57 protein-coding genes, 1 tRNA gene and 1 pseudogene are annotated in these 54,820 nt (G+C 66.6%); 31 read left to right on the forward strand and 28 right to left on the reverse strand.

What is annotated here, in order from left to right; translation table 11 throughout:
- Positions 1-1,611: 1,611 nt before the first annotated feature.
- From DVH23_RS23700 to DVH23_RS16560, 5 genes are read right to left on the reverse strand one after another with little or no spacing between them, the layout of a single operon-like run.
- Positions 1,612-1,767 (reverse strand): hypothetical protein, encoded by a 156-nt coding sequence (locus DVH23_RS23700; RefSeq protein WP_157972447.1) that lies wholly within the window; start codon positions 1,765-1,767, stop codon positions 1,612-1,614.
- On the reverse strand, positions 1,760-1,978 hold the full coding sequence (locus tag DVH23_RS16550; RefSeq protein ID WP_114578540.1) for a hypothetical protein: 219 nt from the start codon (positions 1,976-1,978) through the stop codon (positions 1,760-1,762). The genes DVH23_RS23700 and DVH23_RS16550 overlap by 8 nt, the downstream gene beginning before the upstream one ends.
- Positions 1,971-2,570 (reverse strand): J domain-containing protein, encoded by a 600-nt coding sequence (locus DVH23_RS16555; RefSeq protein WP_114578541.1) that lies wholly within the window; start codon positions 2,568-2,570, stop codon positions 1,971-1,973. Before DVH23_RS16555 ends, DVH23_RS16550 begins: the two co-directional genes overlap by 8 nt.
- On the reverse strand, positions 2,560-2,733 hold the full coding sequence (locus DVH23_RS23705) for a hypothetical protein (protein ID WP_157972448.1): 174 nt from the start codon (positions 2,731-2,733) through the stop codon (positions 2,560-2,562). Before DVH23_RS23705 ends, DVH23_RS16555 begins: the two co-directional genes overlap by 11 nt.
- Positions 2,730-2,939 (reverse strand): hypothetical protein, encoded by a 210-nt coding sequence (locus DVH23_RS16560; protein WP_114578542.1) that lies wholly within the window; start codon positions 2,937-2,939, stop codon positions 2,730-2,732. The genes DVH23_RS23705 and DVH23_RS16560 overlap by 4 nt, the downstream gene beginning before the upstream one ends.
- Positions 2,940-3,153: 214 nt before the next feature.
- Between DVH23_RS16560 and DVH23_RS16565 the strand changes: the two genes are divergently transcribed.
- The 4 genes from DVH23_RS16565 to DVH23_RS23710 all read left to right on the forward strand — a co-directional run bounded on the left by DVH23_RS16565 (position 3,154) and on the right by DVH23_RS23710 (position 4,074).
- Positions 3,154-3,369, forward strand: a complete 216-nt coding sequence (locus DVH23_RS16565; RefSeq protein ID WP_114578543.1) for a hypothetical protein — start codon at positions 3,154-3,156, stop codon at positions 3,367-3,369.
- Positions 3,369-3,596 (forward strand): hypothetical protein, encoded by a 228-nt coding sequence (locus DVH23_RS16570; protein ID WP_114578544.1) that lies wholly within the window; start codon positions 3,369-3,371, stop codon positions 3,594-3,596. Before DVH23_RS16565 ends, DVH23_RS16570 begins: the two co-directional genes overlap by 1 nt.
- Positions 3,593-3,832, forward strand: a complete 240-nt coding sequence (locus tag DVH23_RS16575; RefSeq protein WP_114578545.1) for a hypothetical protein — start codon at positions 3,593-3,595, stop codon at positions 3,830-3,832. The genes DVH23_RS16570 and DVH23_RS16575 overlap by 4 nt, the downstream gene beginning before the upstream one ends.
- A 92-nt stretch (positions 3,833-3,924) precedes the next feature.
- Positions 3,925-4,074 (forward strand): hypothetical protein, encoded by a 150-nt coding sequence (locus tag DVH23_RS23710; protein WP_157972449.1) that lies wholly within the window; start codon positions 3,925-3,927, stop codon positions 4,072-4,074.
- Between the two features lie 188 nt (positions 4,075-4,262).
- Here DVH23_RS23710 and DVH23_RS16580 read toward each other — a convergent pair whose 3' ends face one another.
- Positions 4,263-4,526, reverse strand: a complete 264-nt coding sequence (locus DVH23_RS16580) for a HalOD1 output domain-containing protein (protein ID WP_114578546.1) — start codon at positions 4,524-4,526, stop codon at positions 4,263-4,265.
- 165 nt (positions 4,527-4,691) lie between these two features.
- On the opposite strand from DVH23_RS16580, the gene DVH23_RS16585 reads away from it, so the two are divergent.
- On the forward strand, positions 4,692-5,105 hold the full coding sequence (locus DVH23_RS16585; protein WP_232833791.1) for a hypothetical protein: 414 nt from the start codon (positions 4,692-4,694) through the stop codon (positions 5,103-5,105).
- A 148-nt stretch (positions 5,106-5,253) separates the two neighbouring features.
- Here the strand turns inward: DVH23_RS16585 and DVH23_RS23715 are convergent, their stop codons facing one another.
- Positions 5,254-7,089, reverse strand: a complete 1,836-nt coding sequence (locus DVH23_RS23715; RefSeq protein WP_157972450.1) for a thermonuclease family protein — start codon at positions 7,087-7,089, stop codon at positions 5,254-5,256.
- Between the two features lie 157 nt (positions 7,090-7,246).
- Here DVH23_RS23715 and DVH23_RS16610 point away from each other — a divergent pair, with 157 nt between their 5' ends.
- Positions 7,247-8,308 (forward strand): Cdc6/Cdc18 family protein, encoded by a 1,062-nt coding sequence (locus DVH23_RS16610; RefSeq protein ID WP_114578548.1) that lies wholly within the window; start codon positions 7,247-7,249, stop codon positions 8,306-8,308.
- Positions 8,309-8,326: 18 nt separating this feature from the next.
- Here the strand turns inward: DVH23_RS16610 and DVH23_RS16615 are convergent, their stop codons facing one another.
- The gene (locus tag DVH23_RS16615) at positions 8,327-8,536 is read right to left on the reverse strand and encodes a hypothetical protein (protein WP_157972451.1); all 210 of its coding nucleotides are present in this window, start codon (positions 8,534-8,536) and stop codon (positions 8,327-8,329) included.
- Positions 8,537-8,649: 113 nt separating this feature from the next.
- On the opposite strand from DVH23_RS16615, the gene DVH23_RS16620 reads away from it, so the two are divergent.
- The 12 genes from DVH23_RS16620 to DVH23_RS16670 all read left to right on the forward strand — a co-directional run bounded on the left by DVH23_RS16620 (position 8,650) and on the right by DVH23_RS16670 (position 13,637).
- A complete protein-coding gene (locus DVH23_RS16620; RefSeq protein WP_114578550.1) occupies positions 8,650-8,877 on the forward strand; it encodes a hypothetical protein in 228 nt (75 codons plus the stop codon).
- Positions 8,878-8,948: 71 nt separating this feature from the next.
- A complete protein-coding gene (locus DVH23_RS23720; protein WP_157972452.1) occupies positions 8,949-9,521 on the forward strand; it encodes a hypothetical protein in 573 nt (190 codons plus the stop codon).
- The gene (locus tag DVH23_RS16630) at positions 9,521-9,832 is read left to right on the forward strand and encodes a PadR family transcriptional regulator (protein ID WP_114578552.1); all 312 of its coding nucleotides are present in this window, start codon (positions 9,521-9,523) and stop codon (positions 9,830-9,832) included. The genes DVH23_RS23720 and DVH23_RS16630 overlap by 1 nt, the downstream gene beginning before the upstream one ends.
- Positions 9,829-10,068, forward strand: a complete 240-nt coding sequence (locus tag DVH23_RS16635; protein ID WP_114578553.1) for a hypothetical protein — start codon at positions 9,829-9,831, stop codon at positions 10,066-10,068. Before DVH23_RS16630 ends, DVH23_RS16635 begins: the two co-directional genes overlap by 4 nt.
- Positions 10,065-10,952: a hypothetical protein gene (locus DVH23_RS16640; protein WP_114578554.1), complete on the forward strand. Its 888-nt coding sequence runs from the start codon at positions 10,065-10,067 to the stop codon at positions 10,950-10,952. The genes DVH23_RS16635 and DVH23_RS16640 overlap by 4 nt, the downstream gene beginning before the upstream one ends.
- Entirely contained in the window at positions 10,949-11,383 is a 435-nt protein-coding gene (locus DVH23_RS16645; RefSeq protein ID WP_114578555.1) for a hypothetical protein, read from the forward strand. The genes DVH23_RS16640 and DVH23_RS16645 overlap by 4 nt, the downstream gene beginning before the upstream one ends.
- Positions 11,380-11,622: a hypothetical protein gene (locus DVH23_RS16650; protein ID WP_114578556.1), complete on the forward strand. Its 243-nt coding sequence runs from the start codon at positions 11,380-11,382 to the stop codon at positions 11,620-11,622. The genes DVH23_RS16645 and DVH23_RS16650 overlap by 4 nt, the downstream gene beginning before the upstream one ends.
- Complete coding sequence (locus DVH23_RS16655) at positions 11,615-12,697, forward strand: hypothetical protein (RefSeq protein ID WP_114578557.1); 1,083 nt, start codon at positions 11,615-11,617, stop codon at positions 12,695-12,697. The genes DVH23_RS16650 and DVH23_RS16655 overlap by 8 nt, the downstream gene beginning before the upstream one ends.
- A complete protein-coding gene (locus tag DVH23_RS23725; RefSeq protein ID WP_157972453.1) occupies positions 12,694-12,903 on the forward strand; it encodes a hypothetical protein in 210 nt (69 codons plus the stop codon). Before DVH23_RS16655 ends, DVH23_RS23725 begins: the two co-directional genes overlap by 4 nt.
- Positions 12,900-13,115: a hypothetical protein gene (locus tag DVH23_RS16660; protein WP_114578558.1), complete on the forward strand. Its 216-nt coding sequence runs from the start codon at positions 12,900-12,902 to the stop codon at positions 13,113-13,115. Before DVH23_RS23725 ends, DVH23_RS16660 begins: the two co-directional genes overlap by 4 nt.
- Positions 13,112-13,420, forward strand: a complete 309-nt coding sequence (locus tag DVH23_RS16665) for a hypothetical protein (protein WP_232833792.1) — start codon at positions 13,112-13,114, stop codon at positions 13,418-13,420. Before DVH23_RS16660 ends, DVH23_RS16665 begins: the two co-directional genes overlap by 4 nt.
- Positions 13,413-13,637, forward strand: a complete 225-nt coding sequence (locus DVH23_RS16670) for a hypothetical protein (RefSeq protein ID WP_114578559.1) — start codon at positions 13,413-13,415, stop codon at positions 13,635-13,637. Before DVH23_RS16665 ends, DVH23_RS16670 begins: the two co-directional genes overlap by 8 nt.
- An 8-nt stretch (positions 13,638-13,645) precedes the next feature.
- Here DVH23_RS16670 and DVH23_RS16675 read toward each other — a convergent pair whose 3' ends face one another.
- The gene (locus DVH23_RS16675) at positions 13,646-14,941 is read right to left on the reverse strand and encodes a site-specific integrase (RefSeq protein WP_114578560.1); all 1,296 of its coding nucleotides are present in this window, start codon (positions 14,939-14,941) and stop codon (positions 13,646-13,648) included.
- 50 nt (positions 14,942-14,991) lie between these two features.
- Between DVH23_RS16675 and DVH23_RS16680 the strand changes: the two are divergent.
- Positions 14,992-15,375 (forward strand): annotated as a pseudogene (locus tag DVH23_RS16680) (tripartite tricarboxylate transporter permease); the annotation flags it as partial.
- A gap of 166 nt (positions 15,376-15,541) precedes the next feature.
- Complete coding sequence (locus DVH23_RS16685; protein WP_114578627.1) at positions 15,542-16,138, forward strand: bifunctional 2-polyprenyl-6-hydroxyphenol methylase/3-demethylubiquinol 3-O-methyltransferase UbiG; 597 nt, start codon at positions 15,542-15,544, stop codon at positions 16,136-16,138.
- Between the two features lie 6 nt (positions 16,139-16,144).
- On the opposite strand, the gene DVH23_RS16690 is transcribed toward DVH23_RS16685, so the two are convergent.
- From DVH23_RS16690 to DVH23_RS16705, 4 genes are all read right to left on the reverse strand, one after another.
- On the reverse strand, positions 16,145-16,942 hold the full coding sequence (locus tag DVH23_RS16690; RefSeq protein ID WP_114578562.1) for a ZIP family metal transporter: 798 nt from the start codon (positions 16,940-16,942) through the stop codon (positions 16,145-16,147).
- A 72-nt stretch (positions 16,943-17,014) separates the two neighbouring features.
- Complete coding sequence (locus DVH23_RS16695) at positions 17,015-18,301, reverse strand: cation:proton antiporter (RefSeq protein ID WP_114578563.1); 1,287 nt, start codon at positions 18,299-18,301, stop codon at positions 17,015-17,017.
- Positions 18,302-18,359: 58 nt separating this feature from the next.
- A complete protein-coding gene (locus DVH23_RS16700; RefSeq protein WP_114578628.1) occupies positions 18,360-19,229 on the reverse strand; it encodes a universal stress protein in 870 nt (289 codons plus the stop codon).
- A gap of 58 nt (positions 19,230-19,287) precedes the next feature.
- Positions 19,288-20,664, reverse strand: coding sequence for a hemolysin family protein (locus DVH23_RS16705; RefSeq protein ID WP_114578564.1), 1,377 nt, complete (start codon positions 20,662-20,664; stop codon positions 19,288-19,290).
- A gap of 280 nt (positions 20,665-20,944) precedes the next feature.
- Between DVH23_RS16705 and DVH23_RS16710 the strand changes: the two genes are divergently transcribed.
- The 5 genes from DVH23_RS16710 (at position 20,945) to DVH23_RS16730 (ending at position 26,588) form a co-directional block, all read left to right on the forward strand.
- Positions 20,945-22,417 carry a S8 family serine peptidase gene (locus DVH23_RS16710; protein WP_114578565.1) on the forward strand — a complete coding sequence of 491 codons (1,473 nt, stop codon included), beginning with the start codon at positions 20,945-20,947 and terminating at the stop codon, positions 22,415-22,417.
- Between the two features lie 72 nt (positions 22,418-22,489).
- Positions 22,490-22,897: a VOC family protein gene (locus DVH23_RS16715; protein ID WP_114578566.1), complete on the forward strand. Its 408-nt coding sequence runs from the start codon at positions 22,490-22,492 to the stop codon at positions 22,895-22,897.
- A gap of 43 nt (positions 22,898-22,940) precedes the next feature.
- Positions 22,941-25,097, forward strand: a complete 2,157-nt coding sequence (gene rqcH, locus DVH23_RS16720) for a ribosome rescue protein RqcH (protein WP_114578567.1) — start codon at positions 22,941-22,943, stop codon at positions 25,095-25,097.
- A 126-nt stretch (positions 25,098-25,223) separates the two neighbouring features.
- Positions 25,224-25,433 (forward strand): hypothetical protein, encoded by a 210-nt coding sequence (locus DVH23_RS16725; RefSeq protein ID WP_114578568.1) that lies wholly within the window; start codon positions 25,224-25,226, stop codon positions 25,431-25,433.
- A 78-nt stretch (positions 25,434-25,511) separates the two neighbouring features.
- Positions 25,512-26,588: an mRNA surveillance protein pelota gene (locus DVH23_RS16730; protein WP_114578569.1), complete on the forward strand. Its 1,077-nt coding sequence runs from the start codon at positions 25,512-25,514 to the stop codon at positions 26,586-26,588.
- Between the two features lie 22 nt (positions 26,589-26,610).
- Here the strand turns inward: DVH23_RS16730 and DVH23_RS16735 are convergent, their stop codons facing one another.
- The 4 genes from DVH23_RS16735 to DVH23_RS16750 form a co-directional block, all read right to left on the reverse strand.
- Positions 26,611-28,101 (reverse strand): aldehyde dehydrogenase family protein, encoded by a 1,491-nt coding sequence (locus tag DVH23_RS16735; protein WP_114578570.1) that lies wholly within the window; start codon positions 28,099-28,101, stop codon positions 26,611-26,613.
- 61 nt (positions 28,102-28,162) lie between these two features.
- Positions 28,163-28,918 carry a TrmB family transcriptional regulator gene (locus tag DVH23_RS16740; RefSeq protein WP_114578571.1) on the reverse strand — a complete coding sequence of 252 codons (756 nt, stop codon included), beginning with the start codon at positions 28,916-28,918 and terminating at the stop codon, positions 28,163-28,165.
- Entirely contained in the window at positions 28,915-32,613 is a 3,699-nt protein-coding gene (locus DVH23_RS16745) for an MMPL family transporter (RefSeq protein ID WP_114578572.1), read from the reverse strand. Before DVH23_RS16745 ends, DVH23_RS16740 begins: the two co-directional genes overlap by 4 nt.
- A 216-nt stretch (positions 32,614-32,829) precedes the next feature.
- On the reverse strand, positions 32,830-33,564 hold the full coding sequence (locus DVH23_RS16750; RefSeq protein ID WP_114578573.1) for an MBL fold metallo-hydrolase: 735 nt from the start codon (positions 33,562-33,564) through the stop codon (positions 32,830-32,832).
- A 106-nt stretch (positions 33,565-33,670) separates the two neighbouring features.
- On the opposite strand from DVH23_RS16750, the gene DVH23_RS16755 reads away from it, so the two are divergent.
- The gene (locus DVH23_RS16755; protein WP_114578574.1) at positions 33,671-36,451 is read left to right on the forward strand and encodes an ATP-dependent helicase; all 2,781 of its coding nucleotides are present in this window, start codon (positions 33,671-33,673) and stop codon (positions 36,449-36,451) included.
- Positions 36,452-36,469: 18 nt separating this feature from the next.
- Here the strand turns inward: DVH23_RS16755 and DVH23_RS16760 are convergent, their stop codons facing one another.
- On the reverse strand, positions 36,470-37,447 hold the full coding sequence (locus DVH23_RS16760; protein ID WP_114578629.1) for an MBL fold metallo-hydrolase: 978 nt from the start codon (positions 37,445-37,447) through the stop codon (positions 36,470-36,472).
- 112 nt (positions 37,448-37,559) lie between these two features.
- On the opposite strand from DVH23_RS16760, the gene DVH23_RS16765 reads away from it, so the two are divergent.
- Positions 37,560-38,534, forward strand: coding sequence for an AIR synthase family protein (locus DVH23_RS16765; protein ID WP_114578575.1), 975 nt, complete (start codon positions 37,560-37,562; stop codon positions 38,532-38,534).
- Here DVH23_RS16765 and DVH23_RS16770 read toward each other — a convergent pair.
- The 3 genes from DVH23_RS16770 to DVH23_RS16780 form a co-directional block, all read right to left on the reverse strand.
- Complete coding sequence (locus DVH23_RS16770) at positions 38,501-39,613, reverse strand: ion channel (RefSeq protein WP_114578630.1); 1,113 nt, start codon at positions 39,611-39,613, stop codon at positions 38,501-38,503. The two genes, DVH23_RS16765 and DVH23_RS16770, sit on opposite strands and share 34 nt — an antisense overlap.
- Before the next feature lie 69 nt (positions 39,614-39,682).
- Positions 39,683-39,916, reverse strand: coding sequence for a hypothetical protein (locus tag DVH23_RS16775; RefSeq protein WP_114578576.1), 234 nt, complete (start codon positions 39,914-39,916; stop codon positions 39,683-39,685).
- A 46-nt stretch (positions 39,917-39,962) separates the two neighbouring features.
- Positions 39,963-42,749: an AAA domain-containing protein gene (locus tag DVH23_RS16780; RefSeq protein ID WP_114578577.1), complete on the reverse strand. Its 2,787-nt coding sequence runs from the start codon at positions 42,747-42,749 to the stop codon at positions 39,963-39,965.
- Between the two features lie 102 nt (positions 42,750-42,851).
- On the opposite strand from DVH23_RS16780, the gene DVH23_RS16785 reads away from it, so the two are divergent.
- Entirely contained in the window at positions 42,852-43,517 is a 666-nt protein-coding gene (locus DVH23_RS16785; protein WP_114578578.1) for a glycerophosphodiester phosphodiesterase family protein, read from the forward strand.
- Here the strand turns inward: DVH23_RS16785 and DVH23_RS16790 are convergent.
- From DVH23_RS16790 to DVH23_RS16810, 5 genes are all read right to left on the reverse strand, one after another.
- A complete protein-coding gene (locus DVH23_RS16790) occupies positions 43,514-44,104 on the reverse strand; it encodes a hypothetical protein (RefSeq protein ID WP_114578579.1) in 591 nt (196 codons plus the stop codon). The genes DVH23_RS16785 and DVH23_RS16790 overlap by 4 nt on opposite strands.
- A 91-nt stretch (positions 44,105-44,195) precedes the next feature.
- Positions 44,196-46,235: a SpoVR family protein gene (locus DVH23_RS16795; protein WP_114578580.1), complete on the reverse strand. Its 2,040-nt coding sequence runs from the start codon at positions 46,233-46,235 to the stop codon at positions 44,196-44,198.
- Positions 46,228-47,541, reverse strand: coding sequence for a YeaH/YhbH family protein (locus tag DVH23_RS16800; protein WP_114578581.1), 1,314 nt, complete (start codon positions 47,539-47,541; stop codon positions 46,228-46,230). The genes DVH23_RS16795 and DVH23_RS16800 overlap by 8 nt, the downstream gene beginning before the upstream one ends.
- Complete coding sequence (locus tag DVH23_RS16805) at positions 47,532-49,820, reverse strand: PrkA family serine protein kinase (protein WP_114578582.1); 2,289 nt, start codon at positions 49,818-49,820, stop codon at positions 47,532-47,534. Before DVH23_RS16805 ends, DVH23_RS16800 begins: the two co-directional genes overlap by 10 nt.
- A gap of 2 nt (positions 49,821-49,822) precedes the next feature.
- Positions 49,823-51,895, reverse strand: a complete 2,073-nt coding sequence (locus DVH23_RS16810) for a PrkA family serine protein kinase (protein ID WP_114578583.1) — start codon at positions 51,893-51,895, stop codon at positions 49,823-49,825.
- 404 nt (positions 51,896-52,299) lie between these two features.
- Here DVH23_RS16810 and DVH23_RS16815 point away from each other — a divergent pair, with 404 nt between their 5' ends.
- Both DVH23_RS16815 and DVH23_RS16820 read left to right on the forward strand, forming a co-directional pair.
- Complete coding sequence (locus tag DVH23_RS16815; protein WP_114578584.1) at positions 52,300-52,698, forward strand: DUF5820 family protein; 399 nt, start codon at positions 52,300-52,302, stop codon at positions 52,696-52,698.
- A gap of 24 nt (positions 52,699-52,722) precedes the next feature.
- Positions 52,723-53,169, forward strand: a complete 447-nt coding sequence (locus DVH23_RS16820; RefSeq protein ID WP_114578585.1) for a UPF0179 family protein — start codon at positions 52,723-52,725, stop codon at positions 53,167-53,169.
- Between the two features lies 1 nt (position 53,170).
- Here DVH23_RS16820 and DVH23_RS16825 read toward each other — a convergent pair whose 3' ends face one another.
- Positions 53,171-53,782 (reverse strand): MBL fold metallo-hydrolase, encoded by a 612-nt coding sequence (locus DVH23_RS16825; protein WP_114578586.1) that lies wholly within the window; start codon positions 53,780-53,782, stop codon positions 53,171-53,173.
- A 35-nt stretch (positions 53,783-53,817) separates the two neighbouring features.
- Positions 53,818-54,555 carry a fumarylacetoacetate hydrolase family protein gene (locus DVH23_RS16830; RefSeq protein ID WP_114578587.1) on the reverse strand — a complete coding sequence of 246 codons (738 nt, stop codon included), beginning with the start codon at positions 54,553-54,555 and terminating at the stop codon, positions 53,818-53,820.
- A 136-nt stretch (positions 54,556-54,691) separates the two neighbouring features.
- On the opposite strand from DVH23_RS16830, the gene DVH23_RS16835 reads away from it, so the two are divergent.
- A tRNA-Glu gene (locus DVH23_RS16835) sits at positions 54,692-54,766 on the forward strand.
- Positions 54,767-54,820: the final 54 nt, after the last annotated feature.

Consider the following 54,820-nt stretch of genomic DNA (forward strand, 5'->3'; position numbering starts at 1 on the left):
CGGTGAGAACGTTGACGAGAAAGTTAAGAAGCTGGTCCTCGTGGATTTCACCGTCTGCTTGCTGCTTGGTCTTAGACACAACTTCGGCAAGCAGACGCCTCAACTAACTGGCTTTGTGAGGTACTGAGTCTTCTCGTAATAGGGATACTTCTGCAGTCTTTAGCGACGGCTGGAATTACTGTGCCAAAGACCTGGGTTTGTTAGCTCCTGAGGCTGAATGTAACGCGCTATTTGTCCCAAAACCTTCTACAAAATTCTCGAGTCGTCGGCTTATCTCAGTGAAAGGACTATAGTAGGGTCAGGAACGTACTGATGTCCATGGCCGTGATTTTTGGCTGTCCTGACTGCGGACGCGGCTACTCCCGGAGCCAACAACTGGTCTCGACAGACAGGTACGGGAGCACTCTATACCAATGCCCGAACTGCTACAACCCAGTGGTTCGGACGCGACAAGGGGACAACGACGCTCTCATTTCAGCCTGACCTGGACGTAACGCCAAATACCACTCATCTGTCGAAGAATCACCGCCCGAGTAGGGAGAGGGGCGGTGATCTCGTGTGGTCGGCCCAAATATGGTGATGGTTCCCGGGACCGACAAGTACCGATTGCTGCTATACACAAAAAGACACATCGAACCCGGCACTACCGCCCGGATCAATCGGGCTCCTTCGAGGTTAGGGGGAGAGAACGCCGCCCCCGGAGTGGCTTATATCGGGGGCGGCTGTGTGACGCGAGTGTTCAACAGTGGCGCCGACCCACGGCGAGTCGACATCTCAACCCCTGTTTCCAACGGTAATAAATTCTCGTCAGACGACCGTCGCACGAGAGTCGCGGTTCTGGCCATGTACGTTCCAAGAGGGGAAGAGAGAATGCCGCCCCCTGGATCAGAAACAGGGATGGCTGCAGGATATCGGTAGGTGGAAACGGTGGTGGTGTGTCGACCAACAGTGAGGTCGACGAATGGAAGACAGTCACGGGTCGGTATAAAAGCAGAGCGAGGAGCTGCCGGGTGGCCTTTTAGGGGTTAATGCCGGCCGACGGTCTGACAGCTAGCAACTGCAACCGCTGTCTTCAATCCGATCGACGACCACAACCATGAGTATCTTCGATATCCTCCGACCGGGCGCACAGATCGACGATCAACTTGAGACGCTTCGCGGTGTAGTCATTTCCATGCAGTTCGGTGGCGGGCGCTTATATGCGAGAGACGGGATGGGCTCAGGCCCATAATAGAGATATATCGATCAATACACACCGAGGAGTGCGGGTTAAAGCTCTCCATTAGGTAGTCTTTAGCGGAAGTGGTGAATTAAAGCAGTGCGTTAGAATTCTTTAATAAATTCATTGTTATTAGGGTATGCGCTGTACGGATTTCCGGGTACAGAGCATAAATCCCGGCAATGAAACGGAAATGAGATGCAGACAGAACAATCCATGTCACTCACACAAACCACGCTCCACGGAATTAGTATAGTACTGATCTCGATCGAAGTGATCATCGCGTTAATCGCTCTCTGGATTCAAATCCAGAGGGGAAAACGTGGGAGGGGACTCACCATTCCAGGTAGCGGCTTCAATCGATAAGCGCGGTCTGTTCGGCCCCGTCATCGTCAGGATGGGGCCGGCCAATGTAACTCGAACTCGACGACGGTGATCCGTTTCGTCTCGTCCCACGAGCCGTTGATCTCTCGCCAGATCGCTTCGAACTCGTCGATCGTATAGCTGCCCTCGACGCGGATCTCGGGAGTTTCGTTGGTATCACTCATCCGGCTCACCGGACTCGCGCATCTGTTCGACCTCGTTCGCGAGCGAGCGCTCGAGTGCGGTCGCATCCTCGACCATCTCACGGACCGTCTCGTGTTTCTCGACGTCGAGGCCCGCTGCCGGGATGTGCTGGAGTCCAGCGAGTGCGTCGCGAACGCCGGCGAGCGCCTGCTCACGACACTCGACGTCCGAGAGGGGTTCTTGGTCAGCCATCGAGCATCATCTCCTCGGCGTCGACGACGGCCTGGAACTCGGCCTGATCGCCGCCCTGGTCCGGGTGGTGTTCCTTTTTCTTCGATCGAGCAGCGGCGCGGACGACGGCCTCGCCGGCGTCGGGAGCGACCTCGAGGATCTCGTGGGGCGGCCGCGTCGCGACCACGGCCTCTTCGTCGCCACTCGGAAGCGCCTGAGTCTCGAACTCGCTCGAGACGGTCTGGACGCCGTAGCGCTCGAGGGCCCGCTTCGCATCGAGGTACTTCGCGATCGCCTGGGCGTTGTCCCGGAGGTTGTCCCACCGGTCGCACGGGACGGCGAACTGGGCACCGTCGCGCTCGAAGTAGACCACGACGCCGGGGTCCTCGGGGTCGCGATCCTGGTAGGGGCGGTGTGGAGCCTTCTGGGTGTGAGGCGCGGCCGTCTTCACCTGGACGTTCCGAGCGCCCATCTTCTGGAGCTCATCGAGGATCCCGTCGAAGGCCTGGGTTCGAGAGACGCGGAACCCGTGCGGGTAGGGTTCGCGCTCCGCGCCCGGGGTGCGCTCGAACCCGTCGGGCCACTCGAGATCGTGGGTGGCGCTACTCGCCATCGTTGGGTTCCTCGTGGGTGTCGATCGCCCCCTGGGCGCCCTCCTTGATGACTTCGACCCACTCGAGGGCTTCCTCCCCGTCCGCTGCCTCGACCTCGATCTCGACGTCGATCTGTGTCGACCCCAGGTGACGCGGGGCGACGCGATCTTTCACTGTCGTCATTCGGGATCACCGTCCTCGCAGACGACCTCTCGAAGCTCCTCGAGGAGATCGGGGTGATGCTCTTCGAGGACCTCGATGTCCTGTGTTAGTTCCTCTTCGATACGCCGCCGGACTCGCGAGGTGGCCTGATACCGGCGACTGTCACTGTGCTCTCCTGCGATCTGCTCGCGTTCGGTTTCCGTGAGCAGCGCCCGGGTCTTCGCCATGCCGTGGCGTTGGGCAGTGGTGGTTGTAATATTTGCTCACCCACTGCACCTACTTAGCGCATTCACTAATAGTTAGCGTTTATTTGAACGTTAGCAAATAGGACAACACTTATTAGGTTAGCAAATGTACTAACTGCTAAGCGCGGGGCGCCTCGGAAAACCGATTCTGAGGCCGGTGTTATAGCACCGACCTCCGCGCTGGACGAGACCAGCAATGAGTCAGACACAATCCACGTTCAAGACGATTGCGGACGCACAGAACGAGACCAACGACGACACTCCCGAGACGCCCGAGGTCCGCCGGAGCGAGGTCGTCCAGGTGACGCCCCAGCCCGGCATCGAGCAGGTCGACGAGTTCGACGAGTGGTGCGAACTGGCCGACGTCGTCCGGGACGGCGTCATGGCGGCGATCAACGGCGACCAGAACTGATGTGCGACGAGGAAACCGAGCGCGTCGAGCGCACCGACGTCGGCGTGTCGATCTCCGTCGAGTTGACGCGAGGCACCGGCACGCGCGACCAGGACAAGATCAAGGCCAAGGCGAAGGGCGCCACGCTCGAGGACGCCCGCGAGGACATGGACGAGCTCAAGGGCGACCTGCGGGAGCTCGCCGACGTCTGTCGGGCGATCCAGCCCGCCAAGGAGGGCGACCGATGACTGACCCCGACAAGCGCGTCCTCCAGTCGTACGTTCCCGAACAGGGTGAGCGCCGGGCGGTCGCCTTCGAGCCCCGGAACGCGGGCGGCTGGGATCGGATCACCTACGAGTTCCGGCGCGGGGCCTGGATCCCCACCGGCTCGGAGATCGTCGCCCAACTCGAGATCGTGACCGGCGACGACGTCGATCGCGTGCTCGACCACGGACGTCGGGGCCCGCCGCGGACTGGACCCTGAGCGGCGGCATTCCTCTTCTTTAGACTGATTCCGATTCCAAGGCGAATATCCAAGCACAGGACTAAACGATCTGGGGCGGTGTATTCCGTTCCGTGAGTCAGCCAGAGTACGACCGACGGACGTTCTTCGCGTGCGAGTTCTGCGATCTCGTGTACGCAGGGCTTGAGAAACCCGATGAATGTCGCGTCTGTGATGGGGAGATATTCATCGAGGTCATCCCCGAAGACGATCCCCATCCATAGCATCCAGTGACGGGGCTGGATCAGCATCCAACCTCGATCAGTGTAGATTCTCGGAAGGGACCGTCGCCCAGCTCGAGGTCGTGACCGGCGACAACGTCGATCGCGTGCTTGACCAAGGGCGGAGGGATCGCCGCGGACTGGGGCCTAAAGCGTCCATCGTCTACATCGGCTATTAGACTGGCGCCAAATTACGAGTTTTCGTAGATGGTCAGCTCTTCCCCATCGATTTTGAGCTGATAGGAGTCGACAGCGAAGGAAATAGTAACATCCCTGGATTGTGTCACAAGAGACTCGAGGGCCCCTGGATCGATGTAGTCCCATAACGGACCGCCGAGTTCGGTTGACAATTCGGATGGGGAGGTGTTTTCTACGTCAGCAAGGGATTCAATTATCCCATAGACTGGGTCTGATTCCGACAAGTTAGTTCGATGAAGCTGTGTGCTGGTATCCATCACAGAACCCCTATAGCGCCCCTTCTACAAATATCTTTCACACTATTTCACCATGGATTATATCTGATGGCCATCAAATTACATGATTCCATACTGAACGTCTGATACCACCAACGGAGAGGTTGACTGGGGGTTTATGACGAGTCATCCCAATGATAGATAGAAGTGGTGGAGGTTACCATGGTAAACCGGAGATACGACAATGCTGTCAGTGTGAGGGACGCTTGGAACGACATCTACGAAGCGTTATCGGCCGACCCTCGGCGCCAGCTTCTCCACTCACTGATGAACGCGGACCCAGGCGGATCGGTCCCACTCCCCGAGAGTGCAGCTAATCCAATGGCACCCCCAGACCCTGAGCGCCTGCGGATGGAGCTCAAGCATATTCATCTCCCTAAATTAGCCGACTGTGAATTTGTTGTCTGGGATGATGGCCCATTGCAGGCGTCTCGCGGCCCCGAGTTCGAGCAGATCGACGCGGTTCTCAGTGCGATATTCTCATCCGCGGAGGACTTTCCGGACAGTATCGTGGTTGGGTGCCACCAGCTCGAAGAAGAACGCGAGTTAGATGACGAGTAGTGGTGGCCTCAGCGAGGTCTCTTTTTCCGTCTCGCCTTGTGCAACACTATCGCCTCCTCGAAAGGCGAATGTTGCACAAGGTTTCAGCCCGGCGCCGTGGCCGTCGAAACATGGTGTAGAATCTGGAAACTCTTTTCGCGGGTTCGATTTAGGCCTGATCGCCGTACGCGTGCTCGAGGGCTACATCACCGGAACTATCGAGGACGATGATCACGTCGCCCTCCTCGCGCCAGTTCTGCTGGTTGTAGCCCCAGTAGAGGGTATCGTCTGTATTCGTTCCCTCGCCCGTAATGACGGTCACAGTCTCACCAGGTCCCAGTGTAAACCCAGGTGGTACATTGACAGGGCTGAATCCTCGGCCGTCGACGACGCCGTCCTCGCGCCGGTCGCGAATCCGCCAGCCGGACATGTCGATCGGTACGTCACCGGTATTCGTGAGTTCAATATATTCCTCGTCAGCGTCAGCCCCCTGGACATTCATCCCAGAGACCTCGAGGATATCCTGAGCTTCGCCAGCAGTACTGACTGCGGGATCCTCGGTTGGCGTCTCCGTCTCTGTTGGGGTCGGTGTTTCAGTCTCGGTCGGGGTTGGCGTTTCTGTCTCAGTGGGCGTGTCGGTTTCCGTTGGCGACGGCGTTGACTCGGCTTCAAAATCCCAGAGTCCGACGCCGTTGGACCGGGCCTCGGCTTCAGCGTCATCGAATCTGTTTCGGAGGCTGAACGAGGAGTCGTATACGCGGGCGTACCCATTTTCGAGTAACCCGAGGTTGAAGTTCTCCTCGCCAGTGTAGATGTACGCCAGCAGCCGGCCGAAGCTTCCTCGGCGATCGCCCTCTTCGTCAGTGACCACCCGCACTTCTTGGCCTTCAAGTTCGCTGGTCGCGTACTGGCTGGCGTCTTCTCCCCAGTTGAAGAGATGATCACGCGATCCTTGAGTATCCGGAAGGCCCTCATAGTCACCGGGGCTGACGTCACCGAGTGTCGTCTCCGGGGTATCGACACCGATCAACCGAACCGTATCCTCTTCTCCATCAGCGAACTGGACTTGGACCGTGTCGCCATCGATTACCCGGGTGACCGTGGCCTCTCGAGCCTCGCCGCCCGATACTTCGGACGGGACTGCGACGGACGCGTCGGATGACGTGGCCGTTTCAGTCTCCGTAGGGGTGGGCGTCTCTGTCTCAGTGGCCGTCTCGGTTTCTGTCGGTGACTCAGTTTCAGTCTCCGTTGGGGTCTCGGTTTCGGTGGGTGCCGGAGTTTCGTTCTCACTTTCCGGCGTGTTGGCCTCTGTCGGTGTTTCTGTCTCTTCTTCGATCTCCGCGAGTTGTACGGTCAGCTCGTCCTCACTGTCTGTGGAGATCCTGGTCTCGTTTGACTCGTACCCCTCGGCAGTCACCTCAATATCGTGGGTGCCATTTTCGACTGTATAGACGACTTGCCCCTGCTCGTCCGTTTGATTGTCCTCGACCGTGCGAAAGAGAATCGCATCGTCATGCATGATCTCGACGGTCGCATTCTGGATTGGTTCCTCCGACTCGTCAAGGACAGTTACAGTGAGATTATATGCCCCATCATCGGAGTTGCTCTCCTCGGTGGTTGTCTCGGTCTCAGTCCCGTTGTCAGTGGTGTTGGTATCGGCTGCTGTCTCGTTGGCAGCTCCTTCGAGTTCGCCGCTGGCCTGGGCCGGTTCCGACTCATTGCCAGTATCGTCCGTATCGCTCCCTCCCACTGCTATCACACCCCAGAGGACGAACCCGATTACACCAGCCACAGCCCCCGTTTTGAGCCCCCCGCCGGGCTCGATGCCGGGGATCACCGCGAGACGATCAGCCACACCCCGATAATTCGTTCCGACGACAGCACCCAGAACGATCGGAAACAACGCGAGCGCGAAGAACGCGGCGAAGAAATACACCACCGCTAAGATGCCGTTTCGTACTGTCGCCCCCTGTTTCATCCCCGGGACCCTGTCGGCTATCGACATGGTTCGTAGCTTGTTATTCGCCGTAATGATAGTATCGGCCGAGTGGATTTTCGAGGCAGGACGAGAAAAGAGAGTATACTATCGTATTCCTCGAACACTCTTTTCTTCGGAAACGCGCCCCCGTGCTTATTTACTCACCATCGGTCATGGTTGCGGCATGATCACGAACAGGTGGGTGTTCGATGACGCCTACGACGCCCAGATACAACACCGCGATACCGAGCTCGACGCGCTCACGCGGGCGCTGGCACCGACGCTCGAGGGGGTACCTGCCGATGACGTCCTGATTCACGGGCCCAGTGGGACGGGGAAGACGTCGGCGGCGACAGCTGTCGTGCGCGACCTCCGAGGGCGGATCCCCGTATCACCGTGCCGGATCGAGTGTGCCGGCCGGTCGGCCGCCGAGATCGTCCGCGAGGCGATTCATGCCCACCCGACCGAGAGCGCGATCGGGACGACGGCAGCGACCGACGCGTTGTACGAGACCCTCCGCGAGGTGGTGGCCGACGACGAACCCTACGTGTTGATCCTCGACGAAGGTGACGACCTCCCCGATCTCGACCTCCTCGAGCGGTTGCTCGCGATCGAGCAGCTGTCGGTGGTCGTCATCGTTCACGACGTCCGCCAATGGCTTGCCGCTGCCGACGAGGACGTGACCGACCGGTTCCCGATGCGTTCGCAGATCGAGTTTCGGAAGTACGGCGAGGCAGAGCTGGTCGACATCCTCCGGCCGCGCGCCGAGCATGGTCTCGAGCCCGGCGTCGTCGACGACGACCAGCTGGGCCGGATCGCTGATCAGGCCGCTGGCACCCCTCGACTCGCGATCCGCGCGTTGCTCGCGGCGGCAGAGTCGGCGGTCGAAGCGAATCACGAGGAGATCGGGGAGGCGAACGTCGATGACTGTGTCGAGCGAGCGCAGGCCGATATTCGGAAGGCGAACCTCCAGGGACTCGGCCCCGTGTATCAGCGGTTGTACGAGCTCGTCCGGCGCGAGGGCGAGGTCGGCGGTGGGGAGCTCCGGGAGGCCTATCGGGAGGGACGGGAGGCGGTATTCGACGGCGTCGGTCGTGAGCCCGTCAGCTGGCGTCGGGCACGGGACTATCTTGGGAAGCTCGATGACTACGGGCTGATCGAGATCGCCGGCTCGACGAGTGCACGGACGTATCGAGCGGTGGATGGGGATCTGGAAGCGCCGAACGGGATCGGCCTTCCAGTGTGAGGCGTGAGAAGTCCAGACCTATTCTTCCTCTTGCTCCTCAGCGAGCGAGATCGTGATTGATCCGCCCTCGAACGACGTGGCGACTTTGTAATGCTCACCGGGATCTAGCCCAGAGGTTTCTAATACCTCTGGTGGGATCGAGATAACGTAGCTGTCGCCCGATTTGCGCAACTTCCGGACGCCAGAGACTTCCTCTGCGTCAGGATCGATGTCCACACCGTTCGTCATTGCGGGGAGTGCATTCGCCATTGCCATGAATCTTATCTATATCGTCTTTCGATACCCTGAATGATAAAAGTATCTGCATAAGCTACTTATGGGGTGCTGAATAAGATAGGTATGTGCCGGTCAATGTAGATCCCGAGGCGGACGAACTTTACGACGAGCGGGCGCTCCGCCGGAGCGGCGACAGTGTTGTCGTAACGCTGACGCCGGGCATCCTCCGGAACGCCGGGGTGTCGGTCGGAGACGAGGTTCGTATCGCGACGCCATTCGATGGGGGCGTGATCACGATCGAGCCGGTCGACGATGGCGACGAAGGTGAATCGGAAGCGCCAGCAGACGCATAGCGCGGAACCTAACCGCAGAGCCGGGACGCTGGCACGTCCCGACCCAACGCAGCCCCGAACCAAGAGACTGCATGACCACCTACGACGACAGCGACCAAAGGTATGGTGCCCCTAGGCGGGCACAACCGTTAGACGGTAACGACAGTCCGGTCTGCGAACCCGTTTCGCAGATACCCGGAGCGCACCTCTCGAACCCGTTCCGACAGCTCCCGAGAGCGATCGCCAGCGCGGCGCCTGATCTTTGGAAACGCGCCAAGCAGCGTTATAGGAGTATCAACCGAACGACCGTACGCACGATCGCGACCGCGATCGGGCGCGCCATCTATCCAGGATCGTCGCGCCCGTCCGGTCGTGGTGGTGTTGAGCCGACCGAGTACGCCGACTACCACGGAATCAGTTCCGCGACCACCATGCACGGATTCATCGCACGCGCTAAAGAAGCCACCGACGACGACGCACAGTTTTCCAATACGAGCGACAAGGCCGACTCGCGCGACGACGATCACCACGAAGTCACGCCCCAGGAGTTCGCACGAGTCTTTCCGGGCCTCCCCGGTGGTGGCGTCATATTCGAAGACGTCGATGAGTCGTCGGGCGCGTGGATCAGGGCCGATCAGGTCGAAGATCTGGAGGGGTGGTGTTGATGGCGGCTGGAACTGGCGGGTTCGGCTCGACCACCGACCTGACGCGCTTCCAGCTCGATCTCTTGGCGGCGATTACGCACGTCAAGGAAGAGGCCTACGGGCTCGCGATCAAGCGCACGCTCGAGGAGGCCTATGACGACGAGGAGGTCAACACTAGCCGACACTACCAGAACCTCGATGCGCTCGTCGAGAAAGGCCTCGTCGAGAAAGGGACTCTCGATCGGCGGACCAACGAATACCAGATATCCGAGCGTGGCCGGCGCGTCCTCCAAGGACGTGTCGGGTGGCTCACCGGCGGTGGTCGTGCATGAGCGTCGATACCGACGGCGCCGACGTTCCCGACGAATGGGAGGACTGGCCGTTCGACGCTCGCGCCTACGTTCTCGCCGAGGCGAACAACGCGATCGACCTCCGGCGAGAGATCGAGGACATCGTCGGTATGGAGCCTATCGAAGAGGCCGACAACGGGAAAGCCGGCCAGTTCACGAAGGCCCAACTCGCGATGATCCTGATGGCTCTCGGCGGCCCTGGAGGTGAGGGGGCATGAGCGCCTCGGAGCAGACCCGACTGATCGGCGAGCCCTCGGGCGCGAGCGTCGAGATCGAGACCACTGGCGACGTCTTCCGACGCTTTCTCGCGCTCCCGGCAGCGCTCGTCGACGAGTGTCGATTCAAGGCCGACACGGACGGCGTCCCGATCAAGACCACCGATCCGGCCAACGTCGCGATGGTCGATGTCCGCGCCGAGGCCGACGCCTTCGCGAGCTTCGAGACGACCAGCGAGGTCACAGCCGGGATGGACCTGGACTGCCTCACCTCGCGGGCCGCGAACGCCCGGATGGGGCGCACCGACGACGAGATCCAGGCGGCGATCGACGCCAGCACCACCGAGCTCGAGGTCGGGCGGACCTACGGCGAGACAGCCGTCCGCCAGCGCGACGCATGGCTCAATATCGACGTCGACATGGTTCGCGAAGAGCCCAATGTCCCGGCCCGCGAGGAGATGGATCGGGAGTACGCCCGCGCCGGTCCCGTCGATCCCCAGGCGTTCAATGCTGCGGTCGAGGGTGTCGGCCGAGCCAGTGACTTTGCGCTGGTTCGGCCCGAATCGGACGGCCTTGTGTTCACGGCCGAGAAAACCGACGACGACGGTGACGCCACCGACGCGACCCGCGTCAATGTCGAGACATATGTCGATTCTGTCGAGAGAGACGAAGCAGTGTCCTCACTGTTGTCGATCGACTATCTCACCGACTTCGCGTCCGCGCTCAAGACTGCGCGCGTTGACGACCTAACGCTCTGGGTCAGTGACGACTACCCGCTGTTCGTCCAGTTCGAGCGGACCGATGACGGACAGCGATTGTACGGCGGTCAGTTCATGCTCGCGCCGCGGCTCAAGAACGGCGGAACCATCGGGGGTGACGAGCAGTGAGCCGAACCGACCCCGACCTCGCCGAGGAGGCGAAGGAGCGAGCGAACGACGCCCACGCCGGCGAGTTCGAACTCATCTCGTTCCTCTGCCCGGCCTGTAACGAGCCCTGTTTCAGCGAGGATCCGGATCCGAACGATTTCGTCCACGATCCTGACGAGGGCGAGTTCGGGAACGACCGTGCGGCATTCCAGATCAGCCCCTCACGGATCCTCGATCTTGAGCCGGACAACCCGTGGGATCGGATCTGCGTCTACCCGACCGAGGTCGAGTACGACGACGGGCCGCAGCTCCAGGTTCAATACTGCCGCCACGACTTCTCCCAGGAGAAGTACCAGGCCTGGAAGCGCGAGCTCGACGAGCTGAAAGACGTCCAGCGGCGGGCCGAAGAGAACCAGGGCCTCGATTCGTTCACCGGAGGTGGCGGCTCGTGAGAACCGTCGCCCCCCAGCAATTCGCGATCGACGTGATGGGCCTCGACGCCTCCTCGGTCACGCAGACCGGCGAGGACGCGACGGGCTTTATCGTCACCTGCCGCGACCACGACGGCGCCGACACGATCGAGACCGAGGAGATCCACGACCTCGCTCGTCAGTACGACCTCCGGGTGACGAACACCGTCGCGGATTTCGACGCTGGCGAGGTCCGCCTCGAGGTGAGCGCCGATGCGTAAGTGCAATCGATGCGAGCAGCCGACGACGACCCGTCTCTGCCGAGAGTGTCGGCTCGAGGATCGTCACGGAGTCCCCTCGGACCACTATGAACACGAACCCGACCACAGTCCCGGCCCCTACGGCGTGCCGCAGTCGGCGGCCGACTATCTGAGCAAGCACGTCCCGCGGACGCCCTGGCGGCCCGATGCCGAGTTCCGGCTGATGATCGCCGGCCTTCGCGGGGAGTTCCCCGACGAGTGGATGCTCGACACCTCGACAGAGGGACAATTCTCGACGGGTCGCGAGGTCGCGACCGACGGCGGCGAGCGCATGGAGCGGGTGACGGTCCGCTTCCCCGACGACCAGCTCGAGGAGATCGACGACCTCGTCGAGACGGACGACTACGCCAGCCGGAGCGCCGTCGTTCGGGACGGCATCCAGACTCTCGTCGGAAACGGATCGGACGACGACCGAGAGATCCGCACCGACGGTGCCGGATGGTCGCCCCAAATGGTCACCCCGGACGGCACCGAAATCGAGCCCTCGGACAAGTTCGCCGGCACGCGACCCGATCCGGTCCCGAAGGGGATCACATCACCCAGTCAGCGCGGGCAGGTCTACCCACCCCTCCGGGAATACCTCGTTGACTGTGATGAGCCAAAGACGTCACGAGAAATCGGCGAGGAGATCGGCCCCCACCGGAAGTCGCTCCAGCGCTGGTTGAACAAACTCGAAGACCAGGGCTATCTCGAGACGGAGTGTCGAGACGATGGCCTCCCTGGGCAGGATCCGAAACACTACGCGACCGCTGATCACGTCGACAGCGTCAATGACCTCCCCGAACCGGTCGAGATCGGCGCGCCGACCCAGGAAAACGTCCTCGAGGCGCTCGAATCGATGCACGCCGACGGAAGAGCGTGGATCAAATCCGGCGATATCGCAGACCGGATCGGCTGTGACACGCATCCGGTTTCGAACGTCATGGGCGCCCTCCGGGCGCGTGGGCTCGTCGAACGCTGGGCGCCCCGGAAGGATGGTCACGGCGGCGGGGCGTCCTGGCGACTCGTCGAGGACGACCGAGGTGAGACGGCGTGAGCCGACACCGCCCGCCGCTAGGCCCGCCCGAGACCGCGGCCCGCCAGGCGTTCGATCACTTCCGACAGTCGGGCGTCGTCGCAATCGAATACGCCGGTGAAATCGCCGAGATGCGCCGCCTCTGTCGGGAGTGGGCCGATGAAGGCGAGCCACTCGATTCGCACGAACTGCAAACTCCATCGGAAATGGAGGGGTCAGACCGATGAACGGCCGCCTCCGTACCGACGAGACGGTCACTGCCCACTCGACCGATCTAGCTTCCGGACTTGCTAGTATCGGTATCGGCGTCCTCCTCAGTGCTGTCGTGATCGCGGGCGAGATCGTCGGCGCCACCGTCCCGATCGAGGTCTACGCGCTGCCCGCAACCGTCCTGTTGTTGGGCGGGTTGCTCGCCTTTCAGGGGGTGCGTGTGACGTGAGCGAAGCCCAGTCTCCCGGCTACGGGACCGTGACGATCGAGGGCGAGCGCCGTTGGCGCCAGCACGTTACGAAGCGATGGAATGAGCGATCGAAGGCGCCCGGGCTCGACCCGCGAAAGGCGTTCGCGACAGCCGTCGAGGTTCACTACCCGAGTGCCTACGGTGGCGTCGAGGCGCGCTACCACTCGGAGGGCGACGTCGTTTTCCTTGCCGACGACCGCAAGGTTCGGACCTGCCTCGCGCTCGGCGATCGCGCCGCGTGGGAGCAGGCGTACGTTCGAAATCAGGTGACAGAAAATGAGTGAGTCGATCCATCGGAACCCGACAGCACAAGCACTGGAAGAGATCCGAACCGACGAAGAGGTTCGGGCCGACGTTCAGGAACTCGGCGAGCGCGACGATCAGTACGGTGCGATCGCCCGTGTGTTGCTCGCGGTGGCCGATGGCGACCGTCCCAGTGACGAGGATCTCGCCGCGGCTGACCTCGAATCGATCGGCCAGCTCTACGAGGACGGCGAATGACGGTGACCTCACTCGCTTCCCACGGAGTCGGCCAGGGCCACCGGATCGTCGACGGCGTCAAGGACCTGCCGGAGGGCCCGACGCTCGGCGCTCGAGAACTCTTCGTCGGGATCGGTCGCCCCGTCGAGGACGTCCTCGCGGGTGTCGGTGACGTCGTCCTCGACGTCCTTCAGCTCGGGCGCGAAGAGCTCACCGCAGGCCGGGCATTGTCGCCAGTGGTCTTTGAGGATCTCGCCGCAGGTCGGGCACGTCTCGGGCGTGAACGAGGTCCCGGATTCGTCTTCGCGGTACCCGAGCTCCTCCTCGGCCTTGCGGACGTAGTCGTCGTTCGTGACGTGAGAGTAGACGGTATCGAGGATAGTGCTGTCGGGGACGGTCCCCAGCAGCGCTCGAAGAGTGTCCGAGTCCATGCCGTAGTCGCGTTTCATCACGGTGACGAAGTAGTGCCGGAAGTTGTGGGGGTTGACCGGCTTCTCGACGCCGGCCCGATCGGCGATCCGCTCGAGGTGTTTGCGGACGCCGGGCTCGCTCCAGGGCTCGTCGAGATTCGTCTTCCAGTGATCGGGGTCGCCGACGAACAGCGGGGCATCGGGCTCGCCGGCCCGCGGGTGGTTTTCCTTCCAGTCCCGGACGTACTTCCGAGCCCCGAACAGGGGGCGCTTCCGGCCGCGGTCGGCTGCGCCCTTGAGACCGTCGGCGTCGTCGTTCAGGTAGAAATAGCCCGCATCACAGTCGACGTCGCGAAGGCGAAGCGTTCGGATCGCCGTGAGGCGTTGACCGGTGTAGACGAGCATCTCGATCATCGCCCGGTCGCGATAGTTCTTACAGGCGCCCCGGAGGGCGTCGATCTCGTCCTCGGTGAACATGTCCTGTTCGTCGTGGCGGGGCTCCGAGCGCTCCGCGTAGACATGGATCTCGTCGGGATCGACGCCGAGGTCGTCGTGGTACCGGTAGAACGATCGGGCCCCGGACTGGTAGCGCATCAGCGTCGTCTTCGCGAGGCCGCGATCGTCGTGCTGGCCGTCGATGAACGCGTTGAACTCCTCGGCCGAACACTCGAGCAAGTCGAGCCCGCGGTCGGTACAGATCCGGAGACACTGGAGGTAGGCCTCGATCGACCGGGGTTCGTACGTGCGGACGTTCCCGCGGTCGTCGAAGAACTTCCGACGAGTCGTCTCGCCATCGAGGGCGTCCGCCCACTCGAGCAGCGCGTCCCGGCACGCGATCGAGATCTCGCCGGCGTCGGCACGATCCTCGACGGTGTCTTTCTCCCGATTCAGCCGTTCGCGTGGAGTGACCGCCATATGATCCTGACAATCACCACCATACACAAAAGGTTTGCAGTGTACGCAAGACGGAGAACACCATCTTCGCGCTGTTCGTGCTGGTCGCCATCGGCCAGCCCCGGACGGGCGTGATGGTCGTCTTCGAGAGCGCCGGCGCGCCGCTGAACCTCCCGGTTCTCGTTGGGGTCGTCGTCCTCGCGGGCCTGGTCGGCTTCGTCCTCGTGCTCGTCGTGGGCGACGTCTACCTCGCCGTCGTCGGGCGGATGACCTACTGGCGGATCTCGACCGCGATCCTCGCCGTGCTCTGTCTCATCTCTTATCTGTTCACGGGTCCACTGGGCGTCGGCGTCTTTCTGGTCGCGGCGGCGGTCGGGATGGTCCCCGTTCGCCTCCGAGCGCGGCGGGTCCACCTGATGGGCGTCCTGATCGGACCGCTGATGCTCGGTCCATGAGATCGGGGAAGCCTTACGTCCGGGCGAAGAGGGATACACGAGATGTCTCACCCTCTCGCCGGCCCGGCCGAACGGGACCGTCGCTCGATCCGGGCAAGATCGGATCGCGATCGGTGCTCGCGTGTGCGGAGCCACGGCCGTCCCGACGGACCGCGAGGGGTGGCCGATGGACGCTGAGGAGGTCCGCATGGAGTGGATAGAGCGCTCGGGGGAATACTCGCCGGACTACTACGCCTACTACGGCGCCGACGAGGTCAGCGAGGCGATCCGCGAGCGGATCGTGGAGAGGGTCGGTTCGGACGCCTCCGTCCTCGAGCTCGGCTGTAGCTCCGGGCGTCACCTCGCACACCTCCACGACGCGGGCTTCCGGGACCTCTGGGGGGTCGAGATCAACGAGACGGCCGGCGACGTCATGCGCGAGGAGTACCCCGACCTCGCGGCCGACGGCAGTTTCCGGTTCGAGCCGATCGAGGACGTCGTCGGCGGCTTCGACGACGACCGCTTCGACGCGGTGTTCTCCGTCGAGACCCTCCAGCACATCCATCCCGACGACGACTGGGTCTTCGCGGAGGTCGCCCGGATCGCTGACGAACTCGTTCTGACGGCCGAGATCGAGGCCGACGAGGACGTCACTTACGTCAGGGAGTCGTTCCCGCTCTACCACCGCGACTGGCGGGCGACGTTTACCGACCTGGGGCTCGAAGAGATCGAGTCCGCGGAGGTCGGTCGGGACACGGTCCGGGCGTTCCGTTCGACAGAGTAATGAGAGTCAGACCGCGAGTACGGTGTCGACGATCAGCATGATCGCGAAGCCGGAGACGAACGCCGCCGTCGCGGCGTCGTCGTGGCCGTGGCCGTGGCTCGAGGGGATCAGCTCCCGAAAGACGACCGCGATCATCGCGCCCGCGGCGAGGCCGGCCGCGACGGGAAAGAGGTCGGCGACGACGCTCACGAGCGCGAAGCCGGCCGCGGCCGCGATCGGTTCGGGAAGCCCGCCCGAGAGCGTGGTGTAGAGGATCGTCTTCGGCCGGGAGACGCCCGCCCGGACCGCGGGAACCGCCATCGCGAACCCGTCGGGGACGTTGTTGACGGCGATGGCGGCCGCGACGGCCAGCCCGAGGCCCGCCTCGCCGCTCGCGAAGGCGATTCCGACGGCGAGTCCCTCGGGGACGTTGTGGATCGTCACCGCCGAACCCACCAGCGTCGCCCGGCGGAGCTGGTCGCCCGAGTCCGGGAGCCGCGAGGGCGAGCCCTCGAGGGCGGCGGTTCCCTCGAGGCGATCGCCCCGGAACCCGGCGTGGAGGTGCGGGAGGGCGGCGTTGGCTCCGAGCAGGAAGGCCCCGCCGCCGAGGATGCCGACGACGACCTCCCAGGTCGAGCCGAGATCGAGCCCGGGGACGACGAGTGCGAAGACGGCCGCCCCGACCATGATGCCCGCGGCGAGCCCGAGCGCGCTGTCGTAGACCCGGTGGCCGACCTGGCCGGCGACGAGCGTCGGGAGCGCGCCGAGCCCGGTCGCCGAGCCCGCGAGGGTCGCGACGACGAGGACCTCCCCGAGCGAGGACATATCCGGGCGTTCACCCCGGCGAGCAAAACGGTTGTGGTCCCGATGCGGTTCCGGGGTGGTGTCGGGGACGGGTCATTCGCCGCCGAGGTCGGGTCGTCCGCCGTCGGACCGCTCGTTGCCGCGGTCGCGCCCGAGCGATCGGCCGTAGATCCGGGTCAGGGGCGTGGCGGTGAGCCCGTGGACCAGGACCGAGCCCGCGATCACGAGCGTCGCCGCGGGCCAGACGGTCCCGTCTCCGACCGTTCGGTGGGCGACCGTCGCGTAGTAGAGGGCGGCGATGCCGACGGGGCCGAACCAGGCCGCAAAGAGGTCGGCGCCCCGCCCCTCGATCGAGGGGACGAACCGCCGGAAGACGACGACCATCGGAAGCCGCCGACAGCAGAGCACGCCGGCGACGAGACCGACGCCGGCCGGCCCGAGCGCGACCCACGCCTCGACGGGGAGGACGGTGCCGAAGAGCACGAAGACGGGGAACGTAAACAGCCGGAGGACCGTCTCCTGGACCTGCTGTTCGTCTGCCCGGTCGCCCGCGTCGACGAACCGGTTGAACAGGAGGCCGGCGACGAACGCGGCGAGGATCCCCTCGCTGCCGACCAGTTTCGCACCCCCGAGGACGGCGAAGGTGAGCGCGACGGTGACGGTCAGTACCGAGGCCCGCTCGAGGAAGGCGCGCTTTCGGGACTCGCGTTCGATCCAGCCGGCGGCCGCGCCGACGGCGGCGCCGATGACAACGGCGCTGCCGACCTCCCAGAGCACCGTTCCGACGAGCCACTCCCGGAGCGCCCGTCCCGGCGCGTGTTCGACGAACAGGATCGGGGCGAAGACCAGCGGGTAGGCCAGCCCGTCGTTGGCGCCCGACTCGGCGGTGAGGACGTCCCGGATCGGCTCGGGGATGAACCGCTCTGCGGTGCCGCCGGTGACGATGGTGCCCGCGAGCACCGGATCGGTCGGGGTGACGATCGCGCCGATCAGCGCCGCGACCGGGAGCGAGACCGCCAGAAACAGGGAGGCGAGCGCGCTGCTGACGAGCCACATGGCAACCATCCCCGGGAGGAGGATCGCCGCCATCGCGGGGACGTGCTCGCGAATATACCCCGGAGGGAGCCTGAGCGCCGCACCCATGACCGCGAGGCCGACGGTGAGACGCGCGAACTGCTCGACAATGGGGAACGGATCGCCGAACGTCGAGAGCTCGAAGACACCCAGGCCGAGCGGACCGATCACGACGCCGAGGCCGACCGCGGCCATCGGCTCCGAGAGGACGTACACCTTCTCGTGGACCAGCCCGGCGACAAGGCTCAACGAGACGATCAACCCCCCGATCGCGAACAGGGCGACGTTGAACTCCGCGACGGACATCGACGGCACGGTCCCGCGCGGTCCCGTTAACGGTTCGGCTTTCGCAGTCGGGGAGGGGTCACTCCTCGCGGACCCGCGTCGTCAACACCGGGGCGGGGGAGGTCCGGACGACCCGGTCCGTGAAGCTCCCGAGCAGGTAGCGATCGAGCCCCGACCGGCCGTGGGTCCCCATCGCGACGAGGTCGATCCCGTCCTCGGCGTAGGCGACGACCTCGCGGGGGACCGACCCCGACTCGACGGCGGTGACGACGTCCTCGACGCCGGCCTCCCTGGCGATCGCCGCTGCCTCCTCTAGGTGTTCCTCGTAGTTTCGTTCGACGTCCTCCGAGAGTGCGACCGTGCCCGCGTCGATCGTCTCCGGGAGCTCGTCGACGATCGAGAGCAGGTGCAACGACGCCCCGTGGCGGGCGGCGACGGCGGCGCCGAGCTCGAGGGCGGCGCAGGCGTGCTCGCTCCCGTCGGTCGGCACGAGGATCGCCCCGTAGGGGTAGCTCCGGCGGGCGCCCTCGCCCGTTCGCACCGTCAGCACGGGGACCTCGCAGGCGTTGGCGACCCGCTCGGTCGTACTCCCCAGAAGGTACTCGCCGATCCCGTCGCGCCCGTGGGCGCCCATGACGACCATCGAGACGCCCTCCGTCGCGGCGTACTCGAGGATGACGTTGCGGGGCTGCCCCTGGATCACGCGGTCGTCGACGTCGACGCCGCGTCCGGCCGCGCGCTCTCTGGCCGCCTCGATGACCTCCTGGCCTTCCTCCTCGAGGACGTCCTCAACTTCGGCTCCGACCCGGACGAGGCTCGGCTCGTTCGTGTCCGCGACGTAGAGCGCATGGACGGTCGCGCCCGTGTCCGCGGCGATGTCGATGGCGTGCTCGAGTGCGGCGTCGGCCGGCTCGCTCCCATCGGTCGGGACGAGGATCGGCCCGTCCATCGGGTTCATGGCCGGGGGTTCTCCCTCCAGGGGCTTACCTCTGTGGCCTGAACCCGTCTCACTCGCCGTCGGCGTCTCTCCCTGCGACCGGGTCCCCGGCCTCGCCAGCATCCGCTCCGTCGGCGGGCTCGCCATCGGTCTCGCGGACGACGACCCGCTCGATCCGGGCGCCGTCGACGGCCTCGACCCGGAGTTCGTAGCCCTCGATCGCCACCCGGTCGCCGACCTCCGGCGCCCGGCCGAGCCGGGAGAGGACGAGCCCGCCGACGGTGCCGACCTCCTCGTCCTCGAAGCCGGCCTCGAGCTCCTCGTTGACCGTCGAGAGCGCGACGCCGCCGTCGATGGCGTAGCTCCCGTCTTCCCGCCGGTCGATCGAGGGCTCGCCGTCGGCGTCGAAGTCGTCTCTGATGTCGCCGACGACCGCCTCGACGACGTCCTCGACGGTTGCGATCCCCTCCAGGGCACCCCACTCGTCGATCACCGCCGCCATCTGGCGTTGTTCGCGCTGGAACTGGGCGAGCAGGTCGCCGACGCGGGCCGTCTCGGGGACGACGGGCATCTCCCGGGCGAGATCCCCCGCGGTCGCCTCGGCGTCCTCATCTAGGGCCCGGAGCACGTCCTTGACGTCGACGAAGCCGACCACCTGGTCGTCGTCGTCGGGATCGACGACCGGATACCGGGTGTGTTCGGCAGTCATGACCGTCTCGCGCAGCCCCGACAGCGGGAGGTCGGCCGGAACGGTCACGACGTCGGGACGAGGGACCATCACCTCCCGGATCGAGGCGTCGTCGAGTTCGAACACCCGCTCGATCATCTCGACTTCCTCGGCGTCGACGTGGCCCTCGGTGCCGGCGTGGGCGAGCACGGAGAGGATCTCCCTCTCGGAGAGCACCTCGTCGGTCTCGGAGGCCGGCGGAACGCCGATCAGCCGGGTGAAGAAGTTCGCCGTCCCGTTGAAGACGACGATCCCGGGGAGAAAGAGGTAGTAACAGAACTTCATCGGCACGGCGACCAGCAGGGCCACCCGCTCGGCCCGTGCGATGGCGATCGTCTTCGGGGCGAGTTCGCCGAAGACGACGTGCAGAAAGGTGATCGTGCCGAAGCCGATCGCGAACGCGACGAGATGGAGGAGCCCCTCGGGCAGGAGGGGACCGAGCACGGGCTCGACTAACGCCGCCACGGCGGGCTCGCCGATCCAACCCAGCCCCAGCGAGGAAATGGTGATTCCCAGCTGGGTCACCGCGAGGTAGTCGTCGAGGTTCTCGAGGGCCGCCTCGAGGGCGCCCGACCCCGGCCGGCCCTCCTCGACGAGTTGCTCGACGCTGGTCGCCCGGATGCGGACGTAGGCGAACTCCGAGGCCACGAAGAACCCGTTGAGGGCGACCAGGACGAGCGCGAGGAGGACCCGTCCCGCCGAGACCGCGACGTCTACCACGGGACCACCCGCGGCGCCGATTCCCCGAACCCGGCTCCGGTGCCGGCGTCCGGACGGGCCGTCGGGGGCGATTCCGCAAGTCTTCGACGGAGGCGCGCGCGACGATTGTCCATATCCCGTCTCCGAACGCCGGCCATTAGTAGCTACGGGGATCGGTCGCCGGCCGGTCGGCGAACTGCATAAAAGAGGCCTGAAAGATAAAGTATCCATTATCGACCAGCAAATACCAACTATGTCGTTTGGCGGAATATTTATCAATCAGTAGCTATCGGTTATTTCCATGGGAAACCATAGCCGACGACGATTCCTGCAGCTCACGGGCGCGACGGCCGGCGGACTCACGGTTGGCGTCGGATCGGCGTCTGCGAACTCCGGCGAGGAGGGACGATTCTTCATCGACCTGACGGAGGTCGACGAAAGCGAGGTCCCCGAGGACGTCGAGATTATCCACGACGTCTCCCAGATCGACCTGCTGGTCGCTCGCGGGGATCCCGGAACGGTCGGCGGCGCGAGCGCGACCCTGCCCGACATCGCGGTGGCCCAGCACGGCCCGGTCGCCGAACGGGACAAGGGCGGCCAGCCCGGCTTCGCGAGCGAGGAGCCGACCAACGGCGACCTCCAGTGGGACAAGCGCGCCCAGAACGTCGCCGACATCGACGAACACCCCGGCAAGGGCGGGCGGTACGTCCACGAGACGACCCGTGGGGAGGGAACCTCGATCGCGGTCATCGACAGCGGGGTCTACGACGGACACCCCGACCTCGCGGACGTCGTCGACGAAGAGCGCTCGGAGAACTTCACGACCGATGCCGACGACTGGCGGCCGAACGGCGCCGGCAACCACGGCACCCACGTCGCCGGCACCGTCGCCGCGACCAACGAGGGCGTCGGCGACGCTGGCGGCGTGACGGGAACGGCACCCGAGACCGACATCGTCGCCCTGCGCGTGTTCTCCGGCCAGGAGGGCGCTGGCGGGGACGTGATCGCCGCGATCATGGCGGCCGCCGACAGGGGCTGTGACGCGGCGAACCTGAGCCTCGGGATTCCGGCGGAGACGATCGCCGGCCTCCCGGAGTCAGTCGTCCAGCAGTACGTCGCCGTCTACACCGCTGCGGTCCAGTACGCCCGCAGCCAGGGCATGGTCGTCGTCAACTCCGCGGGCAACGCGGGCCTCGATCTCGATCCGGAGGAGACCTTCACGATCCCGACCGAGATCGACGGCGTCTTCGGCGTCTCCGCGACCGGCCCCATCGGCTTTCTCTGGGGCGACGGCCCGAACATGGCCCACAACGCACTCGCGCCGGGCCACCTCGAGGAGCCGACGACCGATCCCGCCTTCTACACGAACTACGGCGAGAGCGCGATCGACATCAGCGCTGCCGGCGGCGACCTCGATCAGGAAAGCGACGACGAGAACGCGGCCCGGGACCTCGTGCTCTCGACGGTCAACGTCGTCGGCGACGACGGCGAGGTCGAAGCCGGCTACGGCTGGAAGGCCGGCACCTCGATGGCCGCCCCGCAGGTTTCGGGTGCCGTCGCGCTGGTTCGGTCGCTGCAACCCGATGCCAGCGTCGAGGAGGTCGAGGACCTGCTCCGGGAGACCGCGGTCCAACAGGAGGCCGGGGAGAAGTACCACGGGGCGGGCCACCTCGATCTCGGTGCACTCGTGGACGCGGCGGGTGGCTCCGGCAACTCGGGCAACGGAAACGGCGCGGGCAACGGCGGCGGTCCCGGAAACGGCCGGGCTAACTGACGGATCGCTTCGGAGGCGGCCATCCCTGCCGCCGGGCGGGGGCTCTTGTGATTCGGCGAGGGACTCACCCTCATGCACGCGAGCGCCATCGACCACGCCAACCTCGGATTCCCAGCAGAGCGCCTGGACGAAGTCATCGAGTTCTACGTCGACCGCCTCGGCTTCGAGACGGGATTCGACGACCCGCACGCCGCGGTCCGGGACGACCCCGGACTGTTCGCGATCCACCTCGGGGACGCCGGAGACGGCCCCCGACTCTACGTCAATCCGGTCGAGGAGTTCTCGGGACCCGGGGACTACCGCCACCTCGCGCTCAGAATCGACGACTCCCCGGAGGCGGTCCGGAGCCGGCTCGAAGAGGCCGGCATAGGGATCGACTCGACGGCCGAGCGCGAGCGAGAGCCGGTCGGGAGCTACACCTCCTACTACGTCACCGATCCCTTCGGCTACACAGTCGAGTTGATGGCCGTCGGGGAGTAAGCGGGAACGACACGCCTTTTTGGCCGGACCGGACAGTGTGAGTATGGATCCGAAGCGGGAGCTCACCAGCGTCGACCTCGCGGCCCTCGTCCGGGAGCTGGGCGCGCACGAGGGCGCGAAGGTCGACAAGGCCTACCTCTACGGCGACGATTTGCTTCGGCTGAAGCTTCGCGATTTCGACCGCGGGCGGGTCGAACTCATCATCGAGGTCGGAGAGGTAAAGCGCACCCACACGGTCGCCCCCGAGCGGGTGCCCGACGCCCCCGGCCGACCGCCCCAGTTCGCGATGATGCTTCGCAACCGGCTGTCGGGCGCGGACTTCGCCGGCGTCGAACAGTTCGAGTTCGACCGCATCCTCGAGTTCGTCTTCGAGCGCGACGACGGGGTAACGAGAATCATCGTCGAACTGTTCGGCCAGGGCAACGTCGCGGTCACCGACGGCGAGTACGAAGTGATCGATTGTCTGGAGACCGTCCGCCTGGAGTCCCGGACCGTCGTCCCCGGCTCTCGCTACGAGTTCCCCGACTCGCGGCTCAACCCGCTTACGGTCTCGCGGGAGGGCTTCGACGCCCGGATGGACGAGTCCGACACCGACGTCGTCCGGACGCTCGCGACCCAGCTCAACTTCGGCGGCCTCTACGCCGAGGAGCTCTGTACCCGCGCGGGCGTCGAGAAGACCATGAACATCGCCGACGCGGGCGACGCCGAGTACGACGCCCTCTACGGCGCGATCGATCGGCTGGCGATCGACCTCCGGACGGGCAACGTCGATCCGCGCCTCTACTTCGAGGACGACGGTGGCGAAGACGCCAGCGACGAAGGGACGAGCGACGGTGACGAGGAGTCTCCCGAGCGGGTCGTCGACGCCACCCCCTTTCCCCTCGAAGAACACGAACGCGAGGGGCTGCCCGCCGAGGCCTACGACTCGTTTCTCTCCGCGCTCGACGACTACTTCCACCGGCTCGAACTCGGCGACGAGGCGGAATCCGATCCGACCGATACCCGCCCCGACTTCGAGGAGGAGATCGCCAAACACGAGCGGATCATCGACCAGCAGCAGGGCGCGATCGAGGGCTTCGAGGAGCAGGCCGAAGCCGAGCGCGAGCGCGCGGAGCTGCTGTACGCCCGCTACGGCCTCGTCGACGAGATCCTGACGACGGTCCGACGGGCCCGCGAGGAGGACACCCCCTGGAAGGAGATCGAAGCGCGCTTCGCCGAGGGCAGAGAGCGGGGGATCGACGCGGCCGAAGCGGTCGAAAGCGTCGACGGCGAGGCCGGGACCGTCACGGTCGAACTCGAGGACGAGCGGATCGAACTCGACGCGAGCGAGGGCGTCGAGCACAACGCCGACCGCCTCTACACCGAGGCAAAGCGCGTCGCCGAGAAAAAGGAGGGCGCGCTCGCGGCGATCGAGGACACCCGCGAGGATCTGGCGGCGGCGAAGCGTCGCCGCGAGGAATGGGAGGAACCCGACGAGGAGGAGGCCGACGACGAGGAGGACGAAGAGCGCGACTGGCTCTCGATGCCGTCGGTCCCGATCCGGGAGAACGAGGGCTGGTACGACCGGTTCCGGTGGTTCCACACGAGCGACGACTTCCTCGTGATCGGGGGGCGCAGTGCGGATCAAAACGAGGAGATCGTCAAGAAGTACGTCGATCCCGGCGACAAGGTGCTCCACACTCAGGCCCACGGCGGGCCAGTGACGGTGCTGAAGGCGACCGACCCGAGCGAGGCCGTCCGCGACGTCGACATCCCCGACTCGAGCATCGAGCAGGCCGCCCAGTTCGCGGTGTCGTACTCGTCGGTCTGGAAGGACGGCCGATTCGCCGGCGACGTCTACGTCGTCGACGCAGGCCAGATCTCGAAGACCCCCGAGAGCGGCGAGTACTTGGAGAAGGGCGGGTTCGCGGTCAGGGGCGACCGGCGCTACCTCGACGACACGCCGGTCGGGGTCTGCGTCGGAATCCAGTGTGAACCGTACACCCGCGTGGTCGGCGGTCCCCCCGAGGCGATCGAGGGGAAAGCGGAGACGACGATCGAGGTCGAACCGGGCCGGTTCGCCCAGGCCGACTGCGGGAAGCGGATCTACCGGGAGTTCCGCGAACGCTTCGAAGACGAGTCGTTCGTCCGCAAGGTCGCGAGCCCCGACCGGATCCAGCACTTCCTCCCGCCGGGCGGGAGCCGGATCGTCGAGGACTGACCGGGTCCGGCCTTCGCTGCGATCGTTCCCGCCCCCTCGTGTGCGCTATTCACACGCATACAGACCCGTGAAAGGAAATACTGATGCACCGCCCCCGGCTAGGTCGGGTCAGGTGACAACGGACAGATGACAACACTCCAGTCGGCGGTCCCCGTCTTCCTCGGGATCGACCTCACGATCGCGTTCACGACGCTCACCGTGATCGCGGGGCTGGCCTTCGTAGTGGTCATGGTGAGCTTCGCCTTCGGCGAGCACCTTCCCAACTCCTGGCCGCTCTCCTTCGATGACGACTACCTCGAGCGCGAGGCCGCCCTCGAGCCCTCCGACGACGACTGATCGGGAAAGCCGGTTTTCGGCGCCCGCGTCGCGAACACGGTCCGTCACGCACTTACGGTCACCCGGAGAACTACCGCTATGCAGGTACGAGACCGCGAGCGGATCGAGGGCGGCCGCGAGCGGGTGACGGTCGTCCCCGAGAGCATCGACGACCTCTGGCATCTGCAGTACGTCGTCGAGCCCGGCGACCGGGTCGCAGGCGATACGACCCGGCGAATTCAACGAAACGACGACCAGATGCGGGACACGGGGGGCGAGCGCGAGCCCATGTGGATCGCCATCGCCGTCGATACCGTCGAGTTCCACAAGTTCGCCAACCGGCTCCGGGTCGGCGGCGAGATCGTCGCCTGCTCCCGGGAGGACCAGCTGGGCGCCCACCACACCCTGAACGTCGAGGAACGCGACGAGCTCTCGATCGAGAAGCGGTTCAAACCCGACCAGTGGGAGCGCCTGGAGGAAGCAAGCGAGGCGACCGAAAACCCCGACGTCGCCATCGCCACCGTCGAGGAGGGCCAGGCCCACGTCCACACCGTCGCCCAGTACGGCACCGAGGAACGAGCAGCGATCACCGGTCCCACCGGAAAGGCCGCGTGGGGCGACGGCGCCCGCGAGCGCTCGGAGCTCTTCTCGGAACTCGCCGACGTCCTCCGGCGGATGGAGGTCGACGCGATCGTGCTGGCGGGGCCCGGGTTCACGAAACAGGACGCCCTCTCCTATCTCGAGGAGAACGACCCCGAGATCGCCGAACTGGTGACGACCGTCGACACCTCGGGGGTCGGCGACCGGGGCGTCCACGAGGTCCTCAAACGGGGTGCGGTCGCCGACGTCCAGCGCGACACCCGAATCGAGAGCGAAGCGGCGTACATCGACGACCTCACCGAGCGGATCGCGAGCGGGGCGAAGGCGGCCTACGGTCCCCAGCAGGTCCAGCAGGCCGCCGAGTTCGGCGCGATCGAGCGCCTGCTGATCGTCGACGAACGACTCCGCAAGGAACGAAGCTCGGAGGGCGACTGGGGGGTAGACGCCGACCGGCTGGTCGAGACCACCGAGCAGAAAGGCGGCGAAGTGACGGTGTTTTCCAGCGAGTTCCCGCCGGGCCAACAGCTCTCGAACCTCGGTGGCGTGGCCGCGCTGTTGCGCTATCGGCTGGAGTAGCCGGCGGAGAGTCGGGTGAGCCTCAGAAGGGGTACTCCCGCTTCTCGTGCTGGAGGGAGATCCACTTCGTCTCGGTCATCTCGTCCATGATCTCCGTGGCGTTGTAGGTGCCGACGCCGGAGGTTTTCGTCCCGCTGAAGGGGACGTGGGCCTCGTCGTTGATCGGCTGGTCGTTGACGTGAACGTTGCCCGTGTCCATGCGTTCGGCGATCTCCAGGCCGGTACCGACGTCGCCGGCGTGGACCGACCCCGAGAGGCCGTGTTCGACGGCGTCGTGGAGCGAGATCGCCTCGTCGACGCTCGAGAAGGGAATCACCGGCGCGATCGGCCCGAAGTGTTCGTTGCAGGCGGCGGCCATCCCGTTTTCGACGCCCGAGAGCACGGTCGGCGCGACGAGCAGCGAGTCCTCGACGCCCTCCATCTCGACGGTCTCGCCGCCGGTCTCGAGGGTTGCACCCGCCTCGACGGTCTCCTCGACGTAGCCGAGCATCTCGTCGCGCTGGCTCTCGTCGATGATCGGCGCGACGATCGTGTCCCCGTCGTGGGCGCTTCCCACGGGGAGGGACTCGGCGCGCTCCGTGAGCCGGGAGACGTACTCGTCGTAGATCGACTCGTGGACGAGGTGGCGGTTGATCGAGATGCAGACCTGGCCCTGGTGGACGAACGAGCCGAAGACGGCCGAATCGACGGCGGCCTCGAGGTCCGCGTCGTCGGTGACGATGTGGGCGTTGTTGCCCCCGAGTTCCATCGCGGCGACCGAGAGGTTCTCGCCGGCTTTGGCGGCGACGTCCCTCCCGACAGGCGTCGAGCCGGTAAAGGAGACGACGTCACTCTCTGGATGGTCGACCACTGCGTCGCCGATCTCGGAGCCGCTGCCGGTGACGACGTTTATGAGGCCCTCGGGCAGTCCCGCCTCCTCGTACAGTTTCGCCATCAGAAGTCCGCCCGTGATCGGCGTGTTCGAGGCGGGCTTGAGGACGACGGCGTTGCCCGTCGAGATCGCGGGCGCGATCGCCCGCCCCGAGAGGTTCAGTGGGAAGTTCCACGGCGAGATGACGGTGACGACGCCCTGGGGCTCCCGACGGACGAGGTTCTCCTTGCCGGGGACGTTCGACGCCGCGAACTCGCCACCCATCTGGCGGGGCAACGTCGCGGCCTGGGTCGCCTGGTCGGTCGCGATCTCGACCGACGTCTCGCCCATGATACGGGAGCCGCCGGCCTCGTGGGCCAGCAGATCGACGATCTCGTCCTCATACGCCTGGAGGGCCTCGGCGAAGTTCCGGGCGACCCGCTCGCGTTCGGCCGGCGGCGCCTCCTGCCACTCCGCCTGGGCGTCGGCGGCGGCCTCGTAGGCGGCGTCGACGTCCGCCTCGGTCGCCGCCGGTACCCGCGCGACCTCCTCGCGGGTCGAGGGGTCGAGGACCGGTATCTCGTCGTCGCCCGCCGAGTCGGTCCACTCGCCGCCGATGGAGAGGCGGTTCCAGTCGGCCTCGATCGAGAGTTCGGGTGCCATCGTCCGCGATAGGCCCCCGCCGTCCAAAAGCCGCCGGCGGGCACTCGCGGGCTCGAGTTACCTACCCCATCGGCGCCTCGGTGTTGGCCTCGACCAGCCGGATCAACACCGAGGCGAACAGCGAGCCCGCACTCCAGATCGCGGTCTCGCCGCCGTCCGCATCGACGACGCTCAACAGGACGCTGTCGTCGTCGACGATCACGATCCGCCCCGAGACCTCGTCGTCGGCGCGGTCGTCGGCCGGCGGGATCGTCGCGACGCCGTCGAACTCCTCGACCCGATCACGGATCGCCGACGACCGGCTGATCACCGTCACCTCGACGCCCTCGGCGGCCAACTCCTCGAGAACCCCTCCGATCTCTCCGGCCAGCTGGTCGGCTCTACGGACCCCGAAGACGACCCGCTCGTCGGCCCCCGAGAGGACGTCGAAGACCCGGTCGTCGATCCGATCGCGCCCCCGGACCGTCCAGATGTCCTCCTGGCGCTCCTCGGTGTCGGACTCCTCGCGGACCCCCTCGACGTACTCGAAGGCCCGTTCTTGCTCGCTCTCGAAGCGGGCCCGGAGGGTCTCTCTGGCCTCCTCGATGCCGACCGGTCGGTAGCGGATCGGGGTCGACTGCTGGACCTCGAGCAACCCCCTGTCCTCCAAGCTCTCGGCGACGCTGTAGACCTGCGATCGGGGGACGTCGGCGACCCGGGCGACGTCGCGGGCGGTACCCGAACCGAGGCGCTGGAGCGCGATGAACACTTTCGCCTCGTAGCTGGTCAGCCCGAGGCGCTCGAAGGCGCCGACCGCCTCGCTCTCCCCGGCCATCAGTCCTCGGCCTCCGCTCGCTCCCCGCCGTCGGCGGCCGCGGCGGTCGCTTCCGCGTCGGCGTCGAAGGCGACGTCCGGTCCGAAGTACCGCGTCCAGACCACCAGCAGGCTCGGGAGAACCACGACACTCGCGAGGAAGGCGTACGTGATCGTCAGCGCGGTGATGATCCCGAACTGCTGGAGCGCGGGCAGGATTGCGAAGGCGAGCACGCCGAAGCCGCCGACGGTCGTCGCCGCGCTGCCCAGCAGGGCCCCGCCCGTCCCGGTCACGGTCGTCCGCATCGCCGACCAGACGTTGCCCGTGCGCTCGAGCTCAAGGGTGTAGCGGGCGCTGACGTGGATGCTGTAGGCGACCCCGAGCCCGACCGTGAGGCTCGTGATCATCCCCGTCAGGACGTTGAAGGGCATCCCGATGAGGTACATCGTGCCGAGGATCCAGCTCACCGAAAAGGCGACCGGGAGCAAGGTGATGGCCCCCAGCGTCGCCCCGTTGCCCGTCAGCCAGTAGGCGACGGTGAGGAAGACGAAGACGGCCACGAGCGTGATCGTCAGACTCTCTAAGACCGTATCGAGCAGGTCCTGTTCGACGAGGTAGCTGACGATCGGGTTGCCGGTCGCGATGACCTCCCACTCGCCGTCGATGCCGTCGGCGATCGCCCGGGTCTCGCTCGTGACGTCCCCGAAGGCGGCGTCGCCCTGGACGCCGACGATCATCCGGACGGCCTCGTACTCGCCGTCGTCGGTCCGGTAGACGACGTTGCTCGCGGCGGTCTCGTCGACCTCGAACAGCTGGTCGTACAGCGCCTCGACGTTCTCGTCGGGGACGCCGTCGCCGTCGGTGTCGGCGGCGCTAAAGGACTCGTTGAACGACTCGTTCTCGCTTGCGGCGGTCTCCATCACCGACAGCGGGCTCGTGACGTCGGCCTCGCCGGTCGGTCCGACGTAGGCGATGTCGCTGTCGGCGGCGTCGGCCGTCGCTCGATCGATCTCCGCTAACGTCCCGTCGTCGGTCACCGGCCCGCGTATCAGGATCTGGCTCTGTGAGTCCTCGCGCTGGAAGTTCTCGTTGACGAACTCGAGGTCGTCTTTGGCCTCGTACTCGCCGGGCGCGAGCGGGCCGAGGTTCTCGGTCCACTCGGGCGGGCTCTCCGCGAGGAAGTCCTCCTGCTGGAAGCTGGTGTCGACCTGGGTCGCGCCGTAGACCCCGCCGGCCGACAGCAGGAGGACGGCGACGATGACGGCCAGGGGCGCCTTCCGTGCGGCGGTCGCGCCGACGGTCAACACCCGGCTGAAGGCGCCACCGCCGGTCCCGAACGCACGCTTGCGCCGGTCGAACCCGCGGGATTCGAGCAGGGCGTCGATCTCGACTTTCGCGGCCGGGACGAGCGCGCCGAAGACGATCAGCGCCGCGAGGATCCCGAACGCGCTGACGATGCCGAACTCCTGGATCGGGCCGATCGGGCTGACGAGGTTCGAGAGGAAGCCGATGACAGTCGTCGCGGTCACCCAGACCAGGGCGACGCCGACGCCTCCAAGAGCGATTCTCATCGAGCCGCGGACGCCGCTCTCGTCCTCGACGCCCTCCTCGCGCTGTTCGCGGTGGCGCATGAAGACGTGGATCGCGTAGTCGATCGAGAGCCCGATCAGGAGTACGGGGACGGCGATCATCATCTGGTTGAACGAGATCCCGGCCCAGCCCATGAAGCCGAACGTCCAGATCAACACCGCGAGGATCCCGCCGACACCCAGTACGATGTCGATCGGATCCCGGTAGGCGATCACGAGCGCGACGACGACGAACAACAGGGCAAGCGGGCCAACGATCGCCAAGCTGTCGCCCATCGAGTTGTTGATCTCCTCGTTGATGATCCCGGCGCCGAAGACGGCGTACTCGTTGCCCTCCTGGCCGTCCGCGAGCTCGCGCATCTCGAGCTGGGCGTCCATCGCGTCGCTGTCACCGCCGCCCATCCCCCCCTGGGCTCCGCCCGCCTCGCTCACCTGGGTGACGAAGATCATCCGGGCGTCCGCCGAGGTGGTGCCGGGCTCGTAGTCGGTCGGCATCAAGTCGAGGGCCGGACTCCCGCCCTCGCCCTCCGAGAGGACCGTGGTGAGGTTCTCCTCGAACTCCGACTCGGAGAGGCCCTCGACCGCCTCGATCTGTTCGTCGAGCGTCGGCGTCCCGCCCTCCTGGAGGGCTTCCCGTTCGTCCCGGAGCTCCTGGCCGCGTTCCTCGAGTTCGGCGCTGTCGTTTTCGAGCGCGGCTTGTTCATCCTGGAGTTCCTGACCGCGCTCCTCGAGTTCGCCGCTGTCGTTTTCGAGCGCCGCCCGTTCGTCTTGGAGCGCTTGGCCGCGTTCCTCGAGTTCGGCACTGTCGTTTTCGAGTGCGGCCTGTTCGTCCTGGAGCGCTTGGCCGCGTTCCTCGAGTTCCTGGCCGCGCTCCTCGAGTTCCTGACCGCGCTCCTCGAGGCCCGCGAGCTCGTCGGCTAGCACGCCGGCGGTCCCCGCCTCGTAGGCGCTCGCGAGTTCGGATTCGATGGCGACGAGGTCGGACGTCGTCGTCCGGACCTCCGTCGCGCTCACGACGAACGTCGCGGTCCCGGCCGGACCGAGGTCCGCGGTCGCGTTCGTCCAGACCGCACCGATCTCCTCCTCTAACACGGCCCGTTCGGCCTCGTCGTCGGTCGCCTCGATCGAACGCTGGAGCTGGGCGGTCTCGTTCAGTGCCGCCTCGAGTTCGGCCTGGGTCCCGGGGTCGTCGGTGACGCCGGTTCCGGCCGCGTAGGCGCCTGCGAGGGCGGTTTCGTTTTCGACCCGGTCGCTCGTCAGGGACCGGACCTCGCCCGCGGCGGCCTCGAATCGCTCGGCCTGCTGGGGTTCGAGGTCGGCGGTCGTCTCGGCCCACAGTTCGTCGATCTCGGTCTCGATCGCCGCGCGCTCCCCGTCGCTTTCGGCCTGCTCGTAGGCGGCCTGGAGCCGAGCGGTCTCGTTTAGCGCCGCCTCCTGGGCGGCGAGCTGAGCCTCGACGCGCTCGCGCTCTTCCTGGAGCGCCTGGCTGTCGTTTTCGAGTTCGGCCCGGTCCTCCTCGAGCGCCTGGCCGCGTTCCTCGAGTTCCTGGCCGCGCTCTTCGAGTTCGGCCGTGTCGTTTTCGAGCTGCTGGCCACGTTCCTCGAGTTCCTGGCCGCGCTCTTCGAGTTCGGCCGTGTCGTTTTCGAACTGCTGGCCACGTTCCTCGAGTTCCTGGCCGCGCTCCTCGAGTTCGGCGCTGTCGTTTTCGAGCTCTTGAGCACGTTCGGCGAGTTCCTGGCCGGCCTCGGTTTGGATCGCCGCGATGCCGAGGGCGTTCCCGACCCCGAAGGTCGACCGTTCCTCGTCGAGGGTCGCGTTGATCGACTCGTTGTCCCGGAGCGTCCGCTGGAGGGCAAGCGAGTCGAGCAGCGACTCCTGGGTGAGGACGTTCTCGCCTCTGACGATCAGCTGCACCGTCGTCGTGTTCTCCTGTTCGCCGGACGTGAAGTTCTCGTTTGCGTACTCGACGGCCTGGGCTTCCGCCGAGTCGGTCTCGAACTGACTGAGCGAGGAGTCGTCGTCGATCATCGGCGCGCCCGCGCCGATCAGGACCGTCGCCAGCAACAGAACGGCCAGCACCGCCTTGCTGTGGCTCGTTACGACGCTTGCGATGCGTTCGGGCGTGCTCATCCGACCACCGGAGCAGAGGGGAGCATCTGTTGGTAGGATCCTACAAACGGACGCCCATATACTTGTTGTTATCGCGCTACTAACAGTCCTGCCGTCCCGGCTGTGGCCGCTCCTTCCGGCGGTTCAGTGCCGGAGTCACCGGGTCGATTGTGGTCATTTCCCGGTGATGGACGACCGGGTCCGGCGATCACCGGCGTATCGGTACAGCCGACTCCATCAGTCGATCGAGACCGTTTTCAGGTCCTCGGCGAACCGGACGTCGCCGTCGTAGTGGGCGCCGATCGACTCGAGCATCTCCTCGTGGCGGCCGTCGGTGTGCGGGTAGAGGTGGGTGAGGTAGACCCGACCGAGCTCGGCCCCCGAGAGCTCCCGTCCCAGGCGTTCGGGCGTCGGGTGGTTCGAGACGTCCACGTCGTCCGGGAACGAACAGTCGTGGGCGAGGATCGCCGACCCCTCGGCGAAGTTGACCAGTCCCGCGAACGCCTCGCTGTCGGCCCCGAACGTGAACCGGTCGTCGAACCGGTAGGCCAGACAGCGAAGGGAGTGGCGGGTCTCGTAGGCCGCGACGTCGAAGCCGGCGACCTCGAACTCGCCGGGAACGACCTCGCGGACCTGGAGCTCGAGTTTGTCCTGCATGTACTCGTGGACCGAGAGAAGGCCGTCGACCAGGGCCTTGGTGCCCTGGGGGCCGACCACTTCCAAGCGTTCCTCGCCGGCGAGCCACCGCGCTTTCATCAGCGGGAGCAAGTCGGCGACGTGATCGAGATGGTGGTGGGTAAGAAGCACCGTTGAGACCGACTCGTAGCCGACGCCCGACTGCTGGAGGCGGTGGAGCACGCCCGACCCGCAGTCGACCAGCAGCGTCCGGCCCTCCTCCTGTACCAGGATTCCGGTCTGGAACCGCTCGCCCGTCGGCATCGCGCTCCCGGTCCCGAGGAAGGTGACCTTCATGGGCGACAGTGGGGCTGGCCGGCGCAAAAGGGTGGTGCCCGTCCACCGTCTCCACTTCCGATCCGCTGGCCAAACCCTCTTGTCCGCCCGTTCCCTGGATGCGCCAATGGACGACTCCGCGTCGGGCGATCGGCCGTACGACCCCGACGCCGTCGCCGACCGGGAGGTCTTAGAGCGCTTGGAGCCCGCAGTCCGGGAGTGGTGGCGCCGCGAGTTCGGCGAGTTCGTCCCCGAGAACGAGGGCTTTTTCACCCCGCCCCAGGAGGGAGCGATCCCGCTGATCGACGAGGGGACGAACACGCTCGTCGCGGCGCCGACCGGCTCGGGGAAGACGCTGGCCTCGTTTACCGCGATCATCGACGAACTCTACCGGCGCGACCGCGACTCCGACGAGGGTCTCGAGAACTCGGTGTACTGTCTCTACGTTTCACCGCTCAAATCGCTCGCGAACGACATCCACCGGAACCTCACGGTCCCCCTGGAGGGGATCGAGGCGGTCGCCGACGAACGCGGCGAGTCGACCGGCGAGATCCGCCACGCGATCCGTCACGGCGACACCCCGGACAGCGAGCGCCAGAAGATGTTGGCGGAGACGCCCCACATCCTCAACACCACCCCCGAGACGCTCGCCATCCTGCTCAACTCGCCGAAGTTCCGCGAGAAACTCGAGAGTGTGGAGTACGTCATCGTCGACGAGATCCACTCGCTGGCCGCCAACAAACGGGGCACCCATCTCGCGGTAAGTCTAGAGCGCCTCGAGGCACTCGCCAGAAACGAGATCACCAGAATCGGCTGTTCGGCGACGATCGAACCCCTGGAGGGGGTCGCGGAGTTCCTCGTGGGCTGTGAGTTCGAGGAGGCTGAGGACGGGAAAACGAGGGGCGAAATGAGCAGCGAGCCACGGGAGTACGAGATCGTGGACGCCCGCTTCGCCCGCGAGTTCGACCTCCGACTCGAGAGCCCCGCCGACGACTTGATCAACACCTCCCGCGAGGTCGTCCAGGAGCGTTTTTACGATATGCTCCACGACCACATCGGCGAGCACACGAACACGCTCGTCTTCACCAACACGCGATCGGGCGCCGAGCGGGTGCTCCAGAACCTCCGCGAGCGTTTCGGGGCCTACGACGAGGAGAACTCGGCGTGTCACCACGGCAGCCTCTCGAAGGAGGTCCGCCAGGGCGTCGAGGAGCGGCTGAAGGAGGGCAGTCTCGACGTCGTCACCTCCTCGACCTCGCTCGAACTGGGGATCGACATGCCCCACGTCGATCTCGTCGTTCAAGTTGGCTCGCCGAAGTCGGTCGCGGCCCTCCTCCAGCGGGTCGGCCGGGCGGGCCACCGCGTCGGACAGACGGTCACCGGCCGGGTGATCGCCCTCGACCGGGACGAACTCGTCGAGTGTGCGGTCATGCTGAAGAAGGCCGAGGAGGGGTTCGTCGACAGCGTCTCGATCCCCGAGCGCGCCCACGACGTCGCCGCCCAGCACGTCTACGGGATGGCGATCGCCGAGATCAGACCCGAGACCGAAGTACGAAAAATTCTCCGGCGGGCCTACCCCTACCGGAACTACACCGAAAGCGAGTACGAGTCGCTGATGGCCTACCTCACCGCCGATTATGCGGGTCTCGAGGACAAGAACGTCTACGCGAAGGTCTGGCGGGACGAGAACGACCCGCCCGACGGCGAGCACCACTACCCCGAGTACCCGATCGGCGAACCGTTGATCGGCAAACGCGGCCGGCTCGCCCGGGTGATCTACATGACCAACATCGGGACGATCCCCGACTCCTTTAGCTGCGACGTCAAGACCCGCGCCGCCGACGAGTGGGTCGGCCAGCTCGACGAGGACTACCTCGACACCCTGGAGAAGGGCGACGTCTTCGTCCTCGGCGGGGAACGCTTCGAGTACCGCTACCGGCGCGGGTCGAAGGTGTACGTCGATCGGACCGCGAGCCGGCCGACGGTTCCCACCTGGTACTCCGAGCGCCTCCCGCTCTCGACCGATCTCGGCCGGGAGATCCTCGCGTTTCAGGGCGACCTCGCCGAACGGTACGAAGAGGGTGGGCCCGCCGCGGTCCGGGCCTGGCTCCGGAAACTCCCGATCGACGACCACGCGGTCCGCGCGCTCGCGCGGCTGTTCGACTACCAGTGTCGGTACGCCGGGGTCGAAAGCGTCTCGACCGACCGCCGGCTCGCGATCGAGGTCGAACGCGACCGCGGGGAGTACGAGCGCCGCTACTACGTCCACTCGGCGTACGGCCGGCGGGTCAACGACGGCCTCTCGCGGCTGCTGGCCGCCGAGTGTGCCGACCGGGCGACCGCGAACGTGAAAGTCGCCGTCGCCGACAACGGCTTCGTGCTCTCGATGCCGCTCAACAGGAAGATCGAACTCGAGACGATCCTCGCCGATCTCGATCCCTCGGAGGTCCGCAAAAAGCTCCGGGGGGCGCTCGCGGGCACCGACCTCCTCCAGCGATACTTCCGGATCAACGCGACCCGGGCGCTGATGATCCTCAAACGCTACAAGGGCTACGAGAAGTCCGCGAGCGAACAGCAGGTCGCAAGCGAGATGCTGCTGGGCTTCGCCGAGGACTTAGAGGAGTTCGCGGTCATCGAGGAGACCTACCGCGAAATTCTGGAGGACAAACTCGCCGTGAGCGAGATCGAGTCGATCGTCGGCGCGATCGATGCCGGGGAACTCGCGGTCTCGCAGGTACTCGTCGATTCGCCGACCCCGCGGGCGTTCGGGCTCGCGACGCTTTCGGCCAGCGACGTCGTCCTCGCCGAGGACGAGAGCGCGGCGTTACAGGCGTTTCACGAGCACGTCCTCGAGGAGATCGGCGAGGAGTCGCTGGCAGGGCTGTCGGGAACGGCCGGCGAGAGCTGAATCGCCGGCGAAACCCGGTCACTCGGGCACCGGAACGAGCGACTCGAGATCGGCCTCCTTCCCGGTCGTCTCGTACTTCCCTTCGACCTCCCGGACGATCCCCTCGTGGCGGAGGTGATCGAGGTGGGCGAAGGCCTCCCCGGGTCCGTGCATGACGTGGATCCCCTCCAGGTCGCCGAAGAGGTGGGCGCCCACCGTCCAGGCGTCGGCAGGGCCGTGTTCCCGGAGAACGTCGAGGACCCGACTGGTTCGCTCGCGGTGATGTTCGGCGATCGTCCGTGCCCGACCTGCGGGATCGTCGATCGGCTCGCGGTGGCCGGGCCAGAGCCGGTCGTAGTCGCGTCCGACGACGGTCCGGAGCGTCTCGAGGTAGTTCGCGAGCGGGCGCTCGACGCGGACGTCGGCCCCGCCGACGTTTGGTGTGTAGACGGGGAGGACGGCGTCGCCGACGAACGCCTCCCGGCCGTCGGCGGTCTCGAACTCGAACAGACAGAGGCCGGCGGTGTGACCGGGTGCGTGGACCGTCTCCAGCGTTCGCCCGCCGACCGCGAGACGGTCGCCGTCGGCGATCTCCTCGACGGTCGCGGGCTCGCCCGCGATCGCCTCGCTCCCGTCGAGAAAGGCGAGGAGGGACTCGCGCTCGTCGGTGGGCATTCCCCACGCCTCGAAAGCTTCTCGCCGCAACGAGTCGAACTCCGCGAGGGCCTCGTCGTCCCGGCGGACGAGCGGGGCGTCGGAAGCGTGGACGAGGACGCGCGCGCCGCTTTCGGCCTGGATCGCACCGGCCAGGCCGGCGTGGTCGGGGTGCCAGTGGGTCAGGACGATCGTCTCGACGTCGGCGAACTCGTGGCCGTACTCGGCGAGGCCCTCGCGCAACTCCGATTCGGTTTCGGCCGTGGCGATCCCGGTGTCGACCAGCGCGACCCCCTCGTCGTCGAGGAGATAGGCGTCGTTTCGCCCCTCGAACTCCTCGTTGCCCAGCGTGATCCGCTCCATGTCCGGTTCGAGGGCGCCGCGTGCCAAGAAGCGTTCGACGTCGTCCGTGGCGTCGGTCCGCCACCGACGCCCCACCGTCAGCTACAAACCCCGCATCCGCCCAGTTCGAACCATGCCCGGCAAGGTGAGCCCGGAGCTCCTCGAGCACGTCTTCGATCGAACGGGCGCCGACGACCCCGCGGTTCTCCAGGGACCCGCCGACGGCGAGGACGCCGCGGCGATCGCCTGCGAGGGGGGGACGCTGGTCGTCAGCTCGGACCCGATCTCGCTTGCGGCCTCCGAGGTCGGCCGCCTCGGCGTCCACGTCGCCTGCAACGACGTCGCCGCCTCCGGGGCCGACCCGCGGTGGCTGACCGTCGTGATCATGCTCCCCGGCGGTGCCGAACGCGAGGTCCTCGAGACGGTCTCGGCGGAGCTCGACGCCGCCGCCCGCGAGGTCGGCGCCGCGATCGTCGGCGGCCACAGCGAGTACGTCGACGCTCTGGAGCGCCCGCTGCTCTCCCTGACCGCGATGGGACCGACGGACCGGTTCGTCCCGACCGGCGGCGCCGAGCCCGGCGATCGGGTCCTCGTGACAAAGGCGGCGGCGATCGAGGGGACGGCGATCCTCGCGGCCGACTTCGGGAAGGAACTCGCCGTTCCCGACGACGTCCGGGAACGGGCCCTCGCCTTCTTCGAGGAGGTCAGCGTCGTCCCCGACGGTCGCCGTCTCCGCGAGGCGGCGAGCGCGATGCACGATCCCACCGAGGGCGGCGTCGCGGCCGGGCTTGCGGAGGTCGCCCGCGCGTCGGGGGTCCGTCTCGAGGTCGATCGCGAGGCGATACCGATCCGCCCGGAGACAGAGACGCTCTGTGGGGCCGCGGGCGTCGACCCCCTCCGGATCTTCGGCTCGGGGGCCCTGCTCGCGACCGTTTCCGCCGGGTCGGTCGACGAGGCACTCGCCGCCCTCGAGTCTGCCGGGATCGACGCGGCGGCGATCGGGACCGTCGAGGCGGGCGATCCGGCGCTCATCCTCGACGGCGAACCCGTCGCGGAGCCGATCGAGGACGAGCTCTATCCGCTCTGGGAGGCCGCGGACGCCGACTGAGCGGACGATTCGAGGACCGCCGCCACGGCGGCGTCGGCCACGGCCGACCGGGGGTCGATCACGACGTCCGCACCCTCCGCGACCGCGGGTTCGGGGTCGGCCGCGACCGCGACGATCGGGGCGGCTGTCGTCTCCCGCGTGGCACGGACGGCGTCGGGAGAGCCATCGGCGACCACGACCCCACCACACGAGGCGACGCCGGCCCGCTCGAGGAGGGCCTCGTCGGTCGGCTCGCCCGCGTGGACCTCGACGTCCGCCGGCAGTCCCTCGAGACGTTGGTTCTCGGCGACGATCGTCACCGCCGCCCGCTCGGCGAGCCGCTCGGCGATCGCCCGTGCGGGTCCCTCGAAGCCGACCACGGCGACCCGCTCGATCCCGTCGCGGTGGGCCCTCACCCGTCGGCCGGCCATCGCGAGGCGCGCCTCGACGGCCGGCCCGAACAGGCTACCGGCGGCGACGGCGACCGCCGCCGGCCCGAGGACGACCAGCGAGGCCGCAAACAGCCGCGCGCCCAGCGAGGTCGGATGGACGTCGCCGTAGCCGACCGTCGTCGCGGTGACGACCGTGAAGTAGACGGCGTCGACGACGCCTCCCACGCCGTCGAACCCGCCCCGGAGCGCGTAGGCGCCGGCGGTACCGTAACAGCCGACGCCGACGACGGCGACGACCGCGCCGAACTGCGTCGCCGAGAGCGTGAGGCCGGCAGAGCGGGTGAACCGCTCGCTGGTCGCCACGAGGACCGCAAGCCCGGCGACCGAGAGCACGACGAGCGGGATCGAGAGCAGCCGCAACTGGACGACCCCGTGGACCGCCTCGAGTGCGACCAGCGCCGCCGCGGCGACGTACGCGACCCTGTACCCCCGTCGCATCCCCCAGGCCACGACGAGAAGCGCGAAGCCGACGACCGTAGCGGAAAACTCCGCGATCGCCTGTATCTCGGCGGCCGGCCCCGCCGCCGTCAGCGCCGGATCCGTGAGGATCGCGGCGACGCCGGTCGCGATCGAGACGACGGCGACCGCCACGACGACCCGGACGGCGAGGCTCCCCGCCGAACGGGCGTCTGCCAGTCGGTCCAGCATGGTCCCGCCCTCCACGACGCCCACCGAAGTAAAGCCCGCACTACCGCCGGCTCCACCCCGCCGACGGAGCTACGACCCCTCGTTTCCGCCCTTCCGTTCCTCGAGGAACGTCCGGACGCCCATCACGGGGATGAACAGGAAAAAGGCCAGCATCACGGTCCCCGAGGAGATCGCCACGACGAAGTTCGGCGTGAGCCGGGGCTCCATCGCCCAGCTCGCGATCAGCGCCCCGCCCAGCACGGAGACGACGACCAGGACGAGCAGATCGACCGGCTTCACGGGGAGGTCCGGCTCCTGGCTCATGGCCGGACTTGCGAGCGCGGACGTATAAACGGCCCGCGATCTCCCGTCAGGTCCGGGCCCACTCGAGCATCCGGCCGTAGACCGGATCTGACTCGAGGGCCCGCGAGTCGCCGACGAGGACGAGCGCGCGTTTGGGTCGGGTGAGCGCGACGTTGATCCGGCGGTAGTCCTCGAAGATCGGCCCCTCCAGGTCGCCGGTCGCGACGAACGAGACGATGATGACCTCCTCGCTCGAGCCCTGGAAGCGGTCGACGGTGTCGACGGTCACGTCGTCGGGAACCCGACCCCTGATCTCGCCGACCTGGGCGCGAAACGGCGCGATGACGCCGATCTCCGCCCGCGGGACGCCCGCGGCCTCGTAGCACTCTACGAGGTCAGCGATCCGGGCGGCCTCCTCGCCGTCGGTGTGGCGGGCGGCGTCGCCCGCGACGTCGACGAACGCGACCGGATCCCCGAGTTCGTCGGGCAACGCCTCGCGGCTCGCTCCCGCTATGTCGTCGAGCGTTCGCCCGGCGACCTCGGGCGTCGCGGGCCGGAGCTCGCCGTCGTAGAACTCCCGGGAGGCGAACGCCTGGATCCGCTGGTTCATCCGGTACTGGCGGTCTAACATGACGCCTGCCCCCGGATACGCCGAGACGAGCCGCTCGAACAGCGACCGCGAGAGGTCCGCCTCCTCGCCTCCCGCCGCTCCCGTCTCGCTCTCCCCCGTCTCCGCCCGCACCACCGGCGGGAGCTGTTCGTGGTCGCCCACGAGCACGAACCGGTCGGCGAGGTTCGCCGCGGCGAAGGTGCCGGGCTCGGTGAGTTGGGCGGCCTCGTCGACGAGGGCGACGTCGAACTCGGTCTCCTTCATCACTCGTGAACCGCAGGTCGCCGTCGTCGCCGCCACGACGGGCGCCTCCCGCAACTCGCGGGCGCGTTCCTCGGGGTCGCCCGAGCGTTCGAGCCGGAAGGGGAGCATGTCCTCGCGGACGCCGCTCTCGGTGCCCATCCGGACGAAGTCGGTGAATCCCTGGTCGCGAAGGGCCTCGAGTGCGTTGTCGACCGCCCGGTTCGTAAAGGCCGACAGGATGACGCGGTCGCCGCGGTCGACCATCGCGCGGATCGCCCGGGCGATGGTGTACGTCTTCCCGGTTCCGGGCGGGCCGTGGATCAACGCGAGGTCCGCACAGCCGACCGCTTTCCGGACGGCCTCGTCCTGGGCCGCGTTGTTCTCGATGAACGTCTCCTCGACCTCGCGAAAGACGGGCTCTTCGCGCCCGAAGAGCACGTCCTTGCGGCGCTCGCTTCCCTTCAGGAGGGCGTCGTGGAGCGCCGAGAGCTGGCGGTCGGTGGTGAACTCGGAGGGGTAGACGTCGAGCCGGGTCGCCTCGACGGGCTCGTCGGCCGTCAGCACGACCTCGCCGCCGTCCTCGCTCTCCAGGCGTTCGATCCGGGCGAGTTCGGCCTCTCCGCGGACCGGGCGGCCGTCGCTCGCGAGCACGAGGTCGCCCTCCCGGATCTTCGAGCTTTCGTCCGAGCGCCGGCGGGCGTGAATCTCCCAGCGCCCGCCCTTTAGGGGCCGCATCTCCTCGAACTCGAGGTCGATCAGCGCCCGGTCGTCGTCGGCCCGTTCCTCGGGGCTCTGCTCCCAGAGTTTGGCGTACTCGCGGTGGACCTCGCGGCGCTCGGCCTCGATCGCCCGGTAGAAGCGCTCGAAGTACTCTCGTTCCTCCTCGGGAAGCGCCGCTCCGATCTGTCCGGCCTTCGACTCCTGGTCGAGCCGGCCCGAGACGACCATGCAGGTGTCCTGTTCGAAGCAGTACTCGCAGCTGGCGTTGCCCTCGTACCCCGTCGGCACTCCGCGATCGAACTCCATCGCCGCGATCTCGTTTCGCAGCCTGACGACGTACTTCAACAGTCCGCTCCCCATCGAGAACTCCTTTGCGGGCGTCAGATCGCCGGTCTCCTCGTCGCGTTCGAGCGCGGAGTTCTTCGTGTAGAGCAGGGTCCCGGTGTCTACCTCCCCGCCCTCCTCCTCGAGCAACAGCGCGTAACACGCCGCCTGGACCTTATCCTTGAACCGGGGCTCCTTGCGGAGGTTCTTTCCGGTTTTGAGTTCGACCGGTGCGCCCCCGCGGATCGCGTCGGCCCGCCCCCGGATGCCAAACGTCGCGCTGATCAGCAGCCGCTCGGAGCGCCACTCGCTCTCGTCGGGCGCGAACCGCTCGGCGCTCACGTCGGCCGTCTCCCGACCGCCGTCGGTCTTTCCCAGCCGGCCCTGCTCGAGCCAGCCCTCGATCGCCGCCGCGTTCTTCCTGACGTCCTCCCGGACGCTCTCGGCGGATTCACCCAACATCCCGAGCTCGAGGCCGCGCTCCTCGACGCGGGCCTCGATCGACTCCTCGACCGCCCGCCCGCGGAGGAGGTCGCCGAACACCTCGTGGACGAGGGTCCCCTTCGTCACCGGATAGTTCAGCGGGATCCCCGAGAGCTTGTTCAGGTAGTACAGTCGGGGACACTCGGTCCAGCTCCTGATGTCGGTGACGTTGACCAGAAAGGAGGGCTCAACGACGACGTAGGACTCGCCCGTCGTCGAAAACCCCTCCTCCCCGCGAAACTCCGTGCGCTCGGCGTCGGTGACGACCAGTTCCATCCCGGGCTCGAGCAGTTCCGCCGATTCGGTCCACTTCCCCCAGCAGGTGACTCGAGTGGGTTGGTCCACGGCGTCGGCGCCCGCCCCGCTCGCGTCGTCGGCCGGGCGGATCGGCACCTCCGCGAGCTCGCGGTCGCCGTACTCGGTCCCTACCGTCCGCGTCGAGACCTCGCCGGCGACGATCCCCCGTACGTTCACGGGACCTGAAAGAGCCGGCGCGCGAAAAACGCTGTCGGTCGCCACGGCGACATCCCGGGCGGAGACGGGGGATTGAAGCCGATGCCGGCCTCCACTCCGGCAATGCGTCTGATCGCCCATCGCGGGTTCGCCGGGGTCGCCCCCGAGAACACGATCGCCGCGGTCCGGGCCGCAGCTGCCCGCGCAGACGTCGTCGAGTTCGACGTCCGGCGGTGTGGCTCGGGCGAACTCGTCGTCGTCCACGACGACGACCTAGAGCGGGTGACCGGCGAACCCGGCCGGGTCGCCGATACCGACCTCGAACGGCTCCGCACGCGGACCGTCCTCGACTCCGGAGAGGGGATCCCCACGCTCGCTGAGATGCTCGAGGCGCTCCCCCCCTCGGCCGACGTCAACCTCGAGCTGAAGGACCTGGGGATCGCCGACGACGTCCTCCGGGAACTCGAGGCCGCCGACGCCGACAACCGGATCGTCTGTACCTCCTTTCTGCTCCCCGAACTCCGGGAGCTCCACGACCTCGATCCCGACCAGGCGACGGGGCTGCTCGTGAGTCGCGACCGCCGGAGACCGGTGACGACCGCCGTCGAACTCGGCTGTGAGGTCGTCGGCGCTCACGCCCGGCGCTGTCTGTTCACGCGGCTGGTCGATCGCGCGAACCGGGTCGGCCTCGAGGTCCACGCCTGGTCGGTCCCCGGTCGGCAGAGCGCACGGCTACTCGGGTGTCGGGGGGTCGACTGCGTCTCCTCGGACCGCCCGATCGCGCTCTAGGACTCCGGCTCCTCGGTGACGACCGCCACGGGACGTCCCTCGTAGCCGGAACCCCCCAGCGCGCCGTTCTCTCGGCCGTCTTCGGGGGTCGCGGTCGCGATCGAGGGGATCGCCCGCTCCAGTCGTTCGATGGCCTCCCACAGCCTAGGCGAGCCCCGATCGGGGTCGGGCCCTGCCTCGATCGCTCGGACGAGGCGGTCGTCGTGGTCCTCGACGGCGTCCGGCCGTGCGTCCGCGACGGCGGCGAGCGCCCGAAACCCCTCCGTCGCTGCCGGACTCGGATGCTCTCCGGCGACGAACGCCGCGATGTCGCCGGCCGAGGGCGCGACGTCGGTCGGCGACGCCTCGGCGATCTCGGCGAGGCAGTACGCGACCGCCGCTTCCTCGGCCGTCCCCTCGCCCAGGAGGTCCCGGAGCTTCGGGATCGTCGGTGCGCAGGCTGCCGGCTCCTCGTCGACGGCCTCCCGGACCGCGGCGACGGCGTCCCGGCGTTCGGCTTCGGCGTCGAGTCCCGCGAGTACCGCCGGCAGATTGATCGCCGGTGGAGGGACCGCGGACTCGTCGGAACCGCAAGGCTCCCCATCCATCCTGACTGAGAGTCAGGCCAACTAACCCAAAAGAGTTTCGACCGTTCTCGGATGAACGATCGGCCGCAGTCGTGCGGTTTTCCCGCCCCAGCTACGCGAGCCACTCCTCGGGTTTCGTGTCGTAATCGACGTCGTCGGCTGCGAGGTGAGAGACGTCCTCCCAGGGGGCGTCCTCGACGGTCAGCTCCTCGCCGTCGTAGCGCAGGCGTTTGCCCCGTTCTTCGCGATCGGGTTCGCGATTCCGCCGGCGAGCGACCTCGACGTCGTGGTCGTCGACCTCCGTGGCGATCGTCAGCAGGTTCACCGGCCGGCCCCAGAGCTCGAACAGTCGTTTCAGGGTCTCGCCGGCGGCGTCCATGTCGAGACCGACCCCGTTGTACTGGTGGCCGAGCAGCAACTCGTTTGCGTTGCCGTAGTTGCCGTCGTAGACCGCGATCGTCGGCTTCCCGAAGTTGGTAAACTGGAGCAGTAACTTCTTCTTGACGTCGGCGGCGTCCGTACTCGAGACGTGAAAGCCGCCGGAGGCCTCCGAGTACTCGTAGGCGAAGTAGTCGTTCTCGGCGACGAACTCGCTCGTGAGGAACTCGTCGACGAAAGTGACGTCGTTGTGACTCTCTCTGACGTCGTACATCCGGTTCCAGCCCGCGGCGTAGTCGAGGTCCGCCAACGCCTCCTCGACGGACCCGTAGCGGGCGTCGTCGAACAGGTATCGCCCGATCCGCTCTAACTCGTCCTGGCTCACCTCCGCGAGAAAACCCCGGAACTGGGGCTCGACCAGCGAGTAGTGCCGGCGCGCGAGCCCCTCGTAGGTGAGCAGTTTCCAGGGGTAGGCCTCGACGTCGATCTCGCCCGCCCGAGCCGCGTCGAGGGCCTCCCCGTCGATCCACGTCTCGGGGAGTTCCGCGAGGTCCTCGAGGGAGTCGCCCGAGATCGAGGCGAGCGCTTCGGGGGGTTCGAGCCGGTCCCGGACGTCATCGAAGTCGACCACGTCCGTGAGGTTGCGCCAGCTCACCCCCTCGACCCGGAGCAGGGCCTCTATGACTTCCCGGCGGTTGGCGGTGTTCTCGACGTACTCCCAGAGCTGTTTCCCGAGGCTGTAGGGGTTGAGCCCGCCCGAGCCGAGCACCTTCGCCATGTGGTCTGCGTAGTCGACGAACTCGTCGTCGCCGGCGAAGGCCTCCCCGGTCATCATGAGCGACTCCCAGTAGGCCGCCCACCCCTCGTTCATGATCTTCGTCATCTTCTGGGCGGCGAAGTAGTAGGCTTCCGCGCGCATCATGTCGAGGACGTCGCGTTGCCACTCCGCCATCTCCACTGCCTTTCCCGCGTCCTCATCGTAGCGCTTGCCGTGTTCGCGGACGAACGCGAGCAGGTCCCGTTCGGGTTCGGCGGGGAAGCTCGGGGCTTCCTCGTCACCTTCGATCCGTTCGATCCACTCCTCGTCGAACACCTCGCCTCTGACCTCCGCGGAGATCCCCAGCTCGTCGAGTTTCTCCCCGAGGTCGTCGTCGAGCCCTGTCGGAGCGTCCTCGCTCTCGCGCCGCCGGGAGAATACCTGATGCTGGTCGATGTTGTCCTCTAAGGTGAGCGTGTGGTCGATCCACTTCTCGACCTCCGCGCGGTCGATCTCGGGATCGGCCATGTACTCCTCGATCGTTCTGGCGTGGCGCTCTAACATCGCGGCGGCATCTACCGAATCGTCGGCCCGCCCGCCGGTAAACAGCCCGAACCAGTCGTTGTTCCCGAAGAAGTCGGCGTGGGCCTCGACGTGGGTGATCACCGCCTTCTGGTCTGCGACCGTGTTCGACTCCTGGAGGAAGGCGTGTGAGGGGTTGTCGTTGTTGACGATCTCGAAGGCCTTCCCGCCGCCGTACTGTCCCTGCTTGCGCTGCTTGTCGTAGGTCATTCCCCACCGCCAGTGGGGGTATCGCGTCTGGAACCCGCCGTAGGCGATCAGCTCGTTCATCTCGCCGTAGTCGACGATCCAGTAGTTGACCGGATACGGCTCGAGGCCGAGCTTCTCGGCCAACTGGCGGGCGTGCTCGACGGGCGCTTCGAGGTCGCCGGCGATCGCCTGCTTCCGGAAGCGATCGCCGTTCGTGCTCGAGGAGAGGGGATGTGGGTCACTCATCACTGTCACCTTCCGTACTGAGGATCTCGTAGATCGCGTCGGTCACGTCCTCGGCGCCGTTGACGTAGGCGATCGCGACGTCCTCGGCGTCGCGGCCGAAGTGGCGTTCCAACTCCTCTGCGTGGGTCGCGTTGATCGCGTTGCCCGAGGGCTGGGTCTCGACGTAGGCGTGGAGGTTCGCCGGGATCTCCTCCATCAGCGGGATCACCCGCTCGCCGGTGTCGTTGCTCGAGTTCTCCGAGTCGCCCGCCGCGAAGACGTACCGGTTCCAGTCGCTCCAGGGGTACTCCTCCAAGAGGGTGGCGGCGAGTTCGTACGCACTGGAGATCCTCGTCCCGCCGCCCGAGCGGATCCCGAAGAACTCCTCGCGCGAGACCTGCCAGGCGTCGGCGTCGTGGGCGATGTAGACGAACTCGGCGGTGTCGTACTTGCCGGTGAGATACCAGTCCAGCGGGGTGAACGTCCGCTCGACCAGCTCGCGTTTCTTCTCGCGCATCGACCCCGAGACGTCCCGGATGTTGACGACGACGACGTTCTTCTCTCGCTCCTCTACGATCTCGGGGTACCGGTAGCGTTCGTCCTCCCGGCGGAACGGGACGTGACCGATCCCTTCCCGCCGGATCTTCGCCTGGATCGGCTCGCGGTCGATCTCCGCTTCGAGTTCCTCGATGGAGCCCCAGGCACCCCGCTCGTCTTCGACCTCCGCGTGGGCCTCCTCGACCCAGGCAAAGGAGACCGGCAGGCTCTCGCCTCTGGCCCACTCGAAGACCTCGCGAGGAGTGATCCCGGAGACCTTGCACACTTCGCGCAAAAACTCCTCGTCGAAGTCGGTCGCGAGCTTCCGTTTGAGCCCCTCCTTGAACATCCGCTCGAAGTCGAGCGTGCTGTCGGGTCCCGACCGGGTCATGTCCGTAAAGGGGCCCTCCGTCTCCTCGACGACCGTCTTCCCCTTGGGATCGAGGTCGAGGCCCAGCTCCTCGTCTAACTCCTGGGCGAACTCCTCGGGGTCCATCTCGTAGTACTCGTGGTCGCCCCCCTCGTCGCCGGGGTCGCCCTCCTCGCCGTCGTCGCCCGGCTGTGGCCGGGGCTGACCGACCGGCTGGCCGACCTCGGCGTCGCCCTGGCCGACGCCGCCCCTGTCCCGACGGTCGTACTCGAACGCCGGGAGATCGACGATCTTGACGGGAATCCTGACCTCGTCGGGCCGGCTGCTCCCGAGGTCGCCGTAGCTGATGAACTCCGCCAAGTCCTCCCGTCGGGCCTCGCCGACCTCGCGAAACCGCTCTAAATCCTCTCTCAGTCCCATCTGTAGCTCACCTGTCCCATGACGTGTCTGCTGGTCAACTCAGCGGAGGCCTCGCTGTAGCCGAACTCCGAGGTCATGGCCTCGAGCGTGGCCGCTTTGACCGCCGCGGTCTCGGTCCCCTGGGGCGGGTCGTCCCACTGACGGGGATCGACGTCCTCGAAAGTCCGACGGACGTCGTCCCAGTCGTGGCTCTCGAGGACCGACCGGATGACCGGGATCGCAGTGAGATCGACGTCGGCGGCGGCGAACTCCTCGTTTCGGGACTCCCAGGCGTGGCGGTTCAGGGTCGTGATCACCTTCTGGCGCCGGAACGTTCGGACGCTCTCGTCGGGACGGTTGCCGTCGTAGGCGGATTCGGAGAACCGCCCGAGCCCTTCGACCTCGAACAGCTTCATCTCCAGGGGGTCGGGCTCGACCTCCTCGCCGCGGTCGTTGTAGAGCGGTTCGCCCGTCTCCCAGGCGTAGACCTGTTCGACGTAGTCGGCGACGGTCTCTCTGTCGACCCGGTTGTCGAACATGATCGCCTCGATCACGTCTTCTTCCTGGCGGTCGAAGACGTGGTTCTTGACCGGAACCACGCGGTTCTCGAACTCCGAGCGCTCGCCCGTCGAGAACACCGGCGCCGTCGAGAGTCCCTCGGCCATCGCGTTCAACACGTCCCGGGGCATGACGACGTCCTCGACGGCGAGGTCCGCGTGATGGCGCTCGCCCTCGGCATGGAGCAGGTCCGCGAGCACGTCTCGCGTGTACGTGACGGGGATCCCCTGCTCGCCGTCGGCGGACGCGTCGTCGAACTCGAACTCCGCCTTGTCGGTTCGGGTGTCGCCCTCCTGGAGGTAGCCCTTGTCGTAGATCATCGCCTTGTCGACGAGGTCGAGGCCCGCCGGGAGGTCCTCCTCGTCGAGGCGGGAGACGACGGCAAAGAGGGCCGCGGCCTCGATCGCGTGGGGCGCGAACTCCCGCCGTCGCACCTCGCCTGCACCGTCTTTGACCGAGACCGTCACGGCCTCGCGGATCCGCTCCGTTCGCTCCTCGTCGCCGGCGACCTCCCAGATCTCGGTCTGGCCGGTCAGCTCCCGGCGGACGAGTTCGGTCTCCAGCGAGAGGTTGGTGAGGTAGCCAAAGTCGTGTTTGTCCAGCCGGCGTTTGAGCGCCTTCAACGGGTCCATCCCGTTTCTGTCGGCGTGCTGGTTGAGTTGGGCCTCGAGGTCAGGGTTCGAGATGATCACCAACTGTGTGTCCAGATCCATTCCGATCCCCTTGTCCAACTTCACCGACCGCTCGTCGGGGACGTTCAACAGCTTCCGGAGGAGGTCGGCGTGCTGGGCGGCGTCCTCGACGATCGTGAGCACGCCGTTGCCCTGCGAGAGCACCCCGTCGTAGGAGAAGGCCTGTGGGTTCTTTCGACCCCGCGAGTCCAGTTCCTGGAGCATTCCGTGCATCCAGGAGCCGACCAGTCGCTCTTTGGGCGTGCCCTCGTCCTCGCTGTGGAGGACGCCGACGCCCCGGCCGACGTCGACGACGTAGTTTTTCACCCGCAGGTGGCTCTCGTCTACGATCGCCGAGAACAGTTCGTCGCGACCCTGCCTGCGGTAGCGTTCCTCCAGGAACTCGTAGGCCTCCCGCGAGAAGGGGTCGAGCCGGCCGGCGACCTCGAGGGGAACGTGGTCGTCTATCCCGTCGTTGACCTCGCTCACGAGGTCCTCGCGAACCTCCTCGGGGAACACCGACAGCGGGTGGGTCTGGACCGGGCTCTCGTACCAGTGTTCGTCGTCGCCGACGGTCGGGTCGCCGCCGTAGGAGAGCCCGCGGTCGTCGGCGCCGGCCGACTGGACGTTCCACTCGACGGTGTACCGCCGTCCCTCGGGCGTCTTCGAGAACTCCCGGAGCCCGTTGACGAGACACCGCTTCAGCTCGGACTTTCCGGTGGCCGTGGGTCCCTCGAACCAGACGATCTTCTCGTCCTTTCCTCTGCCGGCGGCGATCGACCGGAGATCGTCGACGAACCCGTTGAGGACCTCGGTGTTGCCCAGGATCGCGTGCTCGCCGTCGTTGTGGGGGTCGTCGAAGAAGCGATAGCGGCGGGTCTCCTCGCCCTCCTCGACGACCGTTCGGGTTCCGGCGGCCTCGATCGCCGCGAGCAGGTACTTCGCGGCGTGGGCGCCGATCGTCGGGTTCTCCACGAGCCGGTCGACGTACTCCGGGAGGGCCATCGGCTCCTCGTAGGTCTCCCGTAGGGCGCGGTCTGCCGCACGAACGTACTCGGATCCCTCGCTCATCGTCAGTCCTCGATCTCCGATCTGGCGACCTCCGCGCCCGCGAACTCCAGGACCTCCTTCGCGCCGGCCTCGCTGTAACCCTGGTCGATCAGGCCGTCGATCCAGGCCGAGCGCTCGTCGTCGTCGAACTCGTTGGCCGAGACGAGCGCGGAGAAGTTGATGTTGTGTTTCTTGTCCTCCCAGAGCTTCCGCTCCAAGGCGCGACGCAGGCGCTCGTTGTCCTGGGGATCGAACGCCTCGCCACCGCGAGCGCGTCGGGAAACCCAGTTGGAGACCTCCTGGCGGAAGTCGTCCTTTCGGTCCTCGGGGATGTCAAGTTTCTCCTCGACGCTTCGGAGGAACGTCTCGTCGGGCTCCTGTTCGCGCCCCGTGAGGTCGTCGGCGACGGTGTCGTCGTCGATGTAGGCCATCACGTGGTCCATGTACTTCTCGCCCTGGCGCTGGATCTCCTCTAGGTCGTAGGCAAGCGCGTGGCGGACGTCCTCGATCGCGCGCTCTCTGTACTCCTCGCGGACGACCTCGAGGTAGCGGTAGTAGCGTTCGAAGGCGTCCGCGGCAATCGAGCCGTGGTGCTCTAAGTTCTCCTCGAAGAAGTTGAAGACGGTAAGCGGCGAGAGAAAGCCCCGCTGTCGGTGTTTCGAGTCCATGATCGCCTCGGCGATCTCGTCGCCGATGAATCTCGGTGAAATCCCCTCCATCCCCTCGCCGATCTCGGCGCTCGTGGCGGCTTCCTCGCGGAGCTTCTTGACGTCGACGTCCTCTCCCTCGTCGATCTCGCCGTTGTACGCCTTGGCCTTCGAGAGCAGGTCGACCGTCTCGGTGTCGGGCTCCTCGATCCGGGTCAGGACCCCGAAGAGGCCGGCCATCTCCAGGGTGTGGGGCTCGACGTCGATGTCGGGGACGTCGGCGTTCTCGAGCATCTTCCCGTAGATCCGCGCTTCCTCCTCGTAGGCCAGGACGTAGGGGAAGTCGATCCGTTTCGTCCTGTCGTTGAAGGCCTCCATCTTCTCGTCGCCCTTCTTGTCCTTGTACTCGGGCATGTTCGTCCGGCCGACGATCACCTGGTCGATGTCGATCCGGGGGTTGTTCTTGGGCTTGATCGTCGCCTCCTGGGTGGCGTGCAGGAAGTCATAGAGGAACTCCCGCTGGAGCTTGAGCAGTTCCTCGCCGCTAAAGATGCCGCGATTCGCGTTACAGAACGCGCCGGAGTAGTCGAAGGCTCGAGGATCGCTCTCGCCGTAGACCGCGATCTTGCTGTAGTTGACGTCGCCCGTCAGCTCGGTCTCGTCCTGGTTTTTCTTGTCTTTGGGCTCGAAGGTCTCGACGGCCTGGCGCTTGTTCTCGTCTGCGACCAGTCGGACGACCTCGACGTGGTTTTCCAATACTGCCTGGAGGTCGTCGTCGTAGTGAGCGAGCAGCCTGTCCATGTAGAACTCGCTTTCGGGATCCAGGCTCTGCTCGTTGCGGATCGTGTAGGGGGCGTCGAGGCGCTCGTTTATGTCCTCGATCACCGACCGGCGCTGCTCTAGGGGAAGGAGTACGAGCGGGTCCTGGTTCATCGGCGACCGAACGACGTCGTCGGTGGGGTCCTGGTCGGCGATGACGTCCGTGAGGTCCGTCCACCGGAAGGTGTACATTCTCCCGTCGTCCCGGAGGGTGTAGTCCTCGAAGTAGCGCCGGACCTGGCGGTCGAAGTGGGACTTCCCGGAGCCGACGGGACCCAGCAGGAGTTTAATCCGGCGTTCGGGGCCGAGCCGGCGGGCGCCGGATTTGACCTTGTTGACGAACTCGTGGATCGACTGGTGGACGATCCGGCCGTAGAAGGTGTTCTCGCCGTCGTCCAAGGGGTCTTCGCTCGCGAGTCGGTACTCGACGACCCCCTCGGTCTCGTCGTAGGTCGTCCCGTAGAAGTCGAACATGTCCGCGACCCGCTGGTGGGCGTTGCGGGTGATCTTCGGGTCGTCGTAGGCTTCCTGGAGGTACCAGTCGAAGGAGTGGGTCTCCCGCAGGTCCGCGGGCATCGACTCCTGGTAGTCGGTACTGAGCGTCTCCAGCGTTTCGGTGTCACCGGTCATTGTATCACTGGTCTGGCCGTAGTCGGTTCCGTTCGGTCGGTGGGGTCCGTACCGGCCCCTCCTGGCTCGGCGCGTCGGAGGGCGGGGTGGCGTCGGGCGGTGTGCGTTCGTGTCATGGTCGTGGGCCGGTCGACCGGTCGGCACCTGGGCAACGAGCCATCGAGGACGGCGCATCGGTCCGTCGGACGGATACCGATAGTATTTAATGAGAGAGGATCCCAACCACTTAAAGATAGCCCCGACAGTTATTTAGCAGGTGTATTTTTCGGGCTTCCGTCGGTTGACTCTATTCGTCGGGAGCCGCGAACGCCCCGCCAGGTATTTAAGCGACCCGTCCGCTACGGCGCCCCGTCGCTCGCGCGCACCCCAACGGGGCTATACGGCGGGGGAACCTACCGGCGGTCGTGACCGACCACACCGACCTCGCCGATCTCCCGCCCGGCTGGACGGTCTGGAGCGAGGAGGACGAGCGGACGGTGATCGTCTACCGAGCCGACGTCTTCGACGCCGAGGCGTTCCCCGCCGCCTGTCTCCCGACGCTGTATCTCACTCGGGGTAGGCGCGATCGCCGGCCCGGCGTCGCCCCCACGTCGCCCGGCGCGGACTGGTACGTCACCCTCACCCTCGAACCGGAGGTCACGGGCGAGGAGGGCAGGTTCGAGAGGCGGGAGGAGGCCCTCGCGTACGCCGTGGGCGTCGCGCGTCGCTTCGCCGACGGCGGGATCGACTACCGGGGGCTCTACCAGGTGCCCCGGGAGGAGTACTTCGCGAAGCTCGACGAACTCACGGGACGTGAGCCTTAACCACGCCCGGCCGGTAGTGGACGTATGTCGATCGTCACCCTGATCGGGACCCGCCTCGCCGAGCCGGGGGCCGAGTTCGTCTACGAGGGCGAGGCCGAGGGCTGTGCGGGCTGTCCGTACCGCAGTCAGTGTCTCAACCTCGAGAGCGACACCCGCTACCGGATCACCGGGATCCGCGAGAACGCCCAGACGCTCGAGTGTGCCATCCACGACGGCGGGGTTCGTGCCGTCGAGGTCGAACCCGTCTCAGTGACGGCGAACGTCCCCTCGAAGGGGGCCTACGCCGGCAGCAGAGCGAGCCTGGCGGGCCCCTGTCCGTACGTCGAGTGTCCGAGCCACGAACACTGCGTCCCCGATGGCGTCTCGATGGACGACGACCACCGGATCGGGGCCGTCCTGGGTGATCCCCCCCACGAGGTCTGTCACCTCGATCGGGGCCTCTCGCTCGTCGAGCTCGATCTCGAGAACTGATTCAGCTCTCAGCCGGCGGCTCCAGGGCGATCGGAATCCCTCGAGTCGCCACGTCGACGACGAACGACTCGACGTCCACAGCGGACTCGGAGCCGACGGGCACGACGAGGTCGAGGTCGAGCGTTTCGGCGAGGTCGGCCGCCGCGCGGCGGTCCATCGCGCCCTCAAGCCCGACCGGGGCGAGGAGAAGGTCGACGCTCATAGTGCGGTGGGAGTCGAAGACCGCGGTTCGCCCGGGCCAGAACGCCGTCACGCCGTCCATCGTCAGCGCGTAGCCACAGCCCGTGGCCCGACCGTCAGCTCCGCCGGCGGGCGTCGTATGGAGGTCGAGCGGACCGACAAGGAAGCTCTCGCCGGGAGCGACGCGCTCGACCGGCCGGTCGAGCCCACTCGGGTCGATTCCCTCGGGGATGGCCACGAGCGCGTCCTCGCGGGCGATCCGGGCGATCGCGTCGGGATCGGGCCGTTCGGTGACGAGGACGAGGTCGCTATCGCGGGGCTCGCCGACGTCGCCCGCCGGATCGAGATAGACGACGACGCCCGTTCGGGCCGCGAGCCGGACGGTCGTCGGACCGAGACGTTCGACGGTGACGGGGCCACAGCGGAGGGGCACGGTCGGAACTGGGTCGGCGCGGCGAAAAGCGTTCCCTACCGGAGCCGGACCGAGTGCTCGAGGGTCCCGACGCCCTCGACCTCGATCGCGACCTCGTCGCCGTCGGAGAGCGCGCCGACGCCCTCGGGAGTGCCGGTGGCGATGACGTCGCCCGGCTCGAGGGTGAGGTAGGTCGTGATCTCGGCGATCAGTTCGGGCACCGAGAAGATGAGCTGCTCGAGCGAGCCGTCCTGGCGGAGCTCGCCGTTGACCCGCGAGCGGACCGCCGCGTCCTCGGGGACCTCCTCGGGGGTCGCGACGACGGGGCCGATCGGGGCCGCGCCGTCGAACGCCTTCCCGCGAATCCAGTTCTGTTCGTCGTTCTGGTCGTCGCGGTTCGAGACGTCGTCGACGCAGGTAAAGCCCTCCACGACGTCCATCGCCTCGCTCTCGGGAACGTGGCGACACTGCTCTCCGATAACGACACCCAACTCCGCCTCGTAGTCGATTCGCTCTTTACCGGCCGGTGGCTCGACGACGTCGCCGTGGCCCGCGACGGCGTTCGGGCCCTTGAGGAAGAGCAGCGGCCGGTCGGGGAGATCGGAACCCATCTCGACGGCGTGGTCGGCGTAGTTCCGGCCGATGCAGACGATCTTCGAGGGGGCACAGGGCGCGAGGACGTCGATCGCCTCGCTCTCGAAGTCGTAGCTGTCGTTCGCGAAATGGATCCGGCCGTCGTCGAGTTCGCCCCGGCGGACGGCACCCGCGGGGTCACGGAATCTGACGTACTTCATGTGGAAGGAGTCACATCGGGGGCGCAAAAGGGTTGAGAAGCCGGCGTCATTGGCACAGGGTGCGTCGTCGGCTGTCACTCCCGGGCGGGAACGGAACGCTTTTTACTAGCCCCCGGCAAGCCAGGAGTGCTGATTCGCTCCGTTGGTGTAGTCCGGCCAATCATTTCGGCCTTTCGAGCCGATGACCTGGGTTCAAATCCCAGACGGAGCATGCATCTCACGTTCAAAGCTTCTTCACACTGTTAGTGACGGGTTCGGTAAATCA

This window comes from Saliphagus sp. LR7, assembly GCF_003344565.1.
GTDB lineage: Archaea > Halobacteriota > Halobacteria > Halobacteriales > Natrialbaceae > Saliphagus > Saliphagus infecundisoli.

What these genes read in the sequence shown, in the direction of transcription:
- DVH23_RS23700 (WP_157972447.1), bottom strand. Translation starts at nt 1,767, where the DNA reads ATGAGTGATACCAACGAAACTCCCGAGATCCGCGTCGAGGGCAGCTAT.
- DVH23_RS16550 (WP_114578540.1), bottom strand. Translation starts at nt 1,978, where the DNA reads ATGGCTGACCAAGAACCCCTCTCGGACGTCGAGTGTCGTGAGCAGGCG.
- DVH23_RS16555 (WP_114578541.1), bottom strand. Translation starts at nt 2,570, where the DNA reads ATGGCGAGTAGCGCCACCCACGATCTCGAGTGGCCCGACGGGTTCGAG.
- DVH23_RS23705 (WP_157972448.1), bottom strand. Translation starts at nt 2,733, where the DNA reads ATGACGACAGTGAAAGATCGCGTCGCCCCGCGTCACCTGGGGTCGACA.
- DVH23_RS16560 (WP_114578542.1), bottom strand. Translation starts at nt 2,939, where the DNA reads ATGGCGAAGACCCGGGCGCTGCTCACGGAAACCGAACGCGAGCAGATC.
- DVH23_RS16565 (WP_114578543.1), top strand. Translation starts at nt 3,154, where the DNA reads ATGAGTCAGACACAATCCACGTTCAAGACGATTGCGGACGCACAGAAC.
- DVH23_RS16570 (WP_114578544.1), top strand. Translation starts at nt 3,369, where the DNA reads ATGTGCGACGAGGAAACCGAGCGCGTCGAGCGCACCGACGTCGGCGTG.
- DVH23_RS16575 (WP_114578545.1), top strand. Translation starts at nt 3,593, where the DNA reads ATGACTGACCCCGACAAGCGCGTCCTCCAGTCGTACGTTCCCGAACAG.
- DVH23_RS16580 (WP_114578546.1), bottom strand. Translation starts at nt 4,526, where the DNA reads ATGGATACCAGCACACAGCTTCATCGAACTAACTTGTCGGAATCAGAC.
- DVH23_RS23715 (WP_157972450.1), bottom strand. Translation starts at nt 7,089, where the DNA reads ATGTCGATAGCCGACAGGGTCCCGGGGATGAAACAGGGGGCGACAGTA.
- DVH23_RS16610 (WP_114578548.1), top strand. Translation starts at nt 7,247, where the DNA reads ATGATCACGAACAGGTGGGTGTTCGATGACGCCTACGACGCCCAGATA.
- DVH23_RS16615 (WP_157972451.1), bottom strand. Translation starts at nt 8,536, where the DNA reads ATGACGAACGGTGTGGACATCGATCCTGACGCAGAGGAAGTCTCTGGC.
- DVH23_RS23720 (WP_157972452.1), top strand. Translation starts at nt 8,949, where the DNA reads ATGACCACCTACGACGACAGCGACCAAAGGTATGGTGCCCCTAGGCGG.
- DVH23_RS16630 (WP_114578552.1), top strand. Translation starts at nt 9,521, where the DNA reads ATGGCGGCTGGAACTGGCGGGTTCGGCTCGACCACCGACCTGACGCGC.
- DVH23_RS16635 (WP_114578553.1), top strand. Translation starts at nt 9,829, where the DNA reads ATGAGCGTCGATACCGACGGCGCCGACGTTCCCGACGAATGGGAGGAC.
- DVH23_RS16640 (WP_114578554.1), top strand. Translation starts at nt 10,065, where the DNA reads ATGAGCGCCTCGGAGCAGACCCGACTGATCGGCGAGCCCTCGGGCGCG.
- DVH23_RS16655 (WP_114578557.1), top strand. Translation starts at nt 11,615, where the DNA reads ATGCGTAAGTGCAATCGATGCGAGCAGCCGACGACGACCCGTCTCTGC.
- DVH23_RS16660 (WP_114578558.1), top strand. Translation starts at nt 12,900, where the DNA reads ATGAACGGCCGCCTCCGTACCGACGAGACGGTCACTGCCCACTCGACC.
- DVH23_RS16670 (WP_114578559.1), top strand. Translation starts at nt 13,413, where the DNA reads ATGAGTGAGTCGATCCATCGGAACCCGACAGCACAAGCACTGGAAGAG.
- DVH23_RS16675 (WP_114578560.1), bottom strand. Translation starts at nt 14,941, where the DNA reads ATGGCGGTCACTCCACGCGAACGGCTGAATCGGGAGAAAGACACCGTC.
- DVH23_RS16685 (WP_114578627.1), top strand. Translation starts at nt 15,542, where the DNA reads ATGGACGCTGAGGAGGTCCGCATGGAGTGGATAGAGCGCTCGGGGGAA.
- DVH23_RS16690 (WP_114578562.1), bottom strand. Translation starts at nt 16,942, where the DNA reads ATGTCCTCGCTCGGGGAGGTCCTCGTCGTCGCGACCCTCGCGGGCTCG.
- DVH23_RS16695 (WP_114578563.1), bottom strand. Translation starts at nt 18,301, where the DNA reads ATGTCCGTCGCGGAGTTCAACGTCGCCCTGTTCGCGATCGGGGGGTTG.
- DVH23_RS16700 (WP_114578628.1), bottom strand. Translation starts at nt 19,229, where the DNA reads ATGGACGGGCCGATCCTCGTCCCGACCGATGGGAGCGAGCCGGCCGAC.
- DVH23_RS16710 (WP_114578565.1), top strand. Translation starts at nt 20,945, where the DNA reads ATGGGAAACCATAGCCGACGACGATTCCTGCAGCTCACGGGCGCGACG.
- DVH23_RS16715 (WP_114578566.1), top strand. Translation starts at nt 22,490, where the DNA reads ATGCACGCGAGCGCCATCGACCACGCCAACCTCGGATTCCCAGCAGAG.
- rqcH (WP_114578567.1), top strand. Translation starts at nt 22,941, where the DNA reads ATGGATCCGAAGCGGGAGCTCACCAGCGTCGACCTCGCGGCCCTCGTC.
- DVH23_RS16725 (WP_114578568.1), top strand. Translation starts at nt 25,224, where the DNA reads ATGACAACACTCCAGTCGGCGGTCCCCGTCTTCCTCGGGATCGACCTC.
- DVH23_RS16730 (WP_114578569.1), top strand. Translation starts at nt 25,512, where the DNA reads ATGCAGGTACGAGACCGCGAGCGGATCGAGGGCGGCCGCGAGCGGGTG.
- DVH23_RS16735 (WP_114578570.1), bottom strand. Translation starts at nt 28,101, where the DNA reads ATGGCACCCGAACTCTCGATCGAGGCCGACTGGAACCGCCTCTCCATC.
- DVH23_RS16745 (WP_114578572.1), bottom strand. Translation starts at nt 32,613, where the DNA reads ATGAGCACGCCCGAACGCATCGCAAGCGTCGTAACGAGCCACAGCAAG.
- DVH23_RS16750 (WP_114578573.1), bottom strand. Translation starts at nt 33,564, where the DNA reads ATGAAGGTCACCTTCCTCGGGACCGGGAGCGCGATGCCGACGGGCGAG.
- DVH23_RS16755 (WP_114578574.1), top strand. Translation starts at nt 33,671, where the DNA reads ATGGACGACTCCGCGTCGGGCGATCGGCCGTACGACCCCGACGCCGTC.
- DVH23_RS16760 (WP_114578629.1), bottom strand. Translation starts at nt 37,447, where the DNA reads ATGGAGCGGATCACGCTGGGCAACGAGGAGTTCGAGGGGCGAAACGAC.
- DVH23_RS16765 (WP_114578575.1), top strand. Translation starts at nt 37,560, where the DNA reads ATGCCCGGCAAGGTGAGCCCGGAGCTCCTCGAGCACGTCTTCGATCGA.
- DVH23_RS16770 (WP_114578630.1), bottom strand. Translation starts at nt 39,613, where the DNA reads ATGCTGGACCGACTGGCAGACGCCCGTTCGGCGGGGAGCCTCGCCGTC.
- DVH23_RS16775 (WP_114578576.1), bottom strand. Translation starts at nt 39,916, where the DNA reads ATGAGCCAGGAGCCGGACCTCCCCGTGAAGCCGGTCGATCTGCTCGTC.
- DVH23_RS16785 (WP_114578578.1), top strand. Translation starts at nt 42,852, where the DNA reads ATGCGTCTGATCGCCCATCGCGGGTTCGCCGGGGTCGCCCCCGAGAAC.
- DVH23_RS16790 (WP_114578579.1), bottom strand. Translation starts at nt 44,104, where the DNA reads ATGGATGGGGAGCCTTGCGGTTCCGACGAGTCCGCGGTCCCTCCACCG.
- DVH23_RS16795 (WP_114578580.1), bottom strand. Translation starts at nt 46,235, where the DNA reads ATGAGTGACCCACATCCCCTCTCCTCGAGCACGAACGGCGATCGCTTC.
- DVH23_RS16800 (WP_114578581.1), bottom strand. Translation starts at nt 47,541, where the DNA reads ATGGGACTGAGAGAGGATTTAGAGCGGTTTCGCGAGGTCGGCGAGGCC.
- DVH23_RS16805 (WP_114578582.1), bottom strand. Translation starts at nt 49,820, where the DNA reads ATGAGCGAGGGATCCGAGTACGTTCGTGCGGCAGACCGCGCCCTACGG.
- DVH23_RS16810 (WP_114578583.1), bottom strand. Translation starts at nt 51,895, where the DNA reads ATGACCGGTGACACCGAAACGCTGGAGACGCTCAGTACCGACTACCAG.
- DVH23_RS16820 (WP_114578585.1), top strand. Translation starts at nt 52,723, where the DNA reads ATGTCGATCGTCACCCTGATCGGGACCCGCCTCGCCGAGCCGGGGGCC.
- DVH23_RS16830 (WP_114578587.1), bottom strand. Translation starts at nt 54,555, where the DNA reads ATGAAGTACGTCAGATTCCGTGACCCCGCGGGTGCCGTCCGCCGGGGC.